Source organism: Dysgonomonas sp. 25, assembly GCF_010501075.1.
In the GTDB taxonomy this organism is placed as follows: domain Bacteria; phylum Bacteroidota; class Bacteroidia; order Bacteroidales; family Dysgonomonadaceae; genus Dysgonomonas.
Window position 1 is genome coordinate 1 of sequence record NZ_QVMN01000010.1, and the last position, 57,671, is coordinate 57,671.

At 44.8% G+C, this 57,671-nt stretch carries 50 protein-coding genes (1 of these 50 running past the window's edge); 29 read left to right on the forward strand and 21 right to left on the reverse strand.

Annotation, left to right across the window (positions count from 1 at the left end; all coding sequences use genetic code 11):
- Positions 1–219: 219 nt before the first annotated feature.
- From obgE to hpt, 3 genes are all read right to left on the reverse strand, one after another.
- Positions 220–1,389, reverse strand: a complete 1,170-nt coding sequence (gene obgE, locus D0T66_RS14040) for a GTPase ObgE (RefSeq protein ID WP_163357942.1) — start codon at positions 1,387–1,389, stop codon at positions 220–222.
- Positions 1,390–1,489: 100 nt separating this feature from the next.
- Positions 1,490–2,071 carry an adenylate kinase gene (locus tag D0T66_RS14045; RefSeq protein ID WP_163357943.1) on the reverse strand — a complete coding sequence of 194 codons (582 nt, stop codon included), beginning with the start codon at positions 2,069–2,071 and terminating at the stop codon, positions 1,490–1,492.
- Positions 2,072–2,093: 22 nt separating this feature from the next.
- Positions 2,094–2,630 (reverse strand): hypoxanthine phosphoribosyltransferase, encoded by a 537-nt coding sequence (gene hpt / locus D0T66_RS14050; protein WP_163357944.1) that lies wholly within the window; start codon positions 2,628–2,630, stop codon positions 2,094–2,096.
- Positions 2,631–2,816: 186 nt separating this feature from the next.
- Between hpt and D0T66_RS14055 the strand changes: the two genes are divergently transcribed.
- Genes D0T66_RS14055 through D0T66_RS14065 form a run of 3 tightly spaced genes read left to right on the forward strand, consistent with a single transcriptional unit; the run spans position 2,817 to position 5,472 of the window.
- Positions 2,817–3,320: a DMP19 family protein gene (locus tag D0T66_RS14055; RefSeq protein ID WP_163357945.1), complete on the forward strand. Its 504-nt coding sequence runs from the start codon at positions 2,817–2,819 to the stop codon at positions 3,318–3,320.
- 27 nt (positions 3,321–3,347) lie between these two features.
- On the forward strand, positions 3,348–5,006 hold the full coding sequence (locus D0T66_RS14060) for an alkaline phosphatase (protein ID WP_163357946.1): 1,659 nt from the start codon (positions 3,348–3,350) through the stop codon (positions 5,004–5,006).
- 7 nt (positions 5,007–5,013) lie between these two features.
- Entirely contained in the window at positions 5,014–5,472 is a 459-nt protein-coding gene (locus D0T66_RS14065; RefSeq protein WP_163357947.1) for a methylated-DNA--[protein]-cysteine S-methyltransferase, read from the forward strand.
- A gap of 4 nt (positions 5,473–5,476) precedes the next feature.
- On the opposite strand, the gene D0T66_RS14070 is transcribed toward D0T66_RS14065, so the two are convergent.
- Together D0T66_RS14070 and D0T66_RS14075 are read right to left on the reverse strand one after the other, a co-directional pair.
- Positions 5,477–6,664, reverse strand: coding sequence for a class I SAM-dependent rRNA methyltransferase (locus D0T66_RS14070; protein ID WP_163357948.1), 1,188 nt, complete (start codon positions 6,662–6,664; stop codon positions 5,477–5,479).
- A 66-nt stretch (positions 6,665–6,730) separates the two neighbouring features.
- Positions 6,731–7,354, reverse strand: a complete 624-nt coding sequence (locus tag D0T66_RS14075) for a helix-hairpin-helix domain-containing protein (protein ID WP_163357949.1) — start codon at positions 7,352–7,354, stop codon at positions 6,731–6,733.
- A 126-nt stretch (positions 7,355–7,480) separates the two neighbouring features.
- On the opposite strand from D0T66_RS14075, the gene D0T66_RS14080 reads away from it, so the two are divergent.
- From D0T66_RS14080 to rplT, 9 genes are all read left to right on the forward strand, one after another.
- Positions 7,481–9,526, forward strand: a complete 2,046-nt coding sequence (locus D0T66_RS14080; protein ID WP_163357950.1) for a cytochrome c biogenesis protein CcdA — start codon at positions 7,481–7,483, stop codon at positions 9,524–9,526.
- A 4-nt stretch (positions 9,527–9,530) separates the two neighbouring features.
- On the forward strand, positions 9,531–10,814 hold the full coding sequence (locus D0T66_RS14085; protein WP_163358017.1) for a serine dehydratase subunit alpha family protein: 1,284 nt from the start codon (positions 9,531–9,533) through the stop codon (positions 10,812–10,814).
- 96 nt (positions 10,815–10,910) lie between these two features.
- Positions 10,911–11,696, forward strand: coding sequence for a nucleoside triphosphate pyrophosphohydrolase (mazG, locus tag D0T66_RS14090; protein WP_163357951.1), 786 nt, complete (start codon positions 10,911–10,913; stop codon positions 11,694–11,696).
- A 190-nt stretch (positions 11,697–11,886) separates the two neighbouring features.
- Positions 11,887–13,941 (forward strand): tetratricopeptide repeat protein, encoded by a 2,055-nt coding sequence (locus D0T66_RS14095; protein WP_370520813.1) that lies wholly within the window; start codon positions 11,887–11,889, stop codon positions 13,939–13,941.
- A gap of 421 nt (positions 13,942–14,362) precedes the next feature.
- Positions 14,363–16,225 (forward strand): FISUMP domain-containing protein, encoded by a 1,863-nt coding sequence (locus D0T66_RS14100; RefSeq protein WP_163357953.1) that lies wholly within the window; start codon positions 14,363–14,365, stop codon positions 16,223–16,225.
- Between the two features lie 478 nt (positions 16,226–16,703).
- Positions 16,704–18,671 carry a threonine--tRNA ligase gene (gene thrS, locus D0T66_RS14105; RefSeq protein WP_163357954.1) on the forward strand — a complete coding sequence of 656 codons (1,968 nt, stop codon included), beginning with the start codon at positions 16,704–16,706 and terminating at the stop codon, positions 18,669–18,671.
- Positions 18,672–18,730: 59 nt separating this feature from the next.
- On the forward strand, positions 18,731–19,327 hold the full coding sequence (gene infC / locus D0T66_RS14110; protein WP_163357955.1) for a translation initiation factor IF-3: 597 nt from the start codon (positions 18,731–18,733) through the stop codon (positions 19,325–19,327).
- A gap of 50 nt (positions 19,328–19,377) precedes the next feature.
- Positions 19,378–19,575, forward strand: a complete 198-nt coding sequence (rpmI, locus tag D0T66_RS14115) for a 50S ribosomal protein L35 (RefSeq protein WP_163357956.1) — start codon at positions 19,378–19,380, stop codon at positions 19,573–19,575.
- A 102-nt stretch (positions 19,576–19,677) separates the two neighbouring features.
- A complete protein-coding gene (gene rplT, locus D0T66_RS14120; protein ID WP_163357957.1) occupies positions 19,678–20,022 on the forward strand; it encodes a 50S ribosomal protein L20 in 345 nt (114 codons plus the stop codon).
- Positions 20,023–20,150: 128 nt separating this feature from the next.
- On the opposite strand, the gene D0T66_RS14125 is transcribed toward rplT, so the two are convergent.
- Positions 20,151–20,714 (reverse strand): hypothetical protein, encoded by a 564-nt coding sequence (locus tag D0T66_RS14125; RefSeq protein WP_163357958.1) that lies wholly within the window; start codon positions 20,712–20,714, stop codon positions 20,151–20,153.
- Between the two features lie 114 nt (positions 20,715–20,828).
- The gene (locus D0T66_RS14130; protein ID WP_163357959.1) at positions 20,829–21,389 is read right to left on the reverse strand and encodes a hypothetical protein; all 561 of its coding nucleotides are present in this window, start codon (positions 21,387–21,389) and stop codon (positions 20,829–20,831) included.
- A gap of 297 nt (positions 21,390–21,686) precedes the next feature.
- Here D0T66_RS14130 and D0T66_RS14135 point away from each other — a divergent pair, with 297 nt between their 5' ends.
- The 3 genes from D0T66_RS14135 (at position 21,687) to D0T66_RS14145 (ending at position 25,897) form a co-directional block, all read left to right on the forward strand.
- Positions 21,687–24,137 (forward strand): DNA translocase FtsK, encoded by a 2,451-nt coding sequence (locus D0T66_RS14135; RefSeq protein ID WP_163357960.1) that lies wholly within the window; start codon positions 21,687–21,689, stop codon positions 24,135–24,137.
- A gap of 1 nt (position 24,138) precedes the next feature.
- On the forward strand, positions 24,139–24,957 hold the full coding sequence (locus D0T66_RS14140; RefSeq protein ID WP_163357961.1) for a VanW family protein: 819 nt from the start codon (positions 24,139–24,141) through the stop codon (positions 24,955–24,957).
- Positions 24,958–25,327: 370 nt separating this feature from the next.
- Complete coding sequence (locus D0T66_RS14145; RefSeq protein ID WP_163357962.1) at positions 25,328–25,897, forward strand: outer membrane beta-barrel protein; 570 nt, start codon at positions 25,328–25,330, stop codon at positions 25,895–25,897.
- Between the two features lie 689 nt (positions 25,898–26,586).
- On the opposite strand, the gene D0T66_RS14150 is transcribed toward D0T66_RS14145, so the two are convergent.
- The 4 genes from D0T66_RS14150 to D0T66_RS14165 all read right to left on the reverse strand — a co-directional run bounded on the left by D0T66_RS14150 (position 26,587) and on the right by D0T66_RS14165 (position 31,115).
- Positions 26,587–27,051 carry a hypothetical protein gene (locus D0T66_RS14150; protein WP_163357963.1) on the reverse strand — a complete coding sequence of 155 codons (465 nt, stop codon included), beginning with the start codon at positions 27,049–27,051 and terminating at the stop codon, positions 26,587–26,589.
- A 62-nt stretch (positions 27,052–27,113) separates the two neighbouring features.
- Positions 27,114–27,623, reverse strand: a complete 510-nt coding sequence (locus D0T66_RS14155; RefSeq protein ID WP_163357964.1) for a hypothetical protein — start codon at positions 27,621–27,623, stop codon at positions 27,114–27,116.
- A gap of 22 nt (positions 27,624–27,645) precedes the next feature.
- A complete protein-coding gene (locus D0T66_RS14160) occupies positions 27,646–29,130 on the reverse strand; it encodes a hypothetical protein (protein WP_163357965.1) in 1,485 nt (494 codons plus the stop codon).
- Between the two features lie 173 nt (positions 29,131–29,303).
- Positions 29,304–31,115, reverse strand: coding sequence for a YgiQ family radical SAM protein (locus D0T66_RS14165; RefSeq protein WP_163357966.1), 1,812 nt, complete (start codon positions 31,113–31,115; stop codon positions 29,304–29,306).
- Between the two features lie 155 nt (positions 31,116–31,270).
- Between D0T66_RS14165 and D0T66_RS14170 the strand changes: the two genes are divergently transcribed.
- Both D0T66_RS14170 and ffh read left to right on the forward strand, forming a co-directional pair.
- Positions 31,271–32,236 carry a PmoA family protein gene (locus D0T66_RS14170; protein WP_163357967.1) on the forward strand — a complete coding sequence of 322 codons (966 nt, stop codon included), beginning with the start codon at positions 31,271–31,273 and terminating at the stop codon, positions 32,234–32,236.
- Positions 32,237–32,333: 97 nt separating this feature from the next.
- Positions 32,334–33,650, forward strand: a complete 1,317-nt coding sequence (ffh, locus tag D0T66_RS14175; protein WP_163357968.1) for a signal recognition particle protein — start codon at positions 32,334–32,336, stop codon at positions 33,648–33,650.
- Between the two features lie 33 nt (positions 33,651–33,683).
- Here the strand turns inward: ffh and D0T66_RS14180 are convergent, their stop codons facing one another.
- The gene (locus D0T66_RS14180) at positions 33,684–34,304 is read right to left on the reverse strand and encodes a hypothetical protein (RefSeq protein WP_163357969.1); all 621 of its coding nucleotides are present in this window, start codon (positions 34,302–34,304) and stop codon (positions 33,684–33,686) included.
- 204 nt (positions 34,305–34,508) lie between these two features.
- On the opposite strand from D0T66_RS14180, the gene D0T66_RS14185 reads away from it, so the two are divergent.
- Both D0T66_RS14185 and folD read left to right on the forward strand, forming a co-directional pair.
- The gene (locus tag D0T66_RS14185; RefSeq protein ID WP_163357970.1) at positions 34,509–35,801 is read left to right on the forward strand and encodes a retropepsin-like aspartic protease; all 1,293 of its coding nucleotides are present in this window, start codon (positions 34,509–34,511) and stop codon (positions 35,799–35,801) included.
- Positions 35,802–36,198: 397 nt separating this feature from the next.
- Complete coding sequence (gene folD / locus D0T66_RS14190) at positions 36,199–37,080, forward strand: bifunctional methylenetetrahydrofolate dehydrogenase/methenyltetrahydrofolate cyclohydrolase FolD (protein ID WP_163357971.1); 882 nt, start codon at positions 36,199–36,201, stop codon at positions 37,078–37,080.
- Positions 37,081–37,376: 296 nt separating this feature from the next.
- On the opposite strand, the gene D0T66_RS14195 is transcribed toward folD, so the two are convergent.
- The 5 genes from D0T66_RS14195 to D0T66_RS14215 all read right to left on the reverse strand — a co-directional run bounded on the left by D0T66_RS14195 (position 37,377) and on the right by D0T66_RS14215 (position 45,042).
- On the reverse strand, positions 37,377–37,826 hold the full coding sequence (locus D0T66_RS14195; protein WP_163357972.1) for a hypothetical protein: 450 nt from the start codon (positions 37,824–37,826) through the stop codon (positions 37,377–37,379).
- 40 nt (positions 37,827–37,866) lie between these two features.
- Entirely contained in the window at positions 37,867–38,628 is a 762-nt protein-coding gene (locus D0T66_RS14200; protein WP_163357973.1) for a ThiF family adenylyltransferase, read from the reverse strand.
- A gap of 142 nt (positions 38,629–38,770) precedes the next feature.
- Complete coding sequence (locus tag D0T66_RS14205) at positions 38,771–40,084, reverse strand: NAD(P)/FAD-dependent oxidoreductase (protein WP_163357974.1); 1,314 nt, start codon at positions 40,082–40,084, stop codon at positions 38,771–38,773.
- 62 nt (positions 40,085–40,146) lie between these two features.
- Positions 40,147–44,670 carry a translocation/assembly module TamB domain-containing protein gene (locus D0T66_RS16470; protein ID WP_163357975.1) on the reverse strand — a complete coding sequence of 1,508 codons (4,524 nt, stop codon included), beginning with the start codon at positions 44,668–44,670 and terminating at the stop codon, positions 40,147–40,149.
- A gap of 12 nt (positions 44,671–44,682) precedes the next feature.
- Positions 44,683–45,042 (reverse strand): arsenate reductase family protein, encoded by a 360-nt coding sequence (locus tag D0T66_RS14215; protein ID WP_163357976.1) that lies wholly within the window; start codon positions 45,040–45,042, stop codon positions 44,683–44,685.
- Between the two features lie 401 nt (positions 45,043–45,443).
- Here D0T66_RS14215 and D0T66_RS14220 point away from each other — a divergent pair, with 401 nt between their 5' ends.
- From D0T66_RS14220 to D0T66_RS14230, 3 genes are all read left to right on the forward strand, one after another.
- Positions 45,444–46,655 (forward strand): FISUMP domain-containing protein, encoded by a 1,212-nt coding sequence (locus tag D0T66_RS14220; RefSeq protein ID WP_163357977.1) that lies wholly within the window; start codon positions 45,444–45,446, stop codon positions 46,653–46,655.
- Between the two features lie 372 nt (positions 46,656–47,027).
- Positions 47,028–47,927, forward strand: a complete 900-nt coding sequence (locus D0T66_RS14225; protein WP_163357978.1) for a DUF2156 domain-containing protein — start codon at positions 47,028–47,030, stop codon at positions 47,925–47,927.
- Complete coding sequence (locus tag D0T66_RS14230; RefSeq protein WP_163357979.1) at positions 47,924–48,694, forward strand: GNAT family N-acetyltransferase; 771 nt, start codon at positions 47,924–47,926, stop codon at positions 48,692–48,694. Before D0T66_RS14225 ends, D0T66_RS14230 begins: the two co-directional genes overlap by 4 nt.
- Position 48,695: 1 nt before the next feature.
- On the opposite strand, the gene D0T66_RS14235 is transcribed toward D0T66_RS14230, so the two are convergent.
- From D0T66_RS14235 to D0T66_RS14250, 4 genes are all read right to left on the reverse strand, one after another.
- Entirely contained in the window at positions 48,696–49,517 is an 822-nt protein-coding gene (locus D0T66_RS14235; RefSeq protein WP_163357980.1) for an MBL fold metallo-hydrolase, read from the reverse strand.
- A gap of 22 nt (positions 49,518–49,539) precedes the next feature.
- Positions 49,540–49,869 (reverse strand): zinc ribbon domain-containing protein YjdM, encoded by a 330-nt coding sequence (locus D0T66_RS14240; protein ID WP_163357981.1) that lies wholly within the window; start codon positions 49,867–49,869, stop codon positions 49,540–49,542.
- Positions 49,870–49,948: 79 nt separating this feature from the next.
- The gene (locus D0T66_RS14245) at positions 49,949–50,665 is read right to left on the reverse strand and encodes a hypothetical protein (protein ID WP_163357982.1); all 717 of its coding nucleotides are present in this window, start codon (positions 50,663–50,665) and stop codon (positions 49,949–49,951) included.
- Between the two features lie 10 nt (positions 50,666–50,675).
- Positions 50,676–51,656, reverse strand: coding sequence for a DUF6340 family protein (locus D0T66_RS14250; protein WP_163357983.1), 981 nt, complete (start codon positions 51,654–51,656; stop codon positions 50,676–50,678).
- Between the two features lie 157 nt (positions 51,657–51,813).
- Between D0T66_RS14250 and D0T66_RS14255 the strand changes: the two genes are divergently transcribed.
- The 7 genes from D0T66_RS14255 to D0T66_RS14285 form a co-directional block, all read left to right on the forward strand.
- Entirely contained in the window at positions 51,814–52,305 is a 492-nt protein-coding gene (locus D0T66_RS14255) for a hypothetical protein (protein WP_163357984.1), read from the forward strand.
- A gap of 84 nt (positions 52,306–52,389) precedes the next feature.
- Positions 52,390–53,910 (forward strand): glutamine-hydrolyzing GMP synthase, encoded by a 1,521-nt coding sequence (guaA, locus tag D0T66_RS14260; RefSeq protein WP_163357985.1) that lies wholly within the window; start codon positions 52,390–52,392, stop codon positions 53,908–53,910.
- Positions 53,911–53,945: 35 nt separating this feature from the next.
- A complete protein-coding gene (locus D0T66_RS14265) occupies positions 53,946–55,307 on the forward strand; it encodes a nucleobase:cation symporter-2 family protein (RefSeq protein WP_163357986.1) in 1,362 nt (453 codons plus the stop codon).
- A 7-nt stretch (positions 55,308–55,314) separates the two neighbouring features.
- Positions 55,315–55,884 carry a xanthine phosphoribosyltransferase gene (gene xpt / locus D0T66_RS14270; RefSeq protein WP_163357987.1) on the forward strand — a complete coding sequence of 190 codons (570 nt, stop codon included), beginning with the start codon at positions 55,315–55,317 and terminating at the stop codon, positions 55,882–55,884.
- Between the two features lie 22 nt (positions 55,885–55,906).
- Positions 55,907–56,680, forward strand: coding sequence for a DUF3667 domain-containing protein (locus tag D0T66_RS14275; RefSeq protein WP_163357988.1), 774 nt, complete (start codon positions 55,907–55,909; stop codon positions 56,678–56,680).
- A gap of 25 nt (positions 56,681–56,705) precedes the next feature.
- Entirely contained in the window at positions 56,706–57,410 is a 705-nt protein-coding gene (locus D0T66_RS14280) for a 16S rRNA (uracil(1498)-N(3))-methyltransferase (protein WP_163357989.1), read from the forward strand.
- A gap of 99 nt (positions 57,411–57,509) precedes the next feature.
- A protein-coding gene (locus D0T66_RS14285) for a redoxin domain-containing protein (RefSeq protein WP_163357990.1) crosses the window boundary here: on the forward strand, positions 57,510–57,671 show its 5' end (the start). 294 nt of this gene lie beyond the right edge of the window; only the first 162 of its 456 coding nucleotides appear in the window; it begins with the start codon at positions 57,510–57,512; its stop codon lies off the right edge, out of view.

The following is a 57,671-nucleotide window of genomic DNA, read 5'->3' on the forward strand; positions in this document are numbered from 1 at the left end:
ATAAATCCCAAGAAAACGTTATATTACGTGTGTGTGTGTGTGTGTGTGTGTGCCTATTATCTCACCAATGAACATATTGATAAGACGAAAGTTAAATAAAAAAATAAGGTATTTTTGTTTCATTATCCGTATAGATATTAACCCCACTATATTTGACAAAGAAAAACAAAAAAGCCGAAAAATGCAACTTTCGGCTTTAATAATATGCTAAATACAGTATTATTCTTCGTCGTCTAATCCCTCTTCGTAATAAAATTCCGGGTCGAAATCCTCGTCCTCCTCATCGTCGAACCATTCTTCCTCGTATTCATCTTCAGGGATTTCGTCTTCTTCGTCGAATTCGACCTGCTTAATATCCAGATTACGGTGCGAAATGTCGAATGTCTTCTGGTATTCGCCGTCGGCATTCAGTTCTTTCCAAAGTAAATCTTTCAGTTCGTTGATACCTTCGTTGATAACCGATGAAATGAAAATATGTGGAATATCCGGCAAGTCTTCGCTCAGAGCCTCTTTCAGCTCCTCGTCCAGCATGTCCGACTTGGAAATGGCTAACACGCGTCGCTTGTCGAGCAACTCGGGATTATATTGCGATAATTCGTTCAGCAAAATGCGGTATTCCTGATGAATATCGTCCGCATCGGCTGGGACAAGGAATAGCAGCAACGAATTCCGTTCGATGTGGCGGAGGAAACGCAATCCTAAGCCTTTGCCCTCGCTTGCTCCTTCGATGATTCCCGGAATGTCGGCCATTACAAACGAACGGAAATCGCGATATTGCACCATGCCCAGATTCGGTTGCAGGGTGGTAAACGGATAATTGGCTATCTTGGGTTTGGCCGAAGTCATAACGGAAAGCAAAGTCGACTTCCCGGCATTGGGAAATCCTACCAGCCCGACGTCAGCCAATACTTTCAATTCGAATATAACATAGCGCTCCTCGTAAGGCTCGCCTGGTTGGGCATAGCGTGGCGCCTGATTAGTCGAGGTTTTGAAAAAGTTATTCCCTTTTCCGCCCCGTCCGCCTTTCAGCAGTACTACTTCCTGCCCGTCCTCGGTCACATCGCAGAGGTATTCACCCGTCTGCCCGTCATAGGCGACTGTTCCGCAAGGCACTTCGATAATTTTCGAATCGCCGCTTTTGCCTGTCGCTAAACGTCCGGAACCGCTTTCGCCATGTCCGGCAAGTATATGGCGCTGAAATTTAAGATGCAGCAACGTCCACAGGTTACGGTTGGCGCGCAGAATGATGTCGCCGCCATTTCCACCGTCGCCGCCGTCGGGTCCGCCTTTAGGAATATATTTCTCGCGACGGAAGTGTGTCGACCCCCGTCCGCCTTTACCCGAGCGGCAAAATATCTTGACGTAGTCTATAAAATTCGAATCTGCCATAATTTGACTTGGTGTATTATTTGAATGATGGTACAAAGATACGAAAAGGAAGTCATAAGCCAATACTTACGACTTCCTCCCTCTTGTAGCCTGCTATTGCTTATTTCTTAACTTTCTCGATTGCTTCGGCAATGCGGTCGAAAATTTCTTCTACCTTACCCATTCCGTGAATCGCATGTAATTTTTCGTTCTTTTTGTAATGTTCTTTCAGCGGCGAAGTCTGGTTGTTATATACTTCGAGGCGGGCTTTGATAGTATCATAATTGTCGTCGCTGCGTCCCAGTTCTTGTCCGCGTTTCAGCAGGCGCTCGATAAGCTCTTCTTCCTCCACATCGAGGCTGACAACGGCCGAAACTTCTTCGCCTCTTGCCTCGAGCATTTTGTCCAATGCTTCTCCCTGCGGGATGGTACGCGGGAAACCATCGAAGATAACGCCCGATGCTCCGGCTTTTATTTTTTCGTCCAATACCTTAGCCAACATATCGATAACCACTTCGTCGGGTACTAATTGCCCTTTCGAGATATATCCTTCGGCAAGCTTACCGAGTTCTGTGCCATTCTTCATTTCGGCACGCAAAACGTCTCCTGTCGAGATATGCGCCAGGTTGTATTTTTTTATCAGGTTCTCGCTCTGAGTTCCTTTTCCTGAGCCGGGAGCTCCAAATATTACAATATTCAACATGTCTGTTTAATGTATTTAGTTATTATTGTTTCAGTTTATAAATATCCGGCAGGTTGCGTCCGTATCCGTCGTAATCGAGCCCGTATCCGACAATAAAATCGGTCGGTACGCTCAATGCTACATAGTCCAGTGGAACTTCGTGTTTCAACGCATCGGGTTTAAGCAAGAAAGTTGAAACTTTTATCTCTTTCGGGTTCAATGCTTCGAGTTGGCGGAGCATGCGCTCCATCGTGTTGCCGGTGTCTACGATATCTTCTACCACGACAATGGTGCGTCCTTCGATACTCTCTTCCAATCCGTATACAATTTTCACATCCCCTGTCGAAGCCGTTCCGCTGTACGATGACATGCGGACAAACGAAATCTCGGCAGGAATGTTTATGCGCTTCATCAAATCGGAGGCAAACATAAACGAGCCGTTGAGGACACAGATAAACAGCGGGTTTTTCTTTTCGAGATCTTTCGTCATCTTTTCGGCTATCCGGTCTATAGCCTGCTCGATTTCGGATGAAGGGATAAAAAGTTCAAATTCTTTATCCTTTATTTTGATTGTTTCCATTTTATTGTTCCATAATTTAAATTGCAAAAGTACTATAATTCGCTCGAAGTTGGGCTATTATCACAGGCTAAAATTTTCTTCACTTTTATTCCCCTCTAAGATAAGGATTTTGCGTACCTTTGTTTGTTTAACAGGTATAACCGCTATATTTTCCCGATTGATTACCATTTTAAAATGAAGTATAACATGAATGTATTACCCGAAATCAGCAGAAAAGAGCTTGCAAAGAATCAGGAAGACGCATGGGATTTCCTTTTTCTGTTTATTGATAAGTACGGCGAGATAATCGCCTCAGACACTCAAGAAACCGAGGAACCGTTCAACGGCTCGCAACATACCCTTATGGCTTTTAATTTCCTTTACGGCGAAGTTGCTAATGGCGGTTTTTTACAGCTTATCCAGAACGGTTATGGACGATATGTCTTCGATACGCCGTTTGCGGATACTATCCGGGCGTGGGGAGCAGAACAAACAGCACAGATAGTGGAAGAAGCGAGGACTGTATACGAAGAACATCGCGAAGAACTGGAAAAAGAGGTTTCGATAGAGGAATTTTCGGAGATGTACGATGAATATACCGATTTCGAATCTTTAGACGATCGCTTCTATGAGATAATGGGTGACGACCTGGAAATCGTGAAAAAGTATGTCGAAAACCACCTCGGAGAGTTTGCGATATTAATTGACTGACGCTATTTTATAACATTACTTAAAAACATGAAAAGAATATACTTATTGACGCTTTTGTTTGCTTTTTCAGTTGTTTCCCTTTTCGGGCAATACAGATATAAGAAAGAAATAGAGCCGGTAAAGAATGTGATATTAATGATTCCCGACGGAACGTCTATCGGGGTTGTTTCGGCCGCCCGCTGGTATAAAAAATACAACAAAATGGGCGAGGCCTTAAACCTCGATCCGTATATGTGCGGCACGGTGATTACGTTCTCCTCCAATGCCCCTATCGGCGATTCGGCACCGACTACCGCAGCTTATATGACGGGTATGCCGCAGCAATCGGGCAATGTGTCCATTTATCCACTGGCAGATCCCGAAAATGACATGGGAGAGGTAGACCCGACGATGGCCTATCAGCCTTTGCTCACCATACTCGAAGGAGCCCGTCTGGTAAAAAACAAAGCTACGGGATTGGTGGTGACATCCGAATTTCCGCACGCAACTCCTGCCGATTGTGCAGCCCACTATTATAGTCGCGGAAAATATGAATATATTGCTTCGCAAATGGCCTATCAGCATCTGGATGTAGTTTTCGGTGGAGGAAACAGGCTGATGACGGAAGATATAAAGCAACAACTTCGCAATACCGGAACGACATACCTCAAGAATGATATAGAGGCTTTCCGCAATCACAAAGAAGGAAAATTATGGGCGCTGTTTGCCCAGATGAGTTTGCCCTACGACCTCGACCGCAATGCCGATACAATTCCTTCGCTCGAGGAAATGACGCGTAAGGCTATCGACTTGCTTTCGCAGAACGAAAACGGCTTTTTCCTGATGGTAGAAGGGAGCAAGGTGGATTGGACTGCTCACAGTAACGATGCCATCGGTTGTATTACCGAACTTCTCGCTTTCGACGATGCTGTGGGAGCGGCGGTGGAATTTGCCAAAGAGAATGGCAATACAGCAATTGTTATTTTGCCCGATCATGGCAATAGCGGATTCACTATCGGGCGCCACGATCTGAAAAATTACGACAGAGCCGGTCTCGACAAGCTTTTCGGCAACGTGTCGAAATATAAGAAAACAGCTTCGGGACTTGAACGCATCCTGCTGAAAGAAAAGCCGGAAAATTTCAAGGCTGTCATCAAACAATATACTGATATCGACATTACGGACGAAGAATTGGCGGCACTCCTCAATTCGAAGAACTACAAGTACGAAAATTATATGAAGGTCGGCGAAACTCCCAATATGACGGCGACACTCGTCAACATTATGAATAAGCGTACCTATTTTGGATTTACGACAGGCGGGCATACCGGCGAAGAGGTTTTTCTGGCTGCTTATCACCCACAAGGAGCTGAGAATCTGCCGATAGGGGTGAATAACAATGTGGATATTCACGAATACATGGTTGATTTGTTAGGTATAAAAACACACTTCCGGACGTTGACCGAACAGACATTCGCCAAGCATACCAACGTGCTGAAAGGTGTGAACTATACCATCTCTAAGGAGAAAGGGACAAACTTCCCGATGCTGGTCATCAAAAAAGGAAAGAATACGCTCGAAGTGCCTGCATTTAAGTCTGTTGCCTATCTGAATAAAAAGCAAATCGATATAGCTTCGGTAACGATCTATATCGACAAAAACGATACGTTCTATATTCCTGCCAACATCCTCGATTATATAAAATAGAAGGCTTATGAAAACCGGATTTAGCTACGAAACCCCAATCGGCACTCTCTGGATACTCCAGAAAGACGATGCTATTACCAATATTGCCCTGCGAAAACCCGAAAATTTCAAGGAGGAAGAAACGCCCCTTACGAAGCAAGCGGCAGAGCAATTGAACGAGTATTTCAGAGGTGAGCGCAAAGATTTCGAACTGCCTTTGGGCGTTCATGGGACAGACTTCCAGAAGAAAGCATGGAGTGCGCTGTTGGAGATTCCTTACGGCGAAACGCGTAGCTACAAGCAGCAGGCCGAAATGCTGGGCAATCCTAAGGCTTCGCGTGCGGTGGGTATGGGCAACAACCGCAATCCGCTGATGATTGTCATTCCCTGCCATCGTGTGGTGGGAGCCAATGGCAGCCTCACGGGCTATGCCGGAGGACTGGATGTGAAGCGCTTTTTATTGGATTTGGAAAAGAAATCCAAATAAATTTCTATTCTACGTACAAGACTAATCCTTTCAGATATTCCCCTTCGGGGTGGTAGATGTTGACAGGATGATCGGCAGGCTGCGTCAGCTGATGCAGTATCCTTACGCTGCGCCCCGATTGTGCCGCTGCGCTGAAAACAGCCAGACGGAACATATCTTTGGTGATGGCCTGCGAACAGGAGAACGTAAACAAAATACCCCCTTTAGCTATCTTCTCAAAAGCTACGGCATTCAGCCGTTTATATCCTTGCAAGGCATTTTTGATAGCTCCGCGGTGTTTGGCAAAGGCAGGCGGATCGAGAACAATCAAATCATATTGTCCATGCTCCATATCCCGCAGAAACTTGAACGCATCTTCGGCAAAAGCCTTGTGGCGCGGATCTTCGGCAAAATTGAGTTTCACATTTTCCTCTGCCATCACAATAGCCTTGGATGAGCTATCGACCGAATGAACCGACTTGGCGCCTCCACGCATGGCATAGAACGAGAATCCACCCGTGTAGCAGAACATATTCAGCACGGTGCGTCCGTCCGAGTATTTCTCGAGGAGGGAGCGGTTGTCGCGCTGGTCGACGAAAAAGCCTGTCTTTTGTCCTTTCAGCCAGTCGCCGTGGAATTTCAAACCATTTTCAGTCACAATATTGTCGACCTCCCTGCCGCCGTACAGGTAGCCGTTTTCAGCCCCCAGTTCCGCCTTGTAAGGGAGGGTAGTCTCCGATTTGTAGTATATATTCCGGAGGCTTTCGCCCATAACCGTTTTCAATGCTTCGCAAATGGCTTCCCGCGATTCGTGCATCCCCACCGAGTGCGATTGCATCACCGCCGTATCGCCGTATATATCGATGATTAAACCGGGAAGGTTATCCCCTTCGCCATGTACCAGCCGATAGGTATTATTATCGGGGCGAATCAGCCCAATCGCCTTACGCATTTCGTAAGCAGCCGTGAGGCGTTTTTCCCAGAATGCTCCGTCAATAATTGTTTCTTCGAATGAAAGGACACGCACTTCGATGCTGCCGATCTGATAATGCCCTACGGCAATAAATTCGCCGTCGGAAGTGTGGACGGTAACAATCGCGCCTTCTTCCAAATTGGCATCTTTCCGCTGAACGGCTCCCGAGAAAACCCACGGATGAAAGCGGCGAAGCGATTCGTCTTTCTTGGGTTTAAGTATGATTTTTTTATAATCCATCTGATATCCTGTAAAATTCAAAGAGAGAGACAAAAGTAATACTTTTTCGCGTAAAAGCTTTACGTACTACTCAAAAGACAGGTAAGGTTTCAATCGGACAATGTCCTCCTCCGTAAATTCCTCCAATAACGACAGGCGGTTGACGGAGGCGATTTTCCCCTTTCGCTGCCGTATATCTGCTATTACCTTCGCCTGCTTGTAACTGATATACGGGTGCTTGCGAAGCTCCTGCTCCGGCAAGGAGTTTATCCTGATCCGCTTCGGGTTTCCTTCGAGGGTGATATAAGGCTTTATTCGCTGATAAAGATCCTCATCCAACCCCCACACCTCGCGCAGTTGTTCGATGCGCACATACCCTCCGAGGCTATTGCGGTAGTTGACAATCCGCCTCGAGTAGCTGCTGCCTATTCCCGGGATTTGTTTTAGTAGGGTAGTGTCGGCAGTGTTGATTTCGATCGTTTCCCCTTCGCGAAGCTTGGTGGGATAGCTGTCGAAAACGGGCTTTTCGGGTTGGCTTCCTTGCAACGAATCGAATCGGGTGCGGTAGGCAGCCTCTTTCTCTGGTGAGACGGTATTCTTTTCCTTGTCGCTTACAGCAACAAGGACGAGAACCAAAACAAGTATCAATAATAGCAAAATGATAGCTGTGCGGTCTCGCCTGTCAAAAGAAAAGTAGTCTTTCCAGTTCATACAGAGGTGTTTAATCAAAAGATACAAAAATACCTTTAATAATAGTTATGGACAATAGATATGTTACTTTTTTTCATAACTTTGCGAACATTACAGCGATAACCAATAGCTATACACTAAGATACAATGAAAAGAACATTTTTACTGCTTGTTACTATCATATCGTTTCTGGGGTTGAAAGCAGACCCTATCGGATGGTCATTCAGATTGGACGATAAAGGAAACGGCGAAGTAGATTTTGTCGCAACCGTCAATATAGACGACGGATGGTATATATATGACTCCGAAGTTCCCGACGGAGGGCCTAATCCGACCACTTTCGCATTTGATGAGGTGAAAGGGGCAACGGCTGTCGGCAAAGTCAAATTCGATAAAAAGAACCACGAAACTCACTACTATAAGGAGTTTAGCATGAATATCGGTATCTTCAAGAATCAGGCGGTATTTACCCAACGATTCAAGGTGACCGATAAAGCGGCTTTTTCGCTGAAAGGCGATGTCCGCGCGCAGGCTTGTACCGATCAAACGTGTACACCGCCACTACCGTTCGATTTTGAGTTTTCGGCGAAGGATTTGCCTAAGACATTAACCGTTGCAGCTGTACAGGCAAAGCCGGCAGAAGAAACACCAAAGGCGGATGATACGAAGGCGGCTAATGAGCTGGCAACTACAGCAAAAGAGCCGGAAACCACTACAACTACTACGGTAACTCCTGCTCCAACTGATACTAAATCGGATTTGTGGACACCGGTTATCAAGGAGTTGAACGATTACGGTGCAGCAGGCAGCACGAAGGATATGACATTGATATACATCTTCTTCATGGGAATGGTCGGAGGCTTTGTTGCGCTCCTTACACCGTGTGTGTGGCCGATGATACCGATGACTGTCAGCTTCTTCCTGAAACGGAACAAGAAAAATAAAGGTAAAGCTATCCGCGAGGCAATGACCTACGGACTGGGTATTATCATTATATATGTATCGCTCGGATTGATTATTACAGCGATATTTGGCGCAGGCGCGCTAAACGATATGGCGACGAGTGCTCTGTTTAATCTGATATTCTTTGCCTTGTTGGTAGTATTTGCTATCTCATTCTTGGGGGCATTCGAACTTACCTTGCCATCGTCGTGGACAAATAAAATGGACAGCAAAGCCGATTCCACAACGGGGATAATCAGTATCTTCTTTATGGCGTTTACGCTGGCATTGGTTTCTTTCTCCTGCACGGGGCCGGTTATTGGAATCTTGTTGGTAGATGCTGCCAGTTCGGGAAGTATTGTTGCTCCGGCGATAGGGATGTCTGGTTTTGCCATTGCGTTGGCTATTCCGTTTACGCTGTTTGCTATTTTCCCTTCGTGGCTCGAAAGCATGCCGAAATCGGGTGGATGGCTCAATTCGGTGAAAGTGGTATTAGGATTCCTCGAACTGGCTTTAGCATTGAAATTTTTCTCGGTAGCCGATATGGCCTATGGATGGGGATTGCTCGACCGCGAAGTATTCCTTGTCCTTTGGATTGTGATATTCGCTCTCTTAGGATTATACCTTTTAGGAAAACTCAAACTATCGCACGACAGCGACTTACAATATGTTTCCGTTCCGCGCGTATTTTTGGCAATTATATCGTTTGCTTTTGCCATCTATATGATTCCGGGATTGTGGGGCGCACCGCTAAAATCTATCAGCGCTTTTCTGCCGCTACCTAAAACGCAGGATTTCAGTTTATACGATGGAACGGTTCATGCTAAATTTGAAGATTACGATTTAGGTATGGCTTATGCCAAGAGCGTAAATAAGCCCGTAATGCTTGACTTTACGGGATACGGTTGTGTTAATTGTCGTAATATGGAAAATTCGGTATGGATAGAGCCTCGTGTGAAGGGAATGCTTGAAGACGATTATGTTTTAATTACACTTATTGTTGATGATAAAACAAGATTACCTGAGGTTATAGAAGTTACCGAAGAGAATGGCAAAAAGACGAAACTGAAAACAATAGGTGATAAATGGAGCTACCTACAACGTCATAAGTTCGGAATGAACTCACAACCTTATTACATTCTCTTGAACCACGAAGGAATGCCAATCGGGCCATCTTATGCTTATGACAAAGATGTGAGTAAGTATATAAACTTCCTTCAGACGGGATTGGATAACTTCAAGAAACAGTAGCATGCTGACTGCTGAAGAAAGAAACCAGATTATAGCGCTGGTCAAGCGGGAGGTTGTTCCCGCTATCGGTTGCACCGAGCCCATAGCTGTGGCTCTATGTGTAGCCAAAGCAACGGAAACACTCGGTCGCCTTCCCGAAAAAATAGATGTCTTTTTGAGTGCCAATATTCTCAAAAATGCGATGGGGGTGGGTATCCCCGGCACAGGCATGATCGGGTTGCCTATTGCTATTGCTTTGGGCGCATTGAAAGGCAAATCCGAATACCAGCTGGAAGTGCTGAAAGACTGCTCCTGCGAAGATGTAGAGCAAGGCAAGCAGTTGATTGAAAGGAAAATAATAACAGTCTCCCTCAAAGAAGATATTACTGATAAATTATATATCGAAACCGTTTGTACTGGCGGCGAAGAATCCGTTATGGCCATTATTGCCTGCGAACATGCCAATTTTGTCTATTTAGAGAAAAACGGAGAAATTCTTCTCGACAAGCGTTGTCCGTCTACGGAGGAAAAAGAAGAAGCATCTCCCGAACTTTCGATGCGGAAAGTCTATGACTTTGCGATGGAAGCTCCGATAGATGAGATTGCTTTTATCCTCGAAACAGCCCGATTGAACAAAGCGGCTGCCGAGCAATCACTCACATGCAACTACGGACACTGCTTGGGCAAAACCCTGCAAGGAGAAGTGGAGCAGAAAATAATGGGGCGGAATACTTTTTCCAGCATCCTGTCTTATACATCGGCTGCCTGCGATGCCCGTATGGCGGGGGCTATGATTCCTGTGATGAGCAATTCGGGAAGTGGGAACCAAGGTATTGCAGCCACTGTTCCGGTGGTGATTTTTGCCGAAGAAACCGGAAAAAATGAGGAAGAACTTATCCGTGCATTGATGCTTAGCCATCTGACGGTTATCTATATCAAGCAAAGCCTCGGACGCCTGTCTGCCCTTTGCGGTTGTGTTGTTGCAGCTACGGGTTCGAGTTGCGGCATCACCTACCTGATGGGTGGCTGCTATGAGCGTATCTGCTTTGCTGTGAAGAATATGATTGCCAACCTTACAGGGATGATTTGCGATGGAGCTAAACCAAGCTGTTCGCTCAAGGTGACAAGCGGAACATCTACGGCAGTGCTTTCGGCTATGATGGCGATGGAACAGCATTGTGTGAGTGCGGTCGAAGGGATTATCGAAGAAGATGTGGATAAGTGTATTCGCAACCTGACCATTATCGGTTCGCAGGGAATGAACGAGACCGACAAACTGGTGCTGGATATTATGACGAATAAGTGTTAAATGAATAAAACGTGCACAAGAAACAGCGAAAAGTTGTGCATATAATAAAGAATATGCACAAGAAACAATAAAAAGTTGTGCATTATCCTGTAAGAAATGAAAAATACAAAACAACAAAAACTCGAAGCCTTCGGGCGGCTACTTGATGTGATGGACGAATTGCGGGTGAAATGCCCGTGGGATGCCGAACAAACAAACGAAAGCCTGCGCACCAATACCATTGAGGAGACATACGAGCTTTGCGAAGCTATTATCAAAAACGACAACAACGAGATAAAGAAAGAATTAGGCGATGTGCTGCTGCATATCGTTTTCTATTCCAAGATAGGCGAAGAGAAGCAAGCTTTCGATATTGCCGATGTTTGCAATGCCTTGTGCGATAAACTGATTTTCCGTCATCCGCATGTATTTGGCGACGATGCCGCGAAAACAGCAGGCGAAGTAGAGCAAAACTGGGAGCAAATCAAACTGAAAGAAAAAGGCGGTAACAAAACAATTCTCGGCGGCGTTCCCGCTTCATTGGCGTCGATAGCTAAGGCACACCGCATACAGGATAAAGCCCGTCATGCCGGTTTCGATTGGAAGCAGAAAGAAGATGTATGGGAGAAAGTGACCGAAGAATTTACGGAACTGAAAAGCGAAATAGCCGATATGAATGCCGATAAGATGGAGGCGGAGTTCGGCGACTTGTTTTTCAGCCTGATAAATGCAGCACGCTTGTACGATGTCAATCCCGATAACGCTTTGGAGCGCACAAACCAGAAATTTATCCGTCGCTTCAATTATATAGAACAAAAAGCCCGCGAAGCCGGAAAAAATGTGAAAGACATGACGCTTGCCGAAATGGATGCACTCTGGGAAGAGGCGAAAAGGGGAGAGTAGTAACAAGGCAAAACAATAAATCACGTCAAATACTGTTTAACATATATAAATTATTTTTTCAATTAATTCTGAGGTAATATCATAGGACTGAACGGAGTTAATTAATATATTTGCGACTATTGTAGTCGATTTTTAACAAGATTGTTGCTCGGGAAAAAGCATAAAACTTAAAAAAATAAAGCCGCGTATAGTGAAAAAAGGTATACTTCTCATTGCTGTTTTCTGTATCAGCTTATTATCATTCGCTCAAATTAACACTGAACGGGTAATGAGAATCGGTCGGAATGCGCTTTATTTCGAAGACTATGTTTTATCCATCCAATATTTCAACCAAGTCATAAAAGCCAAGCCTTACCTGCCTGAACCTTATTTTTTCAGGGGAGTAGCCAAATTCTATCTCGACGACTTCAAAGGTGCGGAGGAAGATTGCTCGTTGGCTATCGAACGGAATCCGTTTATGGTCAGGGCTTATCAGCTTCGTGGGGATGCCCGCCAGAGCCTGAGCGACTACGATGGTGCGCGAGCCGACTACGCCAAGTCATTGGAAAGTTATCCGAACGACCAGTTTGTGCTGGTCAATCTGGGGATAGTCGACATACAAAAGAAAGATTACGAAGCAGCGGAGACTACCTTGAACGAACTGCTGAAATTATACCCGAAATATGCCGCAGGCTACCTCACACGGGGAGCTATGTATCAGGAAAGTGGTGATACGCTGAAAGCGTTTGAAGATTATACGACGGCTATCGATTTGGACAAGTATCTGCCGCACTCTTACTCGATGCGGGGATTGCTTTATTACTATAAACAGCAATACGATAGCGCCCTTGTCGATTTCGACGAAGCCATCAAACTCGATCCGTTGCAGACAGGAAACTTTATCAACCGCGGATTGGTCAGGTACTCGAAGCAGGATTTGCGTGGCGCGATGAGCGATTATGATAAAGTTATCGACCTGGAGCCGAGTAATGTGATAGCCCGCTTCAACCGCGGATTGTTGCGCGGACAGGTAGGTGATGACAATAATGCGATCGAAGATTTCAATGTCGTTCTCGAGCAGGAGCCGGATAACCATATGGCGTATTTCAACCGGGCATTGCTGAAAAACAACATTGCCGATTATAACGGTGCGCTGGCTGATATGAATGTCGTCTTGTCTGAATATCCTGACTTCTATCAGGGATATTATGCCCGTTCGGAGATTAAGCGGCGAAAGAATGACTTAGCCGGAGCAGAGCGGGACTATAACTATGCCCGCAACACCGAAGTCCGCATACAGAAAGAATATGCCGACGGAAAGCAACCGGACGAGAAAACCCGCGAAAAATCGGATAAGAATATCAATAAATTCGATAAGCTTGTCGTAGCCGATAAGACGGAAGAAGAAAAGAACAAATTCAACAGCGAAACCCGCGGAAAAATACAAAACCGTCAGGTTCGCATCGATGCCGAACCGCGCTTCATTGCCACTTATTACGAAAAACCAAATGACGTCAGACGATCGGTCTATTATAATCCGGTGGTGGATGATGTCAACAAACTGGGAATATTGCCGCGTAAGTTGCGCGTGACGAATAGCGAAACCTCACTGAATGAATTCCAGATAGAAGACCACTTTGAATCGATAAACGATTTGTCGAAAGACATTGCCGAAGCGCCGACCAATGCTCTTCTCCTCTTTGCGCGCGGAATCGATTATATGCTGGTGCAGGATTTCACGGCTTCTATCGACGATTTTAATAAAGCTATCATGCTCGATCCTAATTTCTTGTTAGCATACTTCAATCAGGCGGTGGTGTATGAGAAAGTGCTCGAGCTGAAAGAACGGACACCCGACTATGATACGGATATTACAGCCGTTTCGGAGCAGATAGAACCACAGAAAAAAGTGCCAACCATAGGAACTTCTACGCCTGTTCAGGCTGCTGTGCCCGAACCGAAGAAGAATATGGAGCACGAGATGATTATAAAGAACTACAACAAGGTCATCGAACTGAATCCGGATTTTGTGTATGCCTACTACAACCGAGCCGGAGTCCGCTTCAAACAGCAGGATTATAAGTCGGCTATACTCGACTATAACGAGGCTATCCGCCGCGACAAAGATTTTGCCGAGGCTTACTACAACCGGGGATTAGCCCGCTTCTATATGCGCGACTACGAACGTGCGCTTGCCGATATGCGCAAGGCCGGCGAATTGGGTATTGTCGAAGCGTATAGCATCATCAAAAGAATGTCGGAGTAAGTTTTATTTATTTGGATGTTTTTCTATCCGGAATATTTCTTTATCTTTGTTTTATTAATAATTGTTATTTGAATAATAATGGGTGTATTCCGTGTGTTATATTTTATTAATTTGCTCAATATTAATTCTTTAATCCTAAAAAATAGGGTTTCACACACACACACGCACGCGCGTAATATAGCATTTCTTTTTGGATTATCCAAGGCTTTAGGTAGAAATCACCTCCCCCCAAGCCCCTCCTACAGAGGGGGAGCAGATAGACTTTATCAAACAATAAAAATTAAAAATACATACTTCACTAAGCCTCCCTATGGGGCAGGTCTGGAGGGGCTACAAAATCAACAACTATTTATTCATTTCATCTTTTCCTATTACCCCCTCTGTAGGAGGGGACAGGGGAGGTGATTAATTTTTTTATGATATGAAAACTATTTTAACACAGGCTATCATGCTTATAGCCTTATTCACAACAACCGCCCTGCAAGCGCAGGTAACTATCGGGAGTAATCAAGCGCCGAATAAAGGAGCTTTACTCGATTTGACACAAGGAAGTGCTACAACCAAAGGGTTGGCACTGCCTCGTGTTGCGCTCACAGACAAAGACAAGTTATATCCCATGTTATCAAGCGGTTATGCCGTCACCGAAGATGCAGCACATACGGGGCTTATCGTTTATAATACTGCCCTATCATGTGACTTTGGCAAAGGAGTTCATATATGGGATGGTAATGAATGGCAAGCCCTACGTCCTCTCGAACCTTCCGAGTTGAACCTTAGTAAAGGCTACTTCGATTTGCCCAGTGGAAAAGATGCACGTTCTTTAACAGCTCAAACATTGACAGTGACTTGGGATGACGGATTAACCCCTACATGGACAGCAGCAGCTTCGGGAGGATTGAGTGCTGTTCTGTTTACAGGAAACCCAATACCTACACTGACAAACTCTCCTCAGAGTATCAGCCTTTTGCCTGATGCAATGACCATAAATGCTTCTTCACCATGGGCAAGTAGACAAACTGACCTGACCTTTAGCCTCTGTGGGCAAACGAAGACAGCAATCTTGAATCAGACCAACTATGTGCTCTGGGCACTCGGAAAGGCAACTAATAGTCAGATTATTTATACTACCACAGCGAGTGGTAGTATCCCTGTACGCAGTAATGCTACATGGCAGGCTGTTCTCTCCGGAGCAGGAACATTGGCTACGCTTACTCCCTCCAGTGGAGGAACAGATCTGAAAGACGGTAGCAGCCCGGCTGCCATTAATACCTCCTACAGTGCAGGAACAGGCAGCAGGTATGACTATACAGATATTACTTTTACCGATACAAAGAATCCTAAACGCTTCCACGATGTAACAGTATCAGTTCTTAATTGTGGCAGTACAGGGAACGACCCGAGTATGACAGCATGGGCACAACGTGCAGGCTTTACTATTGCTCAAATTAACAGTATATCTGCCGGTGGAACCCATGCGACTACACAACCTAACGGTATACAACTACACAAAGACCAGAATGGTAATATTTTCCTCTCAGGCAATTTTGGTGCAACGGCCGGGCGTTGGATGCTGAATAACTTGGCAGCAACAAGCTATGCCAGTAATGTTACGCATCCGTATCGCACCCTGACAGGACCTAATTACAACAGCGGGATGGCATATAATACCGCCTACTGGGGCTATCCAGATGCGAATATTACCACTTACAACAACAATCCGCGCATTGGCCGCATATATACATGGGACGCTGCCACTGCCGGGAAAGGTGGTTCTACAGGACAGGTCAGCATAACTGATGGTGAGAACATAGCCGGCACACCCGCCCGTGTGCAGGGTATTTGCCCTAACGGATGGCATTTACCCAGTGATGCAGAATGGACAGATCTGGAATTGGCAATAAATAGTAATACCAGTCAATATAGCGGCATAGCTGATGCTAACGCCACTATCACCATTGGAGCAACAGATTGGCGTGGAAAAACCGCTAATGGTCATGGTAAGGGTATGAAAGATATCTGTCCGGTACCTACGCTATCCACTGCCAGCGACGGAGCCTCTAATATTATCTCCTCTACTGTCACTCCGGGGATGAATATTCTTCTTGTAGGACTGGCTTCCAACGGGTTGTCATTTGACTACGGCAACTACTCGTGGTTCTGGACTGCAAGCAGCAACACTACTACTGAGTCATGGATTCGGGGCTTCTCTAGATCGGCCACGACAGTCGGTCGGGATAAGAAGCGTCGCTTCGCCTTATACTCCGTCCGCTGCAAGAAGAATTAAGCAAAGCGGAGCTTTGCACAGTTACTTCGCCCTTCGGGCAGTTACAAGTTGCAAAAAAAATTATCTATACAGGGAAGTAGCCCGTAAGGGCTGTTTCCCTATGTTTTTTTGGCTTTGTGTTCTTGGTGTAGAATCTTTGAGCCCTTCGTGGTTAAGTAATTAAAAAATGAGCAGAGAAAAAACGCCATATCGTGTCGGATCTGTCGGAAGTGTAAGTTTTTAACATAATTTCGATTGATTATCAGCGAGATAGGTTTTCTGGTAAAATCCGACAACTGTCAGGAAAGAAAAATATATTGATGATAGATCTAATACAAAAAAATAACATGTTTGTGCATTTTAGGGACGATATGATTTTTGATTGATACTTTTTAGCCGGCTAAAAGGCGATTGAAAGCAGAAAATGCTTATTTTTGCAAGTTGTAAAAACAGCGGATTCATTCGTACGAATCCGAGTATAAATTTAGACTTGCAAAAGATGATAAAAATTACATTTCCCGATGGTTCGGTACGCGAATTTGCGAAAGGAACCACTTCGATGCAGATAGCAGAGAGCATCAGTCAGCGTTTGGCACAGGAAGTCCTTGCCGCTAAAGTGAATGGCGATATCTGGGATCTGACGCGCCCGATAGATGAAGATGCTACGATAGAACTGCTGAAATGGGAAGATGAGGGTGGCAAACATGCCTTCTGGCATTCGTCGGCTCACCTGATGGCCGAAGCGGTGCAGATCCTTTATCCACACGCTAAATTCGGTATAGGGCCTGCCATCGAGAACGGATTTTACTATGATATAGATTTCGGCGATACGCCTGTGAAAGATTCCGATTTCCCGAAAATCGAAGCGAAGATGCAGGAATTGGTTGCCCAGAAAGAAGAAATAAAGAGGAAAGAAATAACCAAAGCCGACGCCCTCAAGATGTTCGGCGACCGTGGCGAGGATTACAAGGTTGAGTTGATCAGCGACCTCGAAGACGGAACGATTACGACTTATACGCAAGGGGTATTTACCGACCTTTGTCGTGGACCGCATATCCCGAATACGTCTTACATCAAGGCAATCAAGATATTGAGTGCCGCCGGTGCATACTGGCGTGGCGACGAGACGCGCAAGCAGCTTACCCGCCTGTATGGAATCACTTTCCCTAAAAAGAAAATGCTGGATGAATATCTGGTATTGCTGGAAGAGGCGAAGAAGCGCGACCACCGCAAAATCGGTAAGGAACTGGAATTGTTCGCTTTCTCCGAGAATGTAGGGAAAGGTTTGCCATTGTGGTTGCCGCGTGGTACACAATTACGTCTGAAATTGGAGGACTTCCTCAAGAAGATACAAAAACGCTTCGATTACGAACAGGTGATGACGCCGCACATCGGTAGTAAATTGCTGTATGTGACATCGGGGCACTATGCCAAATACGGAAAGGATTCGTTCCAGCCGATTCATACACCGGAAGAAGGAGAAGAGTTCTTGCTGAAACCGATGAACTGTCCGCATCACTGCGAAATTTACAAGGTGGTTCCGCGTTCGTATAAAGACCTTCCGTTGCGTCTGGCGGAATTCGGTACGGTTTACCGTTACGAGCAAAGTGGCGAACTTCATGGTTTGACACGTGTTCGTGGATTTACGCAGGACGATGCGCACATTTTCTGTACGCCGGAGCAGTTGAAGGCTGAGTTCCTGAAAGTAATGGATATCATCTTCATTATCTTTAAAGCGTTGGATTTCGAGAACTTCGAAGCACAAATATCGTTGCGTGACCCTGAAAACAAAGAGAAATATATCGGAAGTGACGAGAACTGGGAAAAGGCCGAACGTGCTATTATCGAGGCTTGCGAAGAAAAAGGCCTGCCAGCCCGCGTAGAATTGGGCGAAGCAGCTTTCTATGGTCCTAAGCTCGACTTTATGGTGAAAGATGCGCTGGGGCGTCGCTGGCAATTGGGAACAATCCAAGTGGATTATAACCTGCCTGAGCGTTTCGAGTTGGAATATACAGGTGCGGACAATCAGAAGCACCGTCCGGTGATGATTCACCGCGCGCCGTTTGGCTCGATGGAGCGTTTCATTGCCGTGCTTATAGAGCACACAGCCGGAAAATTCCCGTTGTGGCTGACGCCTGATCAGGTGGTAATCCTGCCTATCAGCGACAAATATAACGATTATGCCCATCGCGTAGCTGCTTATTTCAAGCAACAGGATATCCGCGCAAGTGTGGACGACCGCAACGAGAAAGTGGGTAGAAAAATACGTGATAACGAGTTGAAACGAATCCCTTATCTGCTCATCGTTGGAGAGAAAGAGGCAGAAAGTGAAGAAGTTTCGATAAGAAAACAGGGCGAAGGTGATCAAGGTTCAATGAAATTTACTAACTTTGCAGCCCAACTGAATGAAGAGGTTGAGAAAATGATGAATGCCTGGGAACATGAACAGGTTGTGAGTCGAAACTAATTGATTATAAATACTAAACAAAAATAAAAGGATAAAAGAACTGAGATTAACATTATTGAATGAGAAATAGCAGGATTAATTTCAAGAAAAAAGAGGATGCACACCGTATTAACGGGAACATTCGTGTAAGAGAAGTTCGATTGGTAGGCGACAACATTGAACAAGGTGTCTACCCAACCAGTGAAGCTTTGCGCATGGCCGATGAACTGGAGCTGGACTTGGTAGAGATATCTCCTACTGCCGATCCTCCTGTTTGTAAAATAATGGATTATCAGAAGTTCCTTTATCAACAAAAGAAAAAGCAGAAAGAGGCTAAAGCTAAGTCTGTGAAAGTAGTGGTGAAGGAAATCCGCTTCGGGCCGCAGACGGATGATCATGATTTCAACTTTAAGCTGAAACATGCCAAGAACTTCCTTACGGAAGGAGCCAAGGTGAAAGCCTATGTGTTCTTTAAAGGGCGTTCGATTCTTTTCAAGGAACAAGGAGAAGTGTTGTTGCTTCGCTTTGCTACCGAGCTCGAGGATTATGCCAAGGTCGATCAGCTGCCGCAGTTGGAAGGTAAGAAGATGATTATGATGCTTTCGCCTAAAAAGGTTGCAGCGCCAAAGCCTGCATCTAAGCCGAAAGACGTATCAGCGGAAGAGAGTGAAGAATAAATATATGTACTATATATTTCAATTTTAATTAATTATTTAATATTTACAAGATGCCTAAAATGAAGACTAATTCCGGTGCCAAAAAGAGGTTCGCCCTTACCGGATCAGGAAAAATCAAAAGAAAACATGCTTTTAAAAGTCACATCTTGACTAAGAAAACAAAAAAACAGAAAAGAAACCTGACTCACACAGGCCTTATCAGCAAAGTTGATGAGAAAGCAGTGAAGCAGCTTCTTGCTATGAAGTAATTGTTTTTAAGTACGTTTTCAACAAAAGATTTATTAACCGGATGTATGCCCCAAAGAGTTCTCGGAACGAAGAACCGCTAACATTCAAAACATTTTAAAATTATGCCAAGATCAGTCAATCATGTTGCCTCGCGCAACCGCAGAAAAAAGATTCTTAAACTAACAAGAGGTTACTATGGTGCACGTAAAAATGTGTGGACAGTAGCTAAAAACACTTGGGAAAAGGGTTTGACCTATGCTTTCCGTGACCGTCGCGCTAAAAAACGCAATTTCCGCGCTTTGTGGATTCAGCGTATCAATGCTGCTGCACGCATGGAAGGACTTTCGTATTCTCGCTTGATGGGATTGCTCCACAAGAATGAAATCGAAATCAACCGTAAGGTTCTTGCCGACCTTGCTATGAACCATCCGGAAGCATTCAAAGCTATCGTGAATAAGGTGAAATAAACAGTTTATCTGAATATTATAAAGGTGCAGCCCGTTTTAGAGGTTGCACTTTGTTTTTTTACAGGCATTCCTGATCGATCGTTATTCGTTATCTTTATCAATGTATTGATTGGCCGGGAGCGGTTATCTTACATATATTCTTCGGTTGTACTGATAATAATAGATTCGGGGGCATTAGCCGGAGGATTCCCGGAGGATTCGCCGGTAGGTACCAATATCAGCGGACGGTCTATCTTGAAACGATATTCCCCGTTGATGATTTTTACTTCTATTGTCCCTGAATTGTTGGTTGTTCCGTAGCGGATTATATTCTGGTCTCCTGCGACTTCTATTTCGTCATTGCCCAGATTTACGTGCACGAATATATACTTGTTGCCGGTTTCGGTGTGTATGTCTTCCGACATGGTATAATAGTCGGTCATGGTGTAAATGCCACTGCCTTCCACCTTGTAGGAAAAACCTATCATGCAGGCCGAAAATTCATTTGTATCTGAAGAGTGGCCGTATATTTCGACATACTTGTTGTCGTCGTCAGGAGTATCCCCATTGTGATAGGATGCTGTAACGTTGTAATGATAGTCCGTTCCGTTTATATTGAGAACGAAAGATTTTTTGTCACTATCGCTGCTGCTGCATGCCGTGCCCAATAGGAGAAGCGTAGTTGTCAGTAGTATAGATAGCCCTTTTTTCATAATGTTTCTATGTTTTTTACTTATAACAAGTGCCGGGATGGAAATGTTTAGAAAAGGAAAAACCTATAGTTGCAGAACCATAGGTTTTTAGGTTAATATTATGTTTGTCCGTCTTTACATATACGCATTTGGCATGTGTACAATAATACTTGAAGGTGCATTTGTCGGAGGAGTACCTACGCTATTGTGCGTATCGCCTAAAGTAACCGGCTTGTCTAATTTGAATTTGTAATTGCCGCCACCGGCATCTACATCTACTGTTCCTATAGCGTTAGAAGAACCGTATCTTACGATGTTTTTGTCATTGGCAACTTCGTATACTACCGAGCCGAGGCTTACCTGGAGGTACAGATATTTATTGTCTGTTTCTTGGTGTACATCTTGTGATAAAGTACTATAGTCTGTGATGAGATATGTTCCGTCGCCATTCACTTTGTAGAAGTATCCTATAATACAAGATGCAAATTCTGTTGTTTCGTCCGATACGCCATACAATTCGGTATATCTGTAATTATCTTCGGATGTAACAGACGCATAGCTTCCATATACTTTATAAGTATAATCTATGCCGTTTACATTGAGGATAAAGTTTTTTCCGCTACCTTCGTCGCTGCTACAGCTCATAGAAAATACTGCTGCAGCTATTACTATTAATGTAATAATATACTTTTTCATAATCATCTATATTTTATCGTCCGTTCATAATTGAAACATATAGATGAAATATATTGTTTTTGAAATCAAATAGTTAATATATATCAAATAAGTATATTTAACAACATGTTTAAAAACAATTAAATCGACTGATCAATAGCGTGTTGTGTTGTTCTGCGGGCGGAAATTAACATTGTTATTGTTAACATATTCTATAAAGATGAAGCTTGTGATGATTTGTGCAGAAAGGTTTGCAAACAAAATTTACAAGTTTTAGCTATATTTGTAAATAAATTAAGTGACGGAGCTATTTTTTTTATGGCAAAAAAGACAGTAAAAAAACAGAAAAAGAGTACTTTACAGAAGTTGATCGAGCTTTTTCGGAAGGATAGATCGCATTTTTTGCTGGGGGTCTCCATTGCTTTCATCGGCGCATATATTTTATTGGCGCAGGTGTCGTTTTTCTTTACAGGAGCGGCGGATCAGAGTAAGGTTATCAATCGCTCGTTCTGGGAACTGATAAGCCAAAAACAAGAGATTCATAATTGGACAGGCGTTGTCGGCTCATTTATGGCGGAAAAGCTTATCAATGAATGGTTTGGCTTATTCTCCTTTGCTATACCTGTTTTCCTTATATTATTAGGCTTGCGGTTAATGAAGGTTATCCGTATCTCGCTTATCCGCACCTTTCTTGTTTCGGCGTTCTTTGTTATCTGGGGCTCTATACTCTCTTCATTTGCACTATCTCCTGTATTGGGGCATTCCCACATCAGGTGGGGCGGTGCGCATGGGGATTATATCGAAGGGTTATTGCAGGCAGCAATCGGCATCCCGGGTGTGGTAATGGTGTTGCTCCTTCTGATAATACTGTTTATCATTATAACGAAGAAGGCTTCTGTCGAATATTTCCGTCGTCCTTTCAATCGATCGGCTGATCCTGTGGACGATGATGATTCCGAAGAACCCGAATATGAAAAGAAACCATCCTTATGGGTGCGGTTTAAGAATCTCTTTAAGCGAACTCCTGTGTTGCAGGAGGAAGAGGAAGATGACGAAGAAGATACGGCATCTGGCTCGGGCATAGAAGGGTATACACCGCCTGCCGAACCTAAAAGGGAAGAGAAGGTGCTGATAGAGGATGATTTCGAAATAGTTGTACCTAAGGACGAGGATGAGGGATATACACCGCCTAAACAGGCTACTCCTATAGTTGCAGTGCCGGAAGAGACCGAAGGCATGCCGGAAGGCGAGGAAGAGCTGGAAGAGTATGATCCTACGCTGGATTTATCTCACTTCCATTTTCCTGAGACAAGCCTCTTGAAAGTATATGATACCACGGGTAAAGGCGTGGATATGGAAGAACAGAATGCCAATAAGAGCAAAATCATCAACACATTGCTCAACTACGGCATCGAGATTACCTCCATCAAAGCGACTGTGGGGCCTACCATTACATTATACGAGATTGTGCCTAAAGCCGGAGTGCGTATTTCCAAAATCCGTAATCTTGAAGATGATATAGCATTGAGCCTCTCGGCGCTCGGGATACGTATTATTGCGCCTATGCCGGGGAAAGGGACTATCGGTATCGAAGTGCCTAACAAGGATCCGCAGATAGTGTCGATGAACTCGGTTATCAATTCGAAGAAGTTCCAGGAATGTACCTTCGACTTGCCGGTCGCTTTAGGAAAGACTATCACCAACGATGTCTTTATTTTCGACCTTTGCAAGATGCCTCACCTCCTTGTTGCCGGAGCAACGGGACAAGGTAAGTCGGTCGGTCTGAATGCGATAATCACTTCCCTGCTTTATAAGAAGCATCCTGCCGAAATGAAGATGGTATTGGTCGACCCTAAGATGGTCGAGTTCAATATCTACTCCCGCATAGAAAAGCACTATCTGGCAAAACTACCGGATGCCGAAAAGGCGATTATCACGGATGTGACGAAGGTCACCCAGACGCTCAATTCGTTGACCAAGGAGATGGACGACCGTTACGAACTGCTCATGGAGGCCGGCGTGCGTAACATCAAAGAGTATAACGAGAAATTCCGCAAACGCCGCCTGAATCCGCTCAAAGGGCACCGCTTCCTTCCGTATCTTGTCATCATTATCGACGAGTTCGGCGACCTCATCATGACGGCAGGGAAAGAGATAGAAATGCCTATTGCCCGCATCGCCCAGAAGGCACGTGCCGTGGGTATGCACATGGTCATTGCCACACAACGCCCTACGACCAACATTATTACGGGTACTATCAAAGCGAACTTCCCGGCGCGAATGGCTTTCCGGGTGACATCGCAGATAGACTCGCGCACCATACTCGATATGTCGGGAGCTAACCAGCTGATAGGGCGGGGTGATATGCTCTTCTCGCAGGGAAGTGACCTGATTCGTATACAATGCGCCTTTGTCGATACGCCCGAGGTGGAAGGCATTGCCGAGTATATCTCCAATCAACAGGGGTATCCGTCGGCATTCGAGCTGCCTGAATATGTAGGCGAAAGCAATGACGATAAGGTCAATGGCGTCGACCTTAGCGACCGCGACCCGTTGTTTGACGAAGCAGCCCGTCTGATTGTTGTACATCAGCAAGGCTCTACTTCGCTCATCCAGCGCAAATTCTCTATTGGATACAATCGTGCCGGACGTTTGATGGACCAACTGGAAGCTGCCGGAATCGTAGGTCCTACACAAGGCAGCAAGCCGCGCGATGTTCTTATTGCAGACGAATACAGCTTAGAGCAGAAACTAACCAGCCTCGGTTGACATGTTAACCAATCATGTAGAGAAGCCTCAGGAAAGAGGCGCTCTACGAAGCTATTTAGGCAAAGAATACTACATCCTCAAGAGGAAACTTCTCTGGCTGAGGAACAGGGGTAAATATGCCATAGCTGTTCCGCAGAACGATATTTGCCGCTATCCTATTATTCAGCATCGCTCTTTCCTGTTGCGCCCGTTGAAGGATGTGGATATGATTCTCCAACACAACAAGGTGACTAATCTCAGGCTGGCTATTGCTCCTATAAATGGTGTCGTAATCAAGCCGGGACAAATATTCTCTATCTGGAAATTAGTCGGTCGCCCCAAACGGTCGAAAGGCTATCTGGACGGCTTGGTGCTGCATAATGGGCAAATCTCGAAAGGTTGCGGGGGAGGGCTTTGCCAGTTAGGTAACCTCCTGTATTGGATGGCTTTGCATTCAGAACTGGATATCGTCGAACGCTGGCGTCATGGCTACGATGTCTTCCCCGATATCAACCGCACAATCCCCTTCGCCTGTGGAGCAACGCTCTCTTATAATTATGTCGACCTGCAATTGAAGAACAATACGCCTAATACCTACCGCATCAATCTATGGCTGGATGAGGAATACCTGAACGGCGAACTCTTATCCGATAATCCATCCCAATACCGATTCGAAGTGTACGAAACCGACCATATGTTCAAGTCGCAATGGTGGGGCGGTTATACCCGTCATAATAAGATATGGCGGAAGCGGATTCTTACCGAAGATAATTCCTATACCGAGGAACTGATGGCGGAGAACCATGCTGTCATGATGTACAATCCGTTACTTCCGTATTAATTTCTGCTTTTTTATTACCTGTAAATCAGAAATATATCCCTCCTTTCTCTTTTTTCTGTCAACAATCTTTCTGCTTTTTTGTTATATTTCTGGACTAAGGATGAAAGAATCTTAATTCCTCTGTACTACTGTTAAATTCAAAAGCTTTGCATGATTGAAGATGAATTTTTTGTTAAAAAAGCAGATTTATTTATACAACTTAACGAAATATTCAATAATCTTGTCGAAGCAAATGGTAAGTGTGCTTATTATAAGTGTAAATATAACTTGTTGTAATAGACATAAGATGTGTAATAGTTATTCTTAAATTGCTTTTATTATTATAGATAAATTGATTATCAAAAGGTGTTTAATTTAAACTAAGGTATTTATGAAAAAAGTATTACTAATTATCATTATTTCATTAGGAGTTGTAAACGTAGCAAATGCCCAGGAAGTTGGGAAACTTTGGCTGGGAGGTGCTGCGGGAGTAGGCTATACCAAGATGAAAAACGCAGGTAACAATACCAGCGGATTCAATTTTCAGGTGTTGCCCGAAGTCGGTTATATTGTAAACACTAACCTGAGCGTCGGTATGGCTGTCGGTTACGGCCAGTTCAAATACGACAGAGATGTACATCAGGCAATAGATCAGAAGAAATTTATAGTTAAGCCGTTTGTGCGTTATTCATTCCTGCGATTCGACCGTGTAAGCGTATTCGCCGAAGGAGGTCTGGGCTATGAATGGGGCAAACCGGGGAAACATATGAACGAGATAAATACTTTCGAAGCAGGTATACGCCCGGGATTGGCTTTGCATCTTTCGGATAAGATCAATTTTATCACGAAGGTCGGCTTTATGGGATATACCTATTCGAAGCAAGGAGATGCCAAACTGCATGATTTTGGTCTGAATGTAGACATGGAAGATGTGCTGTTCGGTGTAAATGTGTTTTTTTAATTAATTATATCAAAAGAACGTAACAAGTCATTGTTAAAAATGGGAGGCAGACCGCTCGTGAGAGTAGTCTGCTTTATTCTTTGTATGAACTGATAATTGTTCCCGCCCTAAAAAACAGGCAATCGTGTCATCTTTTTGTATTAGAACTGTTATCCGTGCGAAGTGTGTTTGTTGCTGTTAATAAGCGACTTATGCTTCGAAAAGCTTTGCAGTCCATTTTTTTTATAAAATGTATTTTTCTCTTTTTCACCACGGAGACCACGAATTGGTTCTTTACAGGACTGATATAACTGTCAAGTTTTGTCAAAAAACTTACTTCGCTGATAATCAATCGAAATTTAGTTAAAACTTGACACACTTGACAAATATTACGCGATACAGTGTTTTTTACTTGTCATTTTTCTTTTTAACCAAAGAACGACACCGAGTTTTTTCGCAGAGTACCACAAAGAGAAAGAACGGTTCTGTCATGCTGAGCCTTTGGCGAAGCATCCCGCCCCGACTATAAACAGCGCAAAGCGCAACGAGATTCCATGCATTCGCTCGGGATGACAATTTATATGTCGACTTGTCAACTTTTCTTATATAGATAAAATTGTTTGATAAAAACTATCCCCAAGCTGACAGGCCCGCGTATTGTCAGCCTGAGGATAGTAGAAGTTTTCTACCGAATCAGAATAGAGGAATTATCAAAATTTATAGCTCCAATTAAATCGGTAATATTCAATATCAGGGCAATCTGAGGTTAATTTGAATTGGTATTTTTTCAGTTGTTGCTCTAATTTATATATTTCCTCTATGGAAATTGATAAATCAGAAGGGGAGTCTTCTTTTGGGGGAATTCTAAAACGAACTTCTTTTATTAGGCCATTTTTGTCCAAAAGCAGAAGAAGAGTTAATCTTTTCCCTGAAAGTGATTCTTTTTTATCTTTTGATAAAATACCATCAATGATAGTCCTTAATGAAGAAATCTCTTCTGCTCTATAGTACTCGCAATTAGATAGTTCTTGCTTATAGATGTTATCTTTCTTATTGTATATATAATTATTTTCAATTATATAAGTTTCACCATTAAAGCTTTTCTCTGTTTTTTGAGCAAATGAGCAGTTCATAAACCCACTTAGGAGTAATATGATAATAATAACCTGTTTCATAATCGATAAAATTAACCAGTCCGATAGGCCCGATACCGGACTGGCTGAATTATTTATATTCTTTAATTAAGGTATTTTTTAAATTGACAAGGCATACTAATTGTATAATATTTGACATCTTCACAAGTATTACTCAATCTAAACTTATATCTTTTAATTTCTTTTTCAAATAACCCTATTTCATTATATGAAATAGAATTATTATCCCCATTTAGAGTAACTGTTGTACTATAGAATAAATATGTTACTTCTTTTACTAGTCCGTCTTGATTACATATAAGAACCAAGCCAAAGCCCTTATTGTTTTGCGCTAATTCTTTAATTCGGTCTTTTGTAAAAACTCTTTTTACAAGATCACTAAACGGGTTCTCTTCATATTGCTCAATTTCAATATATGGACATTTTGATCTGGAGTCTTGGGCTTGAAGTACATTCTTACTAGAATATAACTTTGCAGGACTAGCCGTCAAATAATATATCGAATTATTTATCTCGATCTCTTTTCTTTCTTGTGAACTAATACAAGAAAAAGCGCTCATTGTTAATATAAATAAAATATATAATGCTTTCATCTTCATATTTTTTAGTTTAAAATCAATAACAACCTGTACTATTTAGAAAATTCATTGCTGCTGGAAGTAAATTCTTGTCAACAGGGAAATTATAATCCGGTTTACTTCTCCTGAAATCATCTAAAAAATCCCAATAATTGAGATTTCCCCAGCTAGGATCCCTTTTTAATAAATCAGAATACTTAGGAATATAGGTACCTTCTTTTGTAATATTCATTAACCAATAATCAAATTCATTAATATATTGAGAGCCTCTCGAATAATAAAAACATCCTTCAGCTTTTATATAGCATAAAATATCCTGAATAAGTTTCGCTTCAAACTCAATATTCGATCGTCCAACATTATTCGAATAGCTAAGCCCATTAGGGTAATAATTATCCTGAAAAAAATGAATAAATTCTTCAGGGAAAGCTGTCTGTATACTTCCATTATCCTTGAATGTCATTTCCCCGTTTTCAGGATTATAACCACCATAACTTCCGGATGGATCTATTTTAATATTCGAGAGTTTCGAACCCTTATTTACAAGGTAATCATACATCGACTTATAGCCGCATTGTTTCAATTTTTCTTCTAAAGTATTGTCTAATTCCTTGATCCCTGCAGCATCCAAGCTTATTTTCTTGGTTATTTTTGCGGAAGGCTTTACTTTAGGAGGAGATATTACGCCACCTCCAACATATATACCGCCACCTCCGCCACCTTCACCGGGGCGATTTGTTTCCCATCTGTCAGGCTGGACATTTATCCACTCCATATACTCCTCACAACGTATCATCTCATCCACGACATCAAAAATGCCGTCAGAGCCCGCGATAAGCGCCTCTTGCGTCCAACATCTTGTTACTGGGACAGAGATAAACGCCTTCTTCCTGTTTCCGCCAAACTCTTCCACATGCGTACCGTAGGTGATTTTCCCCTTCTCATATATCCATCCATTGACGAATTCGCCTGCACAGTTGAAATAGACAACCTCACCATCCAAGTCACTCTCCCGCGAAAGATACTTGTTCGTTTCCAAGGCATCACCCACACGTTGCATATACTCCAGCGTCGGCATCACCACCATGATAAAAGCATACGTTTCGCCCGTCTCCCTGTTTCGCATCACCACATGGCGGTGTACCTGCTTCACCTGTTGATACGCCTTATTCTCAATCGCATGATTCAATACCTCCTCTTGCATAAAGAGGACACGGATGTCCGAAGAAGATTCCAGTGGACTTTCCACTGTGTACCACATAGAGTCGGCCGAGAGCTCGGCCTCGTTCCATTGCGGGATTAAAGTAATCCCGTCATCGTCCCCCGCATCCGAAGATGCTTTCGTCTTAGCCACCGAACCGAAATGCTGGTTGTACCACTTTTGTGCATTTTCAATAGTTAAGGCTTCCACCGGCTGTTGAGGCTCGGTTGCTATCTCCTCTTTCGTACAGGCATACACCAGTACCGAGAAAAGCAGAACTCCTGCCATCAGTCCCGAATAAAGTTTGATTTTGTTTTTCATTAGCTGTTTGTTTATTAAGTACTGTAATTTCTTTGGGTTCATTGCCGCGGGTCTATGAACTTGTTGTAAATATAAACTTTACAATTCAACCTACCAAGAAATGCACAATGGTTTTTTTCGATTTTAACAATTAGAATAGCACATGTGAAAATCGACTTTTAAAGGATAGAGAATTAATTATATAGACGTTTCAGCAAATCCTCCCGCTTCAACCTTTTGAGGGACTTTTCTATCTGCGGGCGGTAATTGCGGTCGTACCAGAAAAAGAACTGGCGTTGGGCGAGTTTCTGCTCTTTTGTGCGGGCGGTATATACCTTTTCTAAGGTATAAGGGTGGTAGCCTGTGTAGTATATTTCGGTAGCCAGTGTCATGGGCGAAGGGGTGAAATCCTGTATCTGTTCCAGCTTGAAATCTATCTTCTTCATTGCAACGGCTAACTCTGCCATATCCAGCTCCGAACAACCCGGATGCGATGAGATGAAGTAAGGTATCAGCTGCTGCCGGAGGTTGTTCTCCTTGTTCAGCTTATCGAAAATCCGTTTAAAGGCGTGGAACTGCTCGAAACTTGGTTTGCGCATATAATTCAACACTTTGTCGGAAGTATGCTCGGGTGCGACTTTTAACCGTCCTGAGACGTGGTTGAGGATAACCTCGCGCGTATATTCGTCCGAAGCCCTGTTCAGTCGCTCATCATCATTCCGGTGTAGGAGCATATCGTAACGGATGCCGCTTCCTATAAACGATTTCTTTATCGACGGCAGTCTGTCCACAGCCTTGTATATATCCAGCAACGGCTGATGATCGATATTCAGATTCTTGCATATATGGGGGTGGATGCAGGACGGACGCCGGCATTTCTCGCAGATGCTTTCATCCCTGCCCTTCATCTGATACATATTAGCCGAAGGGCCTCCCAAATCGCTTATATAGCCTTTGAAGTCGGGCATCTCTGTGACCGCTCTCACCTCTTTCAGGATAGATTCTTTGCTGCGCGAAGCGATAAACTTGCCCTGATGCGCCGAGATAGTACAAAAAGCACACCCTCCGAAACAGCCGCGGTGCATATTCACCGAGAATTTTATCATTTCGAAAGCAGGAATGGTCTTTTGCTTATACTTGGGGTGCGGCAGGCGCGTATAAGGCAGGTCGAACGAAGCATCTATCTCCTGTTCGCTCATAGGAGGGTAGGGCGGATTGATAACGACCGCCTTTTCTCCGTAAGTCTGGATGATGCGCGCGGCGTGCACCATATTCGATTGCTCTTCCACTATGCGGAAGTTTTTCGCCTGTTTCAGTTTGTCGGATAAACACTCCTCGTGCGAATAGAGAACTATATCCTTTTCGTTTGTTGCGGGTTTATCTGCCAGATAAGCCGTTTGCGGGATAGCGAGTAGTTGGTTGAAATCTTTACCCGCTTTCAGTTCGGCAACGAGCTGTTTCAGCGGTTGCTCGCCCATTCCGTATATCAGCAGATCGGCACGCGAATCCAAAAGGATGGACTGATGCAGCCTATCGTCCCAGTAATCGTAGTGTGTTACACGGCGAAGCGACGCTTCTATGCCGCCCAGCACCACAGGAACATCGGGGAAAAGGTCTTTCAGGATATTCGAATAAACGATAGAAACCCTGTCGGGGCGCATACCCGCTTTCCCGTCGGGCGTATAAGCATCATTCGAGCGCAGGCGCTTATTGGCCGTATAATGGTTGATCATGGAATCCATTGCTCCGCCCGATACCCCGAAAAACAGGCGGGGACGCCCCAGCTTCTTGAAGTCGCGCAGATCGTCGCGCCAGTTAGGTTGTGGCACAATCGCCACTTTCAACCCTTCGGCTTCGAGCAGGCGCCCGATAACAGCTGCCCCGAACGACGGATGGTCGATATACGCATCTCCCGAAAAGAGGATAACATCTAATTCGTCCCATTTTCGTAGCTCTACCTCCTTTTTGGTGGTTGGCAGCCAGTCTGTCAGTTGATACGATTTCATAATCGGGAACAAAGGTATGCTTTTTCTTTCAGAAGCTTAGCCGCGGGAGTCTTAAAGTATGTGATAGGTTGTTTCCCTTTTCCGCAACGTTGAGGAAAGAAGCAATATAAGTCTTATCTTAGCGTTTTATTCAGTACGTAAACCCCGAATCTATTATGAAAACATTCCTGTCTTTCTTTTTCTCCCTTTTGTTTTTGGCAGCTTGCCAGCCTTCCCTTCATTACGAGGATACAGGCCGTGCATTAGAATATAAATCAGGGGAGAAGACACTATTTGCCTACAATTATGCTACTGTCTATCCTCCGGCCGGTGTCGATACGGTTTACAAGCGGAGCGGCTTTTTCCACCCCGTAAACGATATGGCAGGTGAAACGCTGACAAACCTGTCGCCGTCCGACCACTACCATCACTATGGGCTTTGGTATGCCTGGACGAAAACCACTTTCGAGGGGGATGAGATCGATTTCTGGAATGTCTACAAAAAGCAGGGAACGGTGCGTTTCCGCGAATTTACGGAGATATCGGATACCGGATTCAGTGCAGTGCTGGATCATATTGTCTACCCCGATTCATCGGCCGAGAAAACGGCAATGATCGAAAACCTGGAGATAAGGATCGGAAAACCTGACGGAGCTGCCTACTATCTGGATTATATAACGACAGTACAATGTGCGACCACCAGCCCGATAACATTGGAACAATACCGGTATGGCGGCTTGGTTATCCGCACGCGTGCCGACTGGACACCCGACCGAACCGCCTTCCTCACTTCCGAAGGTTATACACGCGAAAATGCCGATAACACGAATGCTCGATGGGCTCTTTTTGGGGGGAAGACTGACAAAGGTGATGCTTGCATACTTATCCTTTCGCATCCGTCTAACCTGAACTACCCCGAGCCTCTACGTATATGGGATGAGAAAGCAAACGCCGGAACGGGAGATATGATGTGGAATTTCTCGCCTACAAAAAAATACCCTCACACCCTCGATCCATCGGATGAACTGCGCTTGCATTATCGCATATTCGTTTTCGACAATCCCATTCATGCAGATAGGGCGGAACGTTTGTGGCAACGTTTTACAGAGGAATATCCCGAATACATTAATTATACTTTCTAGTAAAAGTAAAAACAACAATAGAGGTATTTCTCATTCTGCCAAAAGTTTATATCTTTGTGCTCCGACAATTTTTAAGAACTGATAAACAAGATATACTATGTTCGAAAGTCTCAGTAGCAGGTTAGACCGCTCGTTTAAGATACTGAAAGGTGAAGGAAAAATCACCGAAATCAATGTAGCCGAAACCCTTAAAGATGTTCGCCGCGCATTACTCGATGCCGACGTCAACTTCAAAACGGCCAAGCAATTTACCGAAACCGTTAAGGAGAAAGCAATGGGGCAGAACGTGCTGACAGCCGTTAAGCCGCAACAATTGATGGTGAAAATCGTCCACGACGAACTGGCTGCTTTGATGGGTGGCACGTCTATGGATATCAACCTGAAAGCTACTCCTGCTATCATTCTGATGTCGGGATTGCAAGGTTCGGGTAAGACGACTTTCTCGGGCAAGCTGGCCAATATGCTGAAATCGAAGAAGGGGAAAAATCCTCTCTTGGTGGCGGATGATATTTATCGTCCTGCGGCTATCGAGCAGTTGCGGATATTGGGTGAGCAAATCGGCGTTCCCGTATATACGGAGGAAGGCAATAAAAACCCTGTGGAGATTGCACAGAACGCTATTAAACAGGCAAAACAGAACAACAACGATGTAGTTATCATAGATACCGCCGGACGTCTGGCTGTCGACGAAGAGATGATGAAAGAGATTGAAGCGATAAAGAACGCTATCGATCCGTCCGAAATCTTATTCGTAGTCGATTCCATGACCGGGCAGGATGCTGTGAATACAGCGAAGGAATTTAACGACCGCCTCAATTTCGACGGTGTTGTCCTTACCAAATTAGACGGTGACACCCGTGGTGGTGCGGCGCTCTCTATCCGTTCGGTTGTTGACAAGCCGATCAAGTTTATCGGTACAGGCGAGAAGATGGAAGCGATTGACGTATTCCACCCCGACCGTATGGCCGACCGTATCTTGGGGATGGGTGATATCGTTTCGCTCGTCGAACGTGCGCAGGAACAATACGATGAGGAAGAAGCCCGTCGCCTGCAAAAGAAGATTGCCAAGAACCAGTTCGATTTCAACGACTTCATCGGTCAGATACAGCAAATCAAAAAGATGGGTAACCTCAAGGAATTAGCGTCAATGATTCCGGGCGTAGGCAAAGCCATTAAGGATCTGGACATCGACGACGATGCTTTCAAGAGCATCGAGGCTATTATCCAATCCATGACACCGAAAGAGCGTTCAGCTCCTGAAATCCTCAACGGTAGCCGCCGCGAACGCATAGCCAAAGGTAGCGGTACTTCGATTCAGGAAGTCAACAAGCTTATCAAGCAGTTTGACCAAACGCGCAAGATGATGAAGATGATGACGCAAAACAAAGGCAAGATGCCGAAGATGAGAAGATAAGATATAGAGCAAGGCTACCATTGGTAGCCTTGCTTATTTTACTTCGTTACCATACTTGTCGAGATCTATAATATTACCATTTTCTATTGTAAAGGTATATATGGGGCGGTGTGGAACTTCCTCGAAAATATTAGATCTTGAATTTTCTGTAACGATTAATTCCAAGATATGTCCTTTTATCTGATACGTCCCTCTCTCGAGCTGAAACCAAGCGACATATCCGGGATGTATAAAACGTTTCATCAGAAAAGTAGAATCGGATTTTAGCCCGATAACTGTCCCTGCTTTCCCTCCGCTATAGACTTTGCTGAACCCATTTTGAAATTCATACAGATGAAAGTCATCTTTCATGTTGATGCTCAGCTCGATTATTTGCTGCGGTGGAGCAAAGTTTATACATGTATCTATCATTATATATTTTCCAATGCTCCCTTTTATGCAGTGCTTGCCTGCATTCAATGAAATCTTGTAATCGCCAAATTTATCCCCAAACAAATCATCAAAGTCTGGTATCAGAAAAATAGAATCATTTATTGCGAGGAAGCTCAATTCGGCTTCATCATTATTGATATCTGTAATCCTTATTTCATACTCGTCCGTTTGAGCTGATAGGCCTAATGGAAAAAGAAGTAATATACAAAACAGATATTTCATTGAATATGAAGTTATATTTTTGTGATAGATAACCATAAGATATACAAATATAAGATTTCTTTATAATGATAAATAAGATATATTTTTTTTGTTATCTTTGAAACAAGCCTTTTATACCATAGTCTGAAATATTTATCCCTCTTCTCTTCTGATTTCTCAAAAGAGAAGTCTTCTATTTTCTTTATCTAAAACGAGATCATTGTTATGAAAGTACAAAAAATCTTTTCCATCATTTGCTGTTTGATAATATCCTTGCAATTATCCGCTCAAGAGCCTAATGCGCGTATCGGAGAACTGATAGGAGGAACCGACTATTTCGAATTGAAGAGACAATATGACATTTCCAAAGACAGTATAATTCCTCTTTTACAACTATTGTCCGAAGCGCTGATCAGTGATGCCCTGAATAAACCGGAAGAGGCAGAAAAAGCTATACAGGTACTACTCACACATCATCAGGGAGATATAGGCGTCGAAGGCTCGGCCGGGATGATAGGTCTCTGGTCGAACAACCTTATCAAGCAGGGAAAATATAGAGAAGCTGCAGAATTATTGGCAGGGTTGATTCAAGTACCAGAAGCTGCAGCATATATGTCGGAAGGTACTTTGATCGCACTTACTAATGCGTACAAAAAAGCTTCCTATCTGCAGAATTGTCCACCCGATGAGATTGTCCGTTCCGGCGAAGATTGCGTAGTTTCACTTGAGAAAAACTCGTTCGGCTTGCCGACTATCCCTGTCGAGATAGATGGCGAAGAAGTTCGTTTTATTTTCGATACGGGAGCTGATGCCCCGGGATTCATCTCGATGGATTTTGCTCAAAAGTATGGTATAGAAATCATTGGAGATTCCATCCTTGCGGGAGGAATAACACATGTGGGTTATGCAAAAATAGGATTTAAAGACCAGTTGAAAATCGGAAATATCACCTACAAAAATGTCTGGTTCATCGTTGCCCCCTCGGCTGATGTTGTCTATAATGACAGTGTAGTTGCCAGTCTCGATCCTATATTAGGGCGACACTTTATGGAGAAGGTTGGTGAATTTCAGATTTTCCCGAAAGAAGGCAAAGTGGTATTTCCCCTTGTGCAATCGCCACCCCCTGCCGGCGGATCTAATATGATGCTGTTGCAGTCTCAGCCGTATATCGAAGGCTTTTCGGACGACGAAAGGCTTCTTTTCCATTTCGATACAGGAGGTGGTATATCGCTCCACGCTCCGTATTACAGGAAACATAAGGAATTTATAGATGCCAACTATGTGTGCGACAGCGTAGGAATAGGCGGCTTTGGCGGTGCTAAACGGATGGCTTTCTACAAGATTCCTCATTTCCCCCTCCAGATAGGAGATACAAAATGCGAACTGAATGATATAGGAGTGTTAACCGAAGACCTGAATATGGGCAAAGACGGTTCGCTGGGTATGGATTTTATTTACCGGTTCGATAAAGCTATATTCAATTTTAGGGAGATGTACCTCCGGATAGAAAATGAATAGCTAAAGACTTCGCTGTCACGAATCTGTATTCAATTAGCACGCTGTCGGACTATGTAGGGTTGTTTTTCTCCCGATAATTGACTATATTTGTTTGAGTAATCTATACCATAAAAACCCTGAGTTCGATTATGAATACAAAAGATATCTATGCAGCGATTCAGTTCGATCCTGCTAATTACATAAGACATTTACATGAATGATAGTAATGGGGGCAACTTGTTTTTTTATAACGGGTGAATGCCCGAACAAAGATGGGGTTCCGATGTAGCCGATGTTCCCCCTCGGTAGGATCCTCTTATTAAAAAATTACCAGAAATCTTTGAAGCCCTGTATGATGTGACATTATGCAGGGTTTTATTTCCTAAATCTTTGTATCTTTGTCTCAAACTCAGATTATATGCAATTGATAGACGGAAAAGCCATATCGGCACAGATAAAGAAAGAGATAGCAGCAGAAGTAGCCAACATCGAAGCCCGTGGAGGGAAAACGCCTCATCTGGCAGCCGTATTGGTCGGTCACGATGGCGGAAGCGAAACCTATGTGGCAAGTAAGGTGCGCACCTGCGAAGAAGTAGGCTTCAAATCTTCCCTTATACGGTTCGAAGAGGATGTGACCGAAGCCGAGTTGTTGGCTTGTGTCGACAAATTGAATAGGGATGCCGATGTAGACGGCTTTATCGTTCAATTGCCTTTGCCGAAACATATCTCCGAGCAGAAAGTTATCGAGGCTATCGATTACCGTAAGGATGTGGACGGATTTCATCCTATCAATGTCGGGCGCATGTCTATCGGGCTGCCTTGCTTTGTATCCGCTACTCCGGCAGGAATACTCGAACTATTGAAGCGCTACGAGATACCGACGCAGGGGAAACATTGCGTTGTCCTCGGGCGAAGCAATATTGTCGGAAAGCCTGTTGCCAACCTCATGATGCAGAAGGGCTATCCGGGCGATGCTACGGTGACCGTTTGCCATAGCCGCACACCGAATATCAAAGAGATATGCCTGTCGGCGGATATTATCATTGCTGCCCTCGGCGTTCCCGAATTTCTGAAAGGGGATATGGTGAAGGAAGGAGTTGTTGTTATCGATGTGGGTACGACACGCGTCCCTTCTACCGAAACGAAGTCGGGCTTCCGCCTGAAAGGCGATGTAGCTTTCGACGAGGTTGCCCCCAAAGCGTCGTTCATCACACCCGTTCCGGGCGGAGTAGGGCCGATGACGATTATCTCGCTGATGCGCAATACTTTATTGGCAGGAAAGAAAGAAATATATAAGTAGACACCGTCATTATAAACCTCCCTAAAAAGCCTCTAAAGTGTCGCTTTTCTGTACCACTTTTTGTACCAGTAATTGCGTTTGTATCTTTCTCATTAAGGGCTAATTAAGACTATTTTCCGGAACAAAAAATCAGTATTTTCTATCGAATTACTTTTTTCTTTGAGAACTCCGTGAAAAACTCTGTGTCACTCTGTGGTAAAAAATGTCACGTTTATATAAGAACACTTTCTTGTAACTCGTAACTGTGCGAAGCACGAAGTAACTCGTAACTAAAACATAGATAAACTTACGGGAACTTAATCGTTCTTATACGGAATATTCTTGAACTCGCAAAGCTCAGTAATCTTGCTTTTAGCTTGGCGCATATCGTCATAAACCAATTTGCCTAAATCTAATTTCTGCTGCTTTTGCCCGTTGAGCAGGAAAACGACATAGCTGACACCGAATGTCACTTCCGAAACATTTACCCATTCGATAGCAATAGCCTTTTGAGGAGGAATATCCGCTTCGACAACGTTATTGTCTATTTTGAGCAAAGATTTGGTATGAGCCAGAACGTTCTGCAAAAGGATAATTATCCCGAACAACGTAGCAATAGCTGCCAGAATAAACCAGAGGTCCATCACTCCGGCAAGAAGGTTTTTGATGGTGAAATATAGCCCTATTGCCGTGAAATAGCCACCTGCAATGATGCCGAATATGCGTGCTGCCTTGGGTTTGCTGTGCCCTATGATAAGTTCGTTCATAATAATCAGTTTAAGTGTAAATGATGATGTAAAGATAAAATTATTCCGCCGAATTGTACGTTTTATCGTATAAATCTTGCAAAACCAATGCTGCCAGCCTGAACCCGAAAATGGCGGTGATATGCGCTACCGTTCCGTTTATCTGTGCTTTCAGTTCGTCCCATTGTCCTGCCGTCCCGGGTGGGGTATATGTACCCTTGTTTTCCAATACCTCGTCGCTGTATACACAGAAAAACTTTTTCGAAGGCATTTCACCTTTCCGCATTTTGCGCCGGAGGGCGGCGGCCAACGGGCATCCTTTCACCTTCCAGAATTCAGCCGTTTGAATACGCGACGAATCTAACTTGAGGGCTGCACCCATCGACGAAAAAAAGACGGCATCGGTCTTTGTCGCCGAACGAATCAGGTTGGCTTTATGCTCGAGGCTGTCGATGGCGTCGATGATATAATCGTAGCCGTTCAACGCGAAAGACGCATCATTGTCGATGCTGTATATCTCTTGCAGGGCTTCTATCTCGGCATTGGGATTAATCGCCAGCAAACGGGCTTTCAATACCTCTACTTTCGGTTGCCCCACAGTTTCGGTTGTCGCCATCAGCTGACGGTTGATATTGGTTACATTTACCGTGTCCGAGTCCACTATTGTGAGATGCGTTATGCCCGACCGGACAAGGCTTTCGGCGCACCAGCTGCCTACACCTCCCACACCGAAAAGTATGACGTGCGCTTCGGCAAGGCGTTTCATTACCTCATCGCCCAGCAATAGGTTCGTACGGCTCAATATTTCCTGTTCTGTATACATGCCTGATAGTTAATTGAATCAGAGTTATATTTTCGTGTCATGCCGAACTTTATGTGAGGCATCTCATTCGGATAAAGCAAACGCAAACGAGATCCCTCGCATCCGCTCGGGATGACAAGGCATGCCAAAGATAATTAAAAAATTATTCCACATCCTGCTCTTCGTATATCTTGCTGAATTTGGGGCGGATAAATAGCCGGAGCGACACATCGTAGTTGAAGTAGTTCCATACCCAGTCGATGAATACGGCAACTTTGTTCCGCATCCCCACAATGGTCAGGATATGGATAAACAGCCAGAGCCACCATGCTACTATGCCGCTGAACTTGAAAGGGCCTAAGTCGGCTACGGCGGCATATTTACCGATTGTGGCGAGTGAGCCCCTGTCTTGATAGGCGAATCTTTCAGGGCGTTTATTCTTGATTTTTCCGTTCAGGTTTTTGGCGAGGCGCGTAGCCATTTGCAGGGCTACCTGTGCCACCTGCGGATGCCCTTTCGGGCTTTTGTCGGTTTGCAGTAAGGCGGTATCGCCTATGGCAAATATATCTTTGCAGTCGTTTACGTGCAGATATTCATCTATGACAATCCGCCCTTTCTCGTATGCTTCGGCAGGCATCCCCGGCAAACCGTTGGGAGCTACCCCCGCCACCCAGAATACATTACGCGAACGCAATTCGCTTCCGTCGCTCATCTTTATCAGGTTGTTTTCGTAATTGATGACGAAAGCATTATGTTTTATCAGGACGTTCCGTTTAGTCAGCGCTTTAGCTGCCCCCGCCGATGCCTTTTCGGACATTCCGGCCAGTAATCGCGGCGACCCGTCAATCAGGTGGATTTCCATCTGGTTGAAGTTTATTTCGGGATAATCTTTCGGCAAGGTATTTTTCCTCAAATCGGCCAAAGCTCCCGACAATTCTACGCCTGTGGCTCCTCCGCCCACCACGACGAAGGTCAGCAACTCTTTCCGTTCTTCCTCGGTTTTTGCCGTAAGGGCTTCTTCGAAGCTTAATAATATTTTATTCCGCAGAAGAATAGATTCGGGAGTTGATTTCAGTGCGAAGGTTGTTTCGCGTAAGGCATCGTTTCCGAAATAATTGGTATCGCATCCTGTGGCTATAACTAAATAATCGTAGGGTATATCGCCTATATTGGTGCGCACAATATGTTGGTCGGGTACCACATATTTGGCTTCGCACATGCGGAAGTGGAAATTCTTGCGCTTCTGGAAGTTCTTGCGCAGCGGATAGGAGATAGAACCCGGCTCCAATCCGGCGGTTGCCACCTGATAGAACAGCGGCTGGAACTGGTGATAGTTGTATTTGTCTATCATCACTATCTGATAATGCTTGTTGTCGAGCTTTTTTGCCAATTGCAGCCCACCGAAGCCTCCTCCGATGATGAGGATTCTTTTCAAAGCTCCTTTCCCGGGAATATTCGCAATATATTTTGTATCCATAGCGATTGAAATTATTGTTCCGTATATCTTATTAAAACATTCTATGAACGGGTAAGTTCACCTTATTTGCCTGCCGAAGTATTCTCTACCTGCTTGTTTTCAGTTCTTCTTTCATTCCGGGAGCTTGCTTCGGCGTTCTGGGAGCGGCGGTTACGTCTGCGGCGCGGTAAGAAGAGGCGTTTCAGGGTAGCTGCTTCTTTCGTATAGACGATACCTATTCCTTGTGTCATGGGCGCTTGTTTATAGAAGCGGTCATTGGTACGGTTGAAGGCTCTCAGCGTCCAGTTCGTATTCAGTTGGTACTCGGCATCGAAGTCGCCGATGAAAGTGCCGTCGGCGGTTGCCGATTGGTTATAACCTACATTGGTGTGCAACTTCAATCGGTCGTTGAAAATGCGTGTCGAAACATCCACACTCATATCCATATCGTTGAATGTGCCGTCGCCCGATTCTATGTTGGTGCCGATTTCCCACTTATCGCCCAGCACATTGCCCAAAAGGGCATTCAGCCCGCTCGATAAGGTACTGGATGCTACGCTTGTCCACATGCTGTTGCCTATGTTCCCTCCTCCCGACTGGGAATGGAAGGTATTCCCGATGACGAGGTAAGCAAATTGCGTTGCTTTCTGTTCGTCGGTGACGATGATGCTGCGCACTTTGTTCTTTACATCGTCGTTTGCATCGGGCAAATCGATGTCGTAAGTCACATCCATTTTGTTTATATCGCCGCTTATGCGGAGGATACAATCAACCTGCACCTTGGGTGAGGAATCTCCTGTCTCGAAGCTCGAATCCAATGTTTTCAGGTCGGCTTTCACCCGGCGATAGGCTGTTATGTTGAATTTTGTCTTCATTGGATCGCCGATAAAGTTTAGCTTACTTCCTTCGCGTATCCTGAATTCGAGTTTTTTCAGTCCTTGCAGGCTTATGCTCACATTCCCGTCGTTTATGGTGTAATCTCCGAATGTGGTCATATTGTCTTTTTGCATATCATAGTTGAAGGCGATTTTCCCGTTCCCGTTGACATGCATGGCGTCGCCTGTGGCAGGGTCGATTACTACCCGCAATTCTATACTTGGTGTCAGGGTGATATTCGAAGTTATTAACAGCGGCAGGGCGCTTTCGTTGGGCGGCACGTTCAGCACGATTTCCTTGTCTATTTTTTCTTCGGGCACATTGATATATACGACACCTTTATATAGCTCGGCATCTGTGTTTTCGGGGACGAGGATATTGATGTTCGATTTATTGTCGTTCCGTATATTCATATTCAGCCTGATGTTGTCTTCGTCTCCCGTTATGCGTACAGTCCCAGTGGCATATACTTTCCCGTAGAAAAGGCTGTCGGTGCGCGACTGGGTATTGAGGAACATCAGCTTCTCGATGCGTGTGTCGAGCGAATATTTCATATTGTTGAAATTGTGGTGTGTAACCGTCGCATTGATGGTTGCTTTGTTGCCTTCGCTGTCGAATAGCTTGAGGTCGCTGAATCCGACTTTATCGGGGCTGATTTCTATCGTGTCCGAAATCGTATAAACCACATTGGTGTAATCGATGCCGAACGAGGTATTGTTGAACCCGATAAATCCCGATGTAATCGGTGCTTTTGTCGTGCCCTTTATGCCGATTCCGGCACTTAGCGAGCCGTTCAGTTTGTTGAGCGTCCCCGCCATAAAAGGCTCTATCCAACCGAGCGGGAAGCGGTCGAGGTTTACTTTCAAATCCAGCTCGCTGTCCTTATCATATATCATCCCGTCTATCAGTGCAAAGCGGGTTTGTCCTCTGTCCAATTTAGAGTTGATACGTATGCCGCCCAGCTCGTCGTTCATCGCGCAATAAGCATTCAGTGTGCCCAGTGTATCGCCGAAAATGATGATGTCTTCTATCTCTAAGTTTTCGGTATAAAACTCCATTTTATCGGTGATTTTCGTCAATTTGATTTCGCCGTCGATGGAGGCTTTGAAGTTGTTTACATTGAAGGTGGACAGGAAATCGCCTATCTGTGCCTCGTCGAACGAAAGCGTGAGCGTATCCTGCGGCAGATTGGATATGTAGCCTCCTGCATGGAAATAGCGCTTGCGATTCATATCGATGCCGAAGTTCTCGACCAAGGTGCGGTCGCCTACATGCACGATGCGGGCTGGACGCAGGTTCAGCTGCATCTTGTCGATGTCGATAGTCGACTGATAGACTTGCAGGAATGTCTGCAACTCATTTTTGTCCGTTAATCTGAACTGCGTCATACTCTCTATATCGCCTTTGATATTGAATGCGCTGTCGCCCGCATTATTGGTGCCCATCGCCATGTAGGAATGTACGGAGTTGTTGGCACCGTTCAATTTGAGGGAGAAATCGTACAATCCATCGCTGAATTCGGGTGCAGCCGAAAGGGTGATATTGAATGTGGAATCGATGTTGAACATATCGAATTCACCGTTTTTTATCTCTGTATCGCCCGACCGCAGAAACGGAATAGACCCGAAAACGGCAATCTGACGATCGACTGTGCTGATACGCCCTTTCAGGTTGAACGGTTCGATAACATCCACCGGGAGTTGGAAGATTCTGCCGATTTCTTCGGTGTTTTCGACATTCAGCGTGAAGAAGAAATTGTTCAGCCGTTTCCGCAACGTATATCTCTCCGGGAAGACAGCCGAGAGGTAATCGTGCATCATATTCGATATTTCATACGGCAGGGTTGAGAAGGTATATTGCCCCACGATATTGGCCGATAGCAACTTCGATTCCAGTGTGATTGATTTGTCCGTATCTGTTGACTGGTCTATTTCGAGCGTAATCAGTCCCGGCACGAAGTTGAAGGTAGAATCTTTCAGGCTGAGGCTGTCCAATGCAATCTTGGCCGACAGCTTGTCTATATCTGTTCCCTTTATGTCCCCGTTCAGGCGGAAAGACAGGCGGGGACGAAACCAATAATCGTTCTGATAGAAGAACGGAACGTCCAATTCATCGACTTTCACGCCGATGTGCACATCCGCTATCTCTGTCTGCGTCATAGTTGCATTCAGTGCCAGTTTTCCTATCGGCAGGTCACCCGATAGCGTGACACCCATATCGTTGGCGTTGTAGTGCGCCGTCACAGGCATATCTTTCAGGTCGGCACCCTGATATTGCAGCAGGTCTATCGCTCCCTGCGCTTCGGCTGTCAGCGGCAATGTATTGCTTTGCTTTATGTTTGCATCCAGATGGAAAGACGCATGATTGAGTGTTGTATCTGCCAGCAAGCTCCCCAAATCGAAATCCACAGTAGAGAGGTTGGCACTCAAATCGAAGTCGGTGAAGGTCGTATCTATCGCTCCCTGTGCTTTCAGCTTTAGTGTGCCTTGCCGGACGGAAGCGTTGGCGTCGAGGCTCAGATTGTTCAATTTTCCCGATAAATTGGCGGTTAAATTGACCGTCCCCATATCGGAAAGGATATCCGGCGCCACAAAGGTAGAATCGCCCAAGCGTGCCAGATAGGTTATTCCGGCAGGGGTGAGGGATAGCTTGCTGATTTCGGCTTTTACGTCCGAATTGCCTAAGGCGCTATAGCTGCCTATATAGGCCGAACCGTCTAATATGACATTGTTGCCTAAAGCGAGGTAGATTGTTTTGGCGTCTACCTGCGGCAGCTTCCCTTTGACATCTATATGGGCTGTGAGCTTGTCTGTTATGTATTTTGCATTGGGGAGGAAGTATCGGACATCCGCCGGAGAAATTTCAATATCGTCGGTGAAAAGGGCAAATTCATCCGTGTCGAGATTGTATTCGGCATGGTTGACCTTGAGGTGCGAGTTGGCCAGTTCGAGCGTCAGGTTATCTGTCTTGAAAAGCGAACCTTCCGAAACGACATGCCCTTTGAGGGTGTTGATCGTTAGCCCCGATTGCTCGGATGCAGCCAAACTGTTCACACGGACATCCAAATCCTCGGTATCGATAGAATAGAGATTGATATTGGCGTTGAAGCCCGAAAGAGCTATGTGCGAAGCATTGAATTCGTTCGGTGTCTGCGGTTCGGATAGGATGTCGTAGTGTAACCGCCCGCGATTGATATCGATTTCGCTGATGACGATTTGTATCGACGAGGCTGTTGTATCTTCCACCTGCGTGGTGTCGGATGAGGCAAATGCGTCGATGAGGAACTGGAAGTTATAGTCCGAAATCGAATCTTTTGCATTCACCTTGATGACGAAATCGTCGAGGATTATATTGTCTATCAGCAATTCGTTGCTCAGCAACTTCCACGGGCTGAGGCGGGCATCTAAGAATTGGGCGTAAAGGAGTGTATCCTTGTCCAGATCCTCCACATATAGCCCTTCGATGGTTGCATGGTTAAACAGGCTGATGCGTACCTTGTCTATCCTGACTTCGGTGCCTGTCATGCTTTTCAGTTCGTCGGTGGCATAGCCGACCAGCTTGTTTTGGACGAAAGGGATGGATAATAGGATATACAACACCACATTCAGCCCCACGATGACGAGGGCTGTTATCAGCGTAGCTTTCAGCAGCCGTGCCAGACAACCTTTTTTCGGCTTTGGCTTGGCGGCAGGCTCCTGCTGATTGGTTGTTGTATGTTCCTTATCTTCCACCTATCCGAGGGCTTATTTCAATTTTTCGCTCCACAATTGCTCGTCGAATCCTACCAGCACAAAAGCCGGAGTGACGATGATAGGGCGTTTTACGACCATCCCGTTCGAAGCGAGTATTTTTATCAGTTCTTTTTCCGATGCTGTTTTCACCTTTTCTTTCAGGTTTTGCTCCTTGTATATCAGCCCCGACGTGTTGAAGAATTTACTGATCGGCAACTCACTCTTCGGAATCCATTCGGATAATTCTTTTTCGGTGGGGTTGTCGATGCTTATATCGCGGCTTTCCACGTCGATGCTGTTTTCTTTCAGCCATTTAGCCGCTTTTCGGCATGTGCCGCACTTCGGGTATTGAATGAAAAGAATTTCTGACATGTCGATTGATTTTTAACAATTCTGTATTGATTAACAAAAATACATAAAAGTACTTATACCATTAACGTAATAAAACTGATTAAGGTTCAAAGATTCTTAAAATTCACTTTTCTTTTCACTCTAAGCGATCTCTGTATGATAGCACTCTGCAATTTCTCACAAGCAGCCAACGGCATAAAAAATCGCGAAAAAGGGTGTGTTCGTCGCTGAAATAGGGCGTTTGGTCTATTATTCCTCCCAATGCCGGAAATGGAACTTATTTTTGTGAGTAACTCGCGAATGGTGAAAATGTCGGAATATCACATACAACATGCTTATTTCTGGCAAACAGTGTATAGATTTGTTCTATCCCGCTTACCATTTTATATATGCGCTCTATCACGTTAATTAATTTATATCGTATGAAAAAAATCCTGACACAGGCTATCATTATATTAGCCTTACTTATTACAGTAACCTCCACCCTGCGCGCGCAGGTAACTATCGGATCGGGCGAAGCGCCCAATGCCGGGGCACTATTGGATCTGAAGGAAGCAACAAATGGTACATCAAAGAAAGGATTGGGGCTTCCACGGGTAGAACTGACCAATCTGAAACCTACGACACCTGCCGGGCTGGCGCAATCCATCGGCAATGCCTCGGGCAGCTACAATCTAAACGAGCATATCGGGATGATAGTCTATAATACCAAAGAGGTTGCCTTCAACAATATTACTTGCAAAATGGAAGGAGCAGGCCCTATTGGCTTATACGTTTGGGATGGTGGACAATGGCAACTATTGGGCAAAAAAGGAGGAGCAGGCACTGATGTACGGACAATAACCGACGATGGCACACAGGTAACAATTAGCTACAATGGTGAGACTACCAGCTACCACTACAGCGCATTCGGCGATGCGGGTTATTGGATGACCGAAAATTTGGCTACTCAATACTTGCCCGATGGTACGCAGCTACCCAAGCATACGGCAAATAGCTATACCGAGCCTCAATTTCGTATTCCTGCCAATCAGTCCAGTGTACAAGGTAAACAAGGACTACTCTACAATTGGCCTGCTGTGATGAATAAGAATATTTGTACTGCCAATATTGACCAAGGACAGATAGCAGGGGCTACACCCGGAGCAAACGAAGTAGAAACTCTCAGCGGCACTATTCAGGGTATTTGCCCTATAGGCTGGCACGTTCCATCGGATAGAGAATGGAATGATCTGGAACGGGAAATCACTACTAAGATGAACCAATATACTCAAACCCCACTACCGGCTCTAAGTTGGACTGCCGAATGGGAAACCTTTGCAAACTATCGTGGTGCCACGATTGACGGTCATGGCAAGGCTATGAAGGCTAAAGACTCAGTTCTCAACGGTTACAACTCTAACGGTGATAGCAAGACGGCACATGACGGCGGCTTCGACGTGCTCATAGTTGGTTACGCTTACAATGGCTCAGCCTCTTATTTTGGTAACTCCGCGGGTTTTTGGTCGGCGAGTAGTGGCGGTACTAACGTTGCGTGGCGCCGACACCTCATCAGTTCTTCTACTACCACACAAGTACACAGAGGCGCAGTCAATCGCTACTACCTGTTTTCTGTTCGTTGCAAGAAAGACTGATGTGCTTCGCACAGTTACTTCGCCCTTCGGGCAGTTACAAGTTACAAGAAACTTTATCTATACAAAGAAAGAGTTGGCAAGTAGAAGAGAAACCCACCTCCCCCTACCCCCTCCACAAGAGGGGGTAATAAAATAAAACAATAGCCTCCCCTTGTTGGGGGAGGTTGGAGGGGGTGAAAAAACACTGTATCGCGTCAAATATGTCAAGAGTGTCAAGTTTTAACTAAATTTCGGTTGATAATCAGTGATGTAGGTTTTTGCAGAACTTGACAACTGTTTTGTTCGTGATGCAAATTCTAAATAGAACTTAAAAAATTGCAGCCTTTAACCGGTCGGAACAATATTAATTGTAGATTTGTTAAATATGCAGTTATGATACAGTTCAAAGATATTACACTCGCCGACAAAAAGGCGATAGATTGTTGCCTCACGGGCAACCCATACAGGGCTTGCGATTTCTCTTTCACCAATTTGTATGCGTGGAAAGCGTGCTTCAAGACGATGTTTACCATCGAGCGCGAAACGCTTTTTCTCCGTTCGCAGGACATCAACGGGCAATATTATTATATGATGCCCATCGGGAAGATGCCCCTCAAAGAGGCATTCGCGTTGATAAGGGAAGATGCCCGCCAGAATGGTATTCCCTTTGTGATGAAAGCTATATCCGAGCGGATGTGGATACGCATAGAGGCGGAGATGCCCGGTGAGTTCAGGTATACGCACGACCGCGACAACGACGAGTATATCTACCTGTCGGAGCGGCTTATCAACCTGAGTGGCAAAAAGTTGCAGAGTAAGCGCAACCATATCAACCGTTTCAAAGCGGATAACCCCGATTGGGAATACTTTCCGCTGACCTCGCAATCCGATTATCAGGAGTGTGTGGATATGCTCGACGATTGGGAAGATGCGCATAATGATGGCGACAAGGCGCTGCGTTGCGATTATATAGCCACCAAATTGATGCTCGACAATTTTGAGTACCTCGGGCTTCGCGGAGGCGGCATCCGGGTGAACGGCAAGCTGGTTGCTTTCACCATTGGCGAACCGCTGACCGAGGATTCGTTTGTCGTACATGTCGAGAAGGCTTATGCCGAAATCAACGGGGCTTATACTATCATCAACCAGGAGTTTGTCCGCAACGAGGCGTCGCACTTCACCTACATCAACCGCGAAGAAGATATGGGACTGGAGAACCTGCGCAAAGCTAAGATGTCTTACATACCCGATATTCTTTTGCAAGAAGCTATTGTAGTACCTGTGAATCCATGATACGCTTTGCCGACGAACATACGATAGCCGATGTGCGCCACCTGTGGAAAACATGCTTTGGCGACACGGATGAATTTCTGGACATTGTTTTCGGAGAGCAGTATAAGTATGAGCATACCCTGCTCTACTTCGACGGAGGCGAGCCGGTAGCCGCATTGCACATGTTTCCTTACACCCTTTCATTTCATGGTGCGGATGTGCCGTTTTACTATCTGGGCGGACTTGGCACTATGCCCGAATACAGGGGGAGGGGATATATGGGGCAACTGATACATCGCTCGTTCGAGGTGATGCGCGAGCGCGCCATACCGCTTTCGATACTTGTGCCTGCCGAAGAAAGCCTGATGGCTTATTACAACCGCTTCGGGTTCGAGCAGGTATTCGAAAAGAGCGATACGCCTTTGCCCTCCATCAAGGAACTAATAGACAGAAATGAAACCTCAGAAAAGGCTTATCAGGAATTCGATAAGGTATTTAACTGGCAGGATGTGACTGTTCAAAAGACTTTCGATAACTTTCTCGCCATTGTCCGCGATGCCGAAACAGATGGATTCCCCGATAAGTTCAACCTGAACGGAATGGCCAAAATCATCGATGCCCCCTATCTGAAAGACCTATATAGGCAATCAACCGGCTTGGCTATCCACGAAGACAGAGACGAACGGCTGTTGTGCCGCCTCTTGTTCGGCTATAAAATAGATAAGCTGCCCAAGCAGTATCACCTGTTTCCGCAGCAAAGGCCTGTTATTAACCTGATGTTGGAATAGTTTAGAATTCTCTCAATCCCGAAGCTTTGTGCCTGTTGAGTGTTTCGAGCCTTACGTCCGACGGTTTTACTCCTATCTTCAGCAAGCTGTCTACCACCGTGTTATACGCTAATTCGGGATGGTTGTTTTCTTGGCTGAGGTGGCATAACCAGATGTTTTTCATTCCTTTATGATAGATTTCGGCAATAAACTGGGCCGACAGGTGGTTGCTGATATGCCCCATCCCGGATGAAATGCGCTCTTTCAGATAATACGGATAAGGCCCGTTGCGCAACATCGTCTCATCATAATTGGATTCGATAACCAAATGGTTGGCTCGTCCGGCATAGCGGCGGATAGTGTCCGTGAAGCGTCCGATATCCGTCAGCAGGACAAAGGTTTGCCCGTTGGTCTCGATGTGGTAGCCCAGATTCTCGATGCTGTCGTGCGGCACTTCGAAGGCCGTAATCTTGAGGTCTTTGATAAAAAAGGGTTCTTCCTTCCGGATGATATGTTTGCTGTTGAGGCTCTCTATCTGTAGATAGCGGCTGCGTACGATTCCCGCATGCACACTCTCGGTGGTGTAGATAGGGATATTGTATTTGTTGCTGAGGCAACCGGCCGTTTTGATGTGGTCGGCATGGTCGTGCGTGACAAGGACACCCAGAATGCGCTCGAACGAAACACCATATTCGCGCAGTGTCTTCCGGATGGTGCGTATGCCTATCCCGGCATCTATCAGGACGCCGTATTCCTTTGTGCCGAGGTAATAGCAGTTGCCGCTGCTACCGCTTCCGAGGCTAAAGAACCGGAATTGTGGTTGCGAGAATAAGTCGAGTTGCATTGTGTTTGTCGGGATGCTTTTCCTACTTCTTGAGGAAGCATGTTTTCAGTACGATGCTCGAGCCTTCGATTTTGCAGTCTACCTCGGTAGGATCGTCGGTCAGACGGATGCTTCTTACCTTCGTTCCGCGTTTGATAACCATCGACGAACCTTTTACTTTCAGGTCTTTGATGACTGTCACCGCATCGCCGTCCTGTAGTTCGGCGCCGTTGCTGTCGCGCGGAGTATTATCTTCGGTTTGCACATCAGCCTCTCCGCTCCATTCGTGGAAACAGTCGGGACATACATAATTTGTTCCGTCAAAGTAAGTGTTAGCCATGCTGCAAGCAGGACAATCTGGAAATTCTGCCATGTTGTTGTTATTTGATTGAGCGACAAAGATAACAAAAGATAGGAGGCTATCCAAATCTTCCCCTCCGAATGGCGTTGGATTAGCCTTTGCGCCAATACTTGATTTGTTGCAGGCGTTGTTCGGCCTGTTCCCTTGTCCAGTGCATCTTTTGCGAATAGTCTTCGCGTGGCCAGGTGTCTAAATCTTCTATCACACGATAGTCTCCCTGCACAAAGCCGTGATAGCCTTCCCTGTCTTCGAAAAAGACGAGGTTATATGTCCCGCACACGGGGCATTCCACGATTACCTTTCCCAGCCATACATCGTTTTGCGTATCGGATTCGTAGAAGGCTGCATCTCCCAGCATCTTGTATTGGCAATCGGTGCAGGTGATTTCAAACTCTTCCCGGATTCTTCCGTTATCAGATTCGCCCCTTTCTTTTGGCCTTCTCCAGAAGTAAAGTACTTTTAGGGCTTTTGTGGCAATAATCATAAACAATCCATAGATGACCCTGTTGAGGTGGAAGCTGACATTCACGCCTACAATCTGCGATAACTCATAAAACTCGTGAGTGACATATTCCCGCTCCTCGGTTTCGATTATCCGCATCCCGCGGAGGTATTTCAGGTATCTTATCAGGATGCTTTTCTTCTGCCGGTCAGATGCATCCTGCTCCACGACATCGAGCAACTCCCCGACGCACCCGTCTACATAGATTTGGTATTCTTCCAGATCTACATCGTAAAAGGCCATTTGTGTATGCTTCCTCTTTCGGAAGGTTTGCAGTTTGCGTATGGTTATCTCTTTATCAGACATTCGGTTGAGGCTATTGTCCTATTTGCTCTTTGAGTTTATTGCGCGAAACCTGCCGCTTCTCCAAAGTCTCTTTATAATTATCGAAATGCTTGTGGATGTTTACGCTTTGGCTGGCGGGTAACAAGTCCAAAGCCGTCGACATCCATTCGTTGGCCTTTTCTATATCGTCCGTATATTCATAATAGAGTGCTATGTCGAATGCCAGACGGGCACGTTTGGCGGCTTTCTTCTCTGTCTCGAATGCCTTTTCCCATATGGCAAAAGCCTCGTTCCATTTGTTTTGGGTGATTAATGTCTCTGTGTCGTTTTCGGCGAAATATACCCGGTTCTGTAGGCTCCAGTAAGGGGTAAGCTGTTTAACCAATACTTCCGAGGCCATTTCTATGCCTTCTTCTATCATTTCCTTCGTCGACGGGAATGGGATAGGATTCCAGTTGTTATCCAATTTGTTCCAGTAGAGGGTGTCATTGAATATGAGCGGAACGTAAAGCTCCGTCCCGTCCATGTTGTACAGGCGCAGCTTAGAGATGATATTCATCGATACACCCGATGCGTATTCGATAGGAAGCTGTTCTGGAAAAGTAGTCATCGAGATGAAAAAGTTGTCCACCGAAATCACTGCGTCATTCTCCGTTTCGGCACAAATATCAGTCACATCTTTGGCCGAAAGCGGAAGCTCTTGCCAGTAAGCCGTATCGGAGCGCATCTCGTAAGGGTATATCTCTACACTACCGAAAAAGTGCGCATCGGTCAGTTGCTTTTGCAGTTCTTCTACAAAAGAAACTTTGATACTGTCGAAGGTTATCAGTCCTTCTTCGGGCTCGCCTTCGTAAGGGGCGACTAAAGCATTGTCGGCAAGGATGATATTCACCACTTCGGGCGGAAGTGTTATATGGGCAGGTTCTTTCACTTCGAACGCTGTATGCTTCACGCTGATACACGAGCCTAAAAATGCAGGGAGCAATAGTGTCAATAGAAATGCCTTTTTCATATTCAAAATCTTGTTTTAGCAGACAGCTAAGTCTGGTGACGAATTAACAATATCGAATCATAAAAGTACAAATTTATATAGAATAACATCTTTGATTGCACTGAAAAATGCTTTATCTTTGCTCATATTTTACTAACACATAAAAGTCTAATCAGCAATGAAAAAAGTAATTTACCTCCCATTTTTCCTTGTATTTGCCTCTCTGTTGACTGCCTGTAGTTTTAGCGCAGGAACAAAAGCAAAACCTACTGTAGGCCTTTCTTATTCCTACAATGGCTTTCGTATAGATGACGTGAAAGTATTCGATACGAATAAAAATACTCCCCTGAAAAGCAAAGAGATAGCCATGGGGAAAACCTTGTTTATCAGCATCGAGAACCTCACCGGATTTACGGTTGAAGACGGCAAAATATATCCGGGCGGCGAATTGACGGTAACCGATCCTGACGGGAATGTCGTTTTGGAGGGTAGCGATTTGTATAAAGGTGAAGCCGGTTACGACCCGGGCACAAATGTATTCTCGCTGACAGTCCGGATGGGTGCCCCGATTGTAGCTGGCAAGGAGTACATAACTTCCGGCCGGATATACGATCTGAAAAATCCTGATAACGAACTGAATATAACCGTTAAGAGCGAGGTGGTTAAATAACATAAATTTATATAGGAAACACTTTCTTGGCTATCGAAAAAAATAAGTATCTTTGTGCGCATCTAAATAATAATATTATTCAGCATGCACGAGAAAATTATCATCCTCGATTTTGGTTCGCAAACCACCCAGCTAATCGGTCGCAGAGTCAGAGACCTGAATACTTACTGCGAAATAGTTCCTTACAACAAGTTTCCTTTCGGCGATACAACGGTAAAAGGTGTAATCCTTTCGGGTAGCCCTTTTTCGGTGAATGATGCTCAATCGTTCAAGCCGGATCTCAGTCAGATTCGCGGCAAATATCCGGTATTGGGTATATGCTACGGGGCGCAATACCTGGCCTATTCCTCCGGAGGAAAGGTCGAAAAAGGCGATTCGCGCGAGTATGGACGTGCCCATTTGGATAAAATCAATGCTAACGAACCGCTATTCGACGGAATCCCCGAAGGTACACAGGTATGGATGTCGCACGGCGATACCATCACCTATCTGCCCGATAACTTCGAGGTGATAGCCAGCACGAAGGATGTAAAGAATGCTGCATACAAAATAAACGGAGAAACAACCTGGGCTGTGCAATACCATCCCGAAGTATTCCATACAACAGACGGAACGCGTCTGTTGAGCAACTTCCTGAACATGTGTGGGGTGAAACGCGACTGGTCGCCTGTTTCGTTCATCGAATCCACTGTTGCCGAGTTGAAACAGCAATTGGGCGACGACAAAGTAATCCTTGCCCTTTCGGGAGGTGTGGATTCATCCGTTACAGCCGTGTTGTTGAACAGGGCAATCGGCAAAAACCTGACATGTATCTTTGTTGATCACGGTTTGCTCCGCAAAAACGAATTCGAGCAGGTGTTGAAAGACTATGAGCATTTAGGGCTGAACGTTATCGGTATAAATGCCCGCGACAGATTCTACAAGGCATTGGCGGGAGTGACAGATCCGGAGCAGAAACGCAAAATCATCGGAAAAGGATTTATCGACGTATTCGATGAGGAGGCGCATAAACTGAACAATATTAAATGGCTCGGACAGGGAACTATCTACCCTGATATCATCGAGTCTCTCTCCATAACAGGCACAGTTATCAAGTCTCACCACAATGTAGGTGGATTGCCTGAAAAAATGAACCTTAAATTAGTTGAGCCGCTTCGCCTGCTATTCAAGGACGAAGTTCGCAAGGTCGGACTGGAGCTCGGCATGATGGAACATTTGATCAAGCGTCACCCGTTCCCGGGACCGGGGCTTGGCATCCGCATATTGGGCGATATTACGCCCGAAAAAGTAGAGATCGTTCAGAATGCAGACGATATATTTATCCGTGCTTTGCGCGAGCATAAACTCTACGATCAGGTTTGGCAGGCAGGGGCAATCCTGTTGCCTGTGCAGTCAGTCGGCGTGATGGGCGACGAGCGTACGTATGAAAACACGATAGCCTTGCGCTCCGTGACTTCTACCGATGCCATGACAGCCGATTGGGCACATCTTCCGTACGAGTTTCTGGCGAAGGTATCGAACGAAATCATCAATAAGGTAAAAGGCGTCAACCGCGTCGTTTACGATATTTCGTCCAAACCGCCTGCAACCATCGAGTGGGAATAATCCCCACTCTTTTTTTATTATAATTATTCTCATCAATGGAAATCTCTAAACAAGAGGCGGACGAAATCATCCAGCCGATTAAAAAAACCGATCTCATCTACCAGATAGAAGATCGCCCCCCATTCAAAGAAGCGTTGTTTGTCGCTTTACAGCATTTACTCGCAATCTTTGTCGCCATCATTACGCCGCCCCTTATCATAGCGGGAGCATTAGGATTAGATACGGAGACGACAGCATTTCTCGTATCGATGGCTTTGCTGACTTCCGGCGTTTCTACCTTTGTGCAATGCCGCCGTTTTGGAGCTGTAGGTTCGGGATTGCTCTGTATACAGGGGACGAGTTTCTCTTTTATAGGCCCATTGACAGCCGGATTCGGAGGGATGGGTGTAGCTGCCCTTCCTATTATCTTCGGCGTTTGCATGGCAGCCTCGCCGGTGGAAATGATTGTCAGCCGCCTGCTAAAATATACCCGCAAAGTGATAACCCCGCTTGTTTCGGGTATTGTGGTGACGATGATCGGGTTGAGCCTTATCAAAGTAGCTATTATCTCTTGTGGAGGTGGTTTCAGTGCAATGGAGGCAGGAACAATGGGAAGCTATCAGAATTTACTGTTGGCCGGAATTGTTTTGCTTACTATCATCCTGCTGAATAGCGTAGGCAATAAATACCTGCGCATGGGTTCGATTGTTATCGGTTTGATTGTGGGCTATATAATAGCCTATTGCATGGGAATGATTGATTTCTCGCAGCTATCGGGCTTCGGTTCTATAACCGTTCCTGTGCCGTTCAAATACGGATTGGGATTTGATGTAGGGGTTTTCATTGCCATAGCGCTGATTTATTTCATCACGTCTATCGAGGCCTACGGAGACATTACCGCCAACTCGATGATCGGTGGCGAACCGATCGAAGGGCCTAAGTTTATGAAGCGTGTGCAAGGTGGTATTTTGGGCGATGGTATCAGCTCCCTTTTTGCAGGGATGTTTAATGCCTTCCCGACTTCCATATTCGCCCAGAATAACGGGTTGATACAATTGACAGGTGTTGCCAGCCGCTATGTAGGATATTATATTGCCGGATTTCTGGTTGTCCTTAGTGCATTTCCTTTTATCGGAGGGATATTTTCCATTATGCCCGAACCCGTATTGGGTGGTGCTACGTTGTTGATGTTCGGTACAGTAGCCGCTTCGGGTATACGTATTATTGCTTCGCAGAATATCAACCGTAAGGCTATTCTGGTGTTGGCCGTAAGTTTTGCCTGCGGATTAGGGGTCGAGCTTGTTCCCGATATTCTTTCGCAGACACCGGCATGGTTCAAAGGAATTTTCTCTTCCGGCATCGCAACGGGCGGATTAATCGCTATTATCGCCAATCTTGTTATCCGAATTAAAGAATAATGATTATATGAAAATACTGAAAAATCGCATACTGAAAGACGGAAAAAGTTTCGACGGAGGCATCCTCAAAGTAGATAGTTTTATCAATCATCAGATGGATCCTATTTTGATGAAATCCATTGCTGTGGAATTTGTCCGCCGTTTCGGGAATCTGCCCATCAATAAGATAGTTACCATAGAGGCGAGTGGTATTGCTCCGGCCATTATGACCGGCTACCTGTTAGAATTGCCTGTGGTATTTGTCAAGAAGGCCGAACCCAAGACAATGGTCAACCCCGTATCGACAACAGCCCATTCTTTTACCAAAGACCGTGATTATACGATTTGTATAAGCCGCGACTTTCTGAACGAGAATGATAAAGTCCTCTTTATCGACGACTTTCTGGCAAACGGTAATGCAGCAATTGCCGTCAACAATCTCGTAAAAGAGGCCGGAGCGGAACTGCTGGGAATGGGATTTATTATCGAAAAGTCGTTTCAGGATGGCGGTGACAGGCTTCGCGAATTGGATATTAATGTGGAATCGTTAGCAAAAATTAAGGAATTAGGGAATAATAAGATTATATTTGAGGATTGATTAACCTATCAACCAGCAAAATATGTCAGAAGTATGTAAAAATTGCGGACAAACAGCAACAGGTAACTATTGCCCCGATTGCGGACAGACGATGCATACCGGACGAATAGACCTGCACCACATAATACACGATTTTCTTCATGGAGTGCTCCACGTAGATAAAGGAATCCTTTTCACAATCAAAGAATTAACTCTACGTCCCGGGCAAACCATCCGTAACTATCTGGAAGGTAAACGCGCCAAGTATTTCAAGCCTTTTGCCTATGTTTTCATTTTGGCTACTATCTATACGGTGATTATGCATTTTATCGGAGTGCCTATTATAGATGCCAATGATTTTCAGATATCTTCCCGGCCTATACTAGATAGTCCTATTATGCTAACAATGAATGAAATAATAAGGTCTCTATTTAGCATAGTTAATGATCATACAGCCATTTCTACATTGTTATTACTCCCTTTATATGCATTAGGTTCTTTTTTAATTTATAGGAAGGAAAAATATAATTATGGCGAACATCTGGTCATTAATTCCTATATACACGGGCATGCAATGCTGTTACAAATACTTTCTATCCCTGTGAGCTATTATGTATCAAATCTAAAAGTATTGATGCTTGTAACCCCTCTCTCTCTCCTTTTAATAGGTTATATGTATTTCAATGTATTTAATAAATATAAAATGATACCCCGGATTTCGTTACCTTTCCTTGCTTATTTTTTAGGATATATATTTTCTATTTTTGTATTAGGAGGGATTTTTAGTGGTATCATTATCTTTAAATTGAACTTATGATTTCATTGATCTACCATTTTATCTGATGGAAAAAACAATCTTCTATACGCCCGATATTGCCGTTTCTACGGAATTGCCCGAAGAAGAAGGCAAACATGCTGTGCGTGTTTTGCGCAAGACCGAAGGCGATGAAATATACCTCACCGACGGGAAAGGCCATTTCTATGACGCTAAGATTATCGAAGCCAATCCCAAGCATTGCTTTGTCGAAATCGCTAACAGGATAGAAGCCCCTAAAAACTGGAATTTCAATCTGCAGATAGCTTTTGCCCCGACCAAGAATATCGACCGCATCGAATGGTTTGCCGAGAAAGCGACCGAAATAGGCATCGACCATTTTTCGCCTGTCCTCTGCCGCTATTCGGAGCGGAAAGAAATCAAATTGCCGCGAATAGAGAAAATACTCGTTTCGGCCATGAAGCAGTCCCAAAAAGCAATCCTCCCGCAATTGGACGAGATGATACCCTTTGCTAAATTCATCCAACAACCATTCGAGGGGAGGAAATTTATTGCCCATTGCTACGATGGCGAAAAGTCCTTATTGAAAGATACTTACCACAAAGGCGAAAATGTCCTTATCCTTATCGGCCCCGAAGGAGACTTCAGCGAAGAGGAGGTACAAAAAGCGATAGAAGCCGGATTCGAACCTATTTCGTTAGGCGAAAGCCGCCTCAGAACAGAAACTGCCGCTTTGGTTGCCTGCCATTCTATTCATGCGCTGAATTGGTAATCCTTTGACTATCTGTCCTTCCTCTTAAACTACGTTAACTTCCCGAACATATCATATTGAAGCTTGTTTTAATACCATAAATATTAAAACGTCAATAATATGTTAGCCAACGGAACAAAAGCACCCGACTTCAAGCTCAATTGTACTCCCGATCAGGAGTTAGGTCTTAGCGAACTAAAAGGGAAAAATGTAATTCTTGTCTTCTATCCGGCGGATTGGAGCCCCGTATGCAGTGACGAGATGTCGCTCTTCAATCTTTCC

Excerpts from the sequence above, each read along its gene's own strand:
- obgE (WP_163357942.1), bottom strand. The coding sequence starts at position 1,389 with ATGGCAGATTCGAATTTTATAGACTACGTCAAGATATTTTGCCGCTCG.
- D0T66_RS14045 (WP_163357943.1), bottom strand. The coding sequence starts at position 2,071 with ATGTTGAATATTGTAATATTTGGAGCTCCCGGCTCAGGAAAAGGAACT.
- hpt (WP_163357944.1), bottom strand. The coding sequence starts at position 2,630 with ATGGAAACAATCAAAATAAAGGATAAAGAATTTGAACTTTTTATCCCT.
- D0T66_RS14055 (WP_163357945.1), top strand. The coding sequence starts at position 2,817 with ATGAATGTATTACCCGAAATCAGCAGAAAAGAGCTTGCAAAGAATCAG.
- D0T66_RS14060 (WP_163357946.1), top strand. The coding sequence starts at position 3,348 with ATGAAAAGAATATACTTATTGACGCTTTTGTTTGCTTTTTCAGTTGTT.
- D0T66_RS14065 (WP_163357947.1), top strand. The coding sequence starts at position 5,014 with ATGAAAACCGGATTTAGCTACGAAACCCCAATCGGCACTCTCTGGATA.
- D0T66_RS14070 (WP_163357948.1), bottom strand. The coding sequence starts at position 6,664 with ATGGATTATAAAAAAATCATACTTAAACCCAAGAAAGACGAATCGCTT.
- D0T66_RS14075 (WP_163357949.1), bottom strand. The coding sequence starts at position 7,354 with ATGAACTGGAAAGACTACTTTTCTTTTGACAGGCGAGACCGCACAGCT.
- D0T66_RS14080 (WP_163357950.1), top strand. The coding sequence starts at position 7,481 with ATGAAAAGAACATTTTTACTGCTTGTTACTATCATATCGTTTCTGGGG.
- mazG (WP_163357951.1), top strand. The coding sequence starts at position 10,911 with ATGAAAAATACAAAACAACAAAAACTCGAAGCCTTCGGGCGGCTACTT.
- D0T66_RS14100 (WP_163357953.1), top strand. The coding sequence starts at position 14,363 with ATGAAAACTATTTTAACACAGGCTATCATGCTTATAGCCTTATTCACA.
- thrS (WP_163357954.1), top strand. The coding sequence starts at position 16,704 with ATGATAAAAATTACATTTCCCGATGGTTCGGTACGCGAATTTGCGAAA.
- infC (WP_163357955.1), top strand. The coding sequence starts at position 18,731 with ATGAGAAATAGCAGGATTAATTTCAAGAAAAAAGAGGATGCACACCGT.
- rpmI (WP_163357956.1), top strand. The coding sequence starts at position 19,378 with ATGCCTAAAATGAAGACTAATTCCGGTGCCAAAAAGAGGTTCGCCCTT.
- rplT (WP_163357957.1), top strand. The coding sequence starts at position 19,678 with ATGCCAAGATCAGTCAATCATGTTGCCTCGCGCAACCGCAGAAAAAAG.
- D0T66_RS14125 (WP_163357958.1), bottom strand. The coding sequence starts at position 20,714 with ATGAAAAAAGGGCTATCTATACTACTGACAACTACGCTTCTCCTATTG.
- D0T66_RS14130 (WP_163357959.1), bottom strand. The coding sequence starts at position 21,389 with ATGAAAAAGTATATTATTACATTAATAGTAATAGCTGCAGCAGTATTT.
- D0T66_RS14135 (WP_163357960.1), top strand. The coding sequence starts at position 21,687 with ATGGCAAAAAAGACAGTAAAAAAACAGAAAAAGAGTACTTTACAGAAG.
- D0T66_RS14140 (WP_163357961.1), top strand. The coding sequence starts at position 24,139 with ATGTTAACCAATCATGTAGAGAAGCCTCAGGAAAGAGGCGCTCTACGA.
- D0T66_RS14145 (WP_163357962.1), top strand. The coding sequence starts at position 25,328 with ATGAAAAAAGTATTACTAATTATCATTATTTCATTAGGAGTTGTAAAC.
- D0T66_RS14150 (WP_163357963.1), bottom strand. The coding sequence starts at position 27,051 with ATGAAACAGGTTATTATTATCATATTACTCCTAAGTGGGTTTATGAAC.
- D0T66_RS14155 (WP_163357964.1), bottom strand. The coding sequence starts at position 27,623 with ATGAAAGCATTATATATTTTATTTATATTAACAATGAGCGCTTTTTCT.
- D0T66_RS14160 (WP_163357965.1), bottom strand. The coding sequence starts at position 29,130 with ATGAAAAACAAAATCAAACTTTATTCGGGACTGATGGCAGGAGTTCTG.
- D0T66_RS14165 (WP_163357966.1), bottom strand. The coding sequence starts at position 31,115 with ATGAAATCGTATCAACTGACAGACTGGCTGCCAACCACCAAAAAGGAG.
- D0T66_RS14170 (WP_163357967.1), top strand. The coding sequence starts at position 31,271 with ATGAAAACATTCCTGTCTTTCTTTTTCTCCCTTTTGTTTTTGGCAGCT.
- ffh (WP_163357968.1), top strand. The coding sequence starts at position 32,334 with ATGTTCGAAAGTCTCAGTAGCAGGTTAGACCGCTCGTTTAAGATACTG.
- D0T66_RS14180 (WP_163357969.1), bottom strand. The coding sequence starts at position 34,304 with ATGAAATATCTGTTTTGTATATTACTTCTTTTTCCATTAGGCCTATCA.
- D0T66_RS14185 (WP_163357970.1), top strand. The coding sequence starts at position 34,509 with ATGAAAGTACAAAAAATCTTTTCCATCATTTGCTGTTTGATAATATCC.
- folD (WP_163357971.1), top strand. The coding sequence starts at position 36,199 with ATGCAATTGATAGACGGAAAAGCCATATCGGCACAGATAAAGAAAGAG.
- D0T66_RS14195 (WP_163357972.1), bottom strand. The coding sequence starts at position 37,826 with ATGAACGAACTTATCATAGGGCACAGCAAACCCAAGGCAGCACGCATA.
- D0T66_RS14200 (WP_163357973.1), bottom strand. The coding sequence starts at position 38,628 with ATGTATACAGAACAGGAAATATTGAGCCGTACGAACCTATTGCTGGGC.
- D0T66_RS14205 (WP_163357974.1), bottom strand. The coding sequence starts at position 40,084 with ATGGATACAAAATATATTGCGAATATTCCCGGGAAAGGAGCTTTGAAA.
- D0T66_RS14215 (WP_163357976.1), bottom strand. The coding sequence starts at position 45,042 with ATGTCAGAAATTCTTTTCATTCAATACCCGAAGTGCGGCACATGCCGA.
- D0T66_RS14220 (WP_163357977.1), top strand. The coding sequence starts at position 45,444 with ATGAAAAAAATCCTGACACAGGCTATCATTATATTAGCCTTACTTATT.
- D0T66_RS14225 (WP_163357978.1), top strand. The coding sequence starts at position 47,028 with ATGATACAGTTCAAAGATATTACACTCGCCGACAAAAAGGCGATAGAT.
- D0T66_RS14230 (WP_163357979.1), top strand. The coding sequence starts at position 47,924 with ATGATACGCTTTGCCGACGAACATACGATAGCCGATGTGCGCCACCTG.
- D0T66_RS14235 (WP_163357980.1), bottom strand. The coding sequence starts at position 49,517 with ATGCAACTCGACTTATTCTCGCAACCACAATTCCGGTTCTTTAGCCTC.
- D0T66_RS14240 (WP_163357981.1), bottom strand. The coding sequence starts at position 49,869 with ATGGCAGAATTTCCAGATTGTCCTGCTTGCAGCATGGCTAACACTTAC.
- D0T66_RS14245 (WP_163357982.1), bottom strand. The coding sequence starts at position 50,665 with ATGTCTGATAAAGAGATAACCATACGCAAACTGCAAACCTTCCGAAAG.
- D0T66_RS14250 (WP_163357983.1), bottom strand. The coding sequence starts at position 51,656 with ATGAAAAAGGCATTTCTATTGACACTATTGCTCCCTGCATTTTTAGGC.
- D0T66_RS14255 (WP_163357984.1), top strand. The coding sequence starts at position 51,814 with ATGAAAAAAGTAATTTACCTCCCATTTTTCCTTGTATTTGCCTCTCTG.
- guaA (WP_163357985.1), top strand. The coding sequence starts at position 52,390 with ATGCACGAGAAAATTATCATCCTCGATTTTGGTTCGCAAACCACCCAG.
- D0T66_RS14265 (WP_163357986.1), top strand. The coding sequence starts at position 53,946 with ATGGAAATCTCTAAACAAGAGGCGGACGAAATCATCCAGCCGATTAAA.
- xpt (WP_163357987.1), top strand. The coding sequence starts at position 55,315 with ATGAAAATACTGAAAAATCGCATACTGAAAGACGGAAAAAGTTTCGAC.
- D0T66_RS14275 (WP_163357988.1), top strand. The coding sequence starts at position 55,907 with ATGTCAGAAGTATGTAAAAATTGCGGACAAACAGCAACAGGTAACTAT.
- D0T66_RS14280 (WP_163357989.1), top strand. The coding sequence starts at position 56,706 with ATGGAAAAAACAATCTTCTATACGCCCGATATTGCCGTTTCTACGGAA.